Below are 55,759 nucleotides of genomic sequence, written 5' to 3'. Positions count from 1 at the left end.
AAGACAGACGGTCAAACGTCAGCTTGCCATCCGGTTTTGGATAGTTCGGCTTGAAGTTCACTGCATCAACAGTTTTCAGCGTCTTAAAGTCGGGCACCAGGTCATGTAAAGTGAAGGGTACTTTAAACACGTTCTGGTCGATAAAGTTAAAGGCGCCCCCCATCCATTGACCGAACTTGTGCATTGCCGGGCCAAAGTTACGCGCATTATAGAGTTCTTCTTTCAGCCAGCTGTTGTTGAACTTCTCGGTATAGGCAGTCAGCTCTTTGATGAAGAAATCTTCACCTTCGCTCACACGGGCAACTGCAAGATCACCACCTTTTTCTACACCGGCCTGGATTGCTTCAAATACCGCTTCACCGCAAAGCATGCCAGATTTCATTGCCGTATGTGAGCCTTTGATCTTGGCAAAGTTCAGGAAACCTGCATCATCACCGATTAAAGAGCCACCCGGGAAAGTGAATTTAGGCAGCGAGTTAAAACCACCCTTGGTCACAGCTCGTGCACCATAAGAAATCCGCTTGCCACCTTCCAGATACTGTTTGATTAAAGGATGGGTTTTCCAGCGCTGCATTTCCATAAATGGATACATGTGCGGATTGGTATAGGATAGATCCACGATCATGCCCAAAGTTACCTGATTGTTTTCAGCATGGTATAACCACCAGCCGCCTGAAGAAGCAGTTTCATTTAAAGGCCAACCAGCCCCATGCATCACCAGACCTGGCTTATGTTTGGCCGGATCAATTTCCCAGAGTTCTTTAATCCCGATCCCGTAGTGCTGTGGATCAGCATCTTTATCCAGATTGAATTTTTGAATCAGGCGTTTACCTAAATGACCACGGCAGCCTTCAGCAAAGATGGTGTATTTGGCATGCAGCTCATAGCCCGGGGTGAAGTTATGCGTCGGTTCGCCATCTTTGCCAATGCCCATGTCACCAGTCTGGATGCCTTTCACCGTACCATCTTCATGGTAGAGAATTTCAGCAGCAGCAAAGCCCGGGAAAATGGAGACTTCCAGCTCTTCGGCTTTCTGGCCTAACCAGCGCACCACGTTGCCGAGGGAAATGACATAGTTGCCCTCATTATGCATGGTTTTTGGCACCATCCAGTGCGGAGCCTGTTTGGAGGTGGTTTCAGACAGCAGGAAGAACGTCTTGTCTTCAGTGACGGGCACATGAAGAGGCGCTCCCTGTTCTTTCCAGTCAGGGAAGAGTTCATTGATGGCACGAGGTTCGATAATTGCACCGGACAGGATGTGGGCACCGACTTCGGAGCCTTTCTCTACGACACAAACGGACAGATCGTTTAGGTTGTTTTCAATTGCAAGTTGACGGATTTTAATTGCCGCAGAAAGACCCGCAGGGCCTGCACCTACGATGACTACGTCAAACTCCATCGACTCTCGAGTAATATCTTCCATAATCTAAAACCTAAGGTTGTTATACGATAATGATGCTTGCACACTGTTCAGACTATAATTTAGTAAAGCTTTATTTTATAAAGCAAAGAAGTGAATCAAGCCGCTTCCACAGAACAGATTCCATGATTAAAAAATAGCGGTTAGATCTGTAACAAAATAGAGAATGAGGGGGTATCATTCTCTATTTCAGACCCAATAACTCAAATATTATTCAAGCTTAACGCAATATTATTGACCATATGAATGAGGCGAGGGCCAATTTCATTTTCCAGCTTTTCCTGATCCAGAATGTAGCTTGGAGCACCACAGTTAAAGGTTAAAATGCCATGTTTAGGGTGAATCAGAGGAACCGCGACAGAATTCACATCTTTGGTCCAGTCACCGATAGAAAGACAATATAAAATCATCTGTTTGAATCTAAATATCAGGATTAAAAAATAAGATAAGCGCGGTTTTGTGCCTCTCGCCAACACTGGGGTAGGGAAAAATACTCCAGTTTTTCACGATCCTTGTGAGCATTCTATTATTCCATTCGTTCAGCATTTGATAAACACTACTTTGAATGAAATAAAAATACAACTAACCGGCAAATTAAGAATATCCTTTTTACACAGGAAAATATTTTTTTTATGATCATTCAGTTGGTTTTAATTTAGGGTATATTCAAATTTTGGCGGTTATTTAAAACGTCCACATTTAAATGATACGGACGCCGAAGGCTGGTTTGATACTGGCGATATTGCCTATCAGGACCAGCAGGGCTATATCCGGATTTGTGGCCGTAAGAAGGATGTGATTATCCGTGGCGGAGAAAATATTCCGGTCGCAGAAATTGAATCATTGCTCTATAAACATCCGAATATTGCAACAGTAGCTTTAGTGGCTTATGCAGATGAACGAATGGGTGAGCGTGCCTGTGCAATCATCAAGCTGAAAGATCCAACACAGCCGTTAAGTTTTAATGAGCTGGTAGATTTCCTGAAAACCCATAATCTGGCCATGCAATATGTTCCGGAACGTTTGGAGATATGGGATGAAATTCCAATGACGCCATCGGGGAAAATCCAGAAATTTAAACTCAGAGAACTCTTGGCCCAATCTATAGCATCAGCAGCAATTGCAATGAATTAAAAAATGGAATAATTAAATGAGAAAAACCCTGAACAATACAATATTATTCAGGGTTTATTTTCATCTTAGATAAAAACGGCAATGGGGGGAACAAAAATCCCAAGCTTAATTTTTGGACGAGTTACAATTTTATTAGGCTAACTCCAACCTCTATAGTCGCAGCAGAAGATACCTGATTTTGTCTGCTAGTACTTTGCATCTGCCTTGAAATACTGTCCAGCTTTTTTGTGAACGATGTCCATTTATGAAGGGGCTTTTAAATAAGCTTAGTTTTGATCTGAACTTTTCTTTTTCTTGCCTCCGCCATCTTGTTTATTGACTGTTGACCAGGCAATCCGTTCAGCCTCCTCTTCAGATCGGCCGCGTTCTTTTTCACTGTCTTCAATATGCTTGGCCTGTCGCTTTTGTTTATCTGTATAAGCAGATTTATCACCTCTAGGCATCTCACTATCCTCATCAGATTTGCAGTGAAAAATACTATAACAAGCGCTTAGGTGGGAAAGGGTAAGTATCTGTCAGAATTTGTTTAAATTATTTTGGAATCTGCCAAACTTGATAAAAAATCAAAAGCCGCCTCATATTTTTAATGTATTTCAAAGCACATATAATACACGCCATTTAGGGCTATTATTCAACTTAATAAATTGATTGTATTAAATATTTTTATAATCCTTATAGATTAGTAGAAATATTTTTTGAAAACTAGAAATTCTCAAAAATGAAGATAAGCATCCACAAGGATGCGTTATCTTCAGATCTGATTAACCATTAATAATGCTGCCACCATTCACATGAATGACCTGACCTGAGATATAACTGGCTTCTTCACTGGCCAGAAATAAATAGGCAGGTGCGACTTCACTCGGCTGTCCCATGCGGCCCATGGGGGTCTGTTTACCAAATTCTTCCAGCTGTTCTGCATCAAAACTGCTCGGGATCAAGGGTGTCCAGATCGGGCCGGGGGCTACACCATTGACCCTGATTCCCGTTTTATTTTTTAATAAATTGGTAGATAAGCTTCGCGTAAAGGAGGTAATGGCACCTTTAGTGCTGGCATAGTCGATCAGTAGGTCATGACCGTGATAGCTGGTAATACTGGTGGTGTTAATAATGCTGTCACCTTCATGCATATGTGGCAGTACCGCCTGAGTCAAATGAAACATCGACAGAATATTGACATTAAACGTTTTTAATAGTTGCTCAGAGGAAATATCCGTAATACGCTCCTGTGGATATTGAACGCCGGCATTATTCACCAAAATATTAATAGTTTTAAATTCTTGAAGGACTTGCTCGACCATTTTCCGGATGGTTTCAGGTTGCTGCAAATCGCATTGAATCAGGAGGCAGCGTCTGCCTTCATTTTCAACCATCTTTTTAGTCTCTTGTGCATCCTGATCTTCATCCAGATAGCAGATGACAATATCAGCACCTTCACGGGCAAATAAAACAGAAACGGAGCGTCCAATGCCACTATCGCCGCCTGTGATCAATGCCACCTTATCTTTTAATTTATCACTGCCTTTATAATTTGATTTGATGACTTCCGGGAGAGGATTCATTCTGCTTTGGATACCCGGTTGATGTTCTTGCGTTTCAGTTGAAGCTGGGGTTTCAGGATAATGATTCATCTCTTCTCCAATTCCAATGAGGTCGTCCTATAAGATAAGAAAAATATATTAGGAGAATTTGAAAAAAATGAGTCAATACCTCACATTTCATAACATAATGTATTCGTGATTTATCAATTTTTCATTCAGATTGACATTGTCTGAAGGGTGGGTGGCTTATGCTGGATCGGTTAGAGCTCAACTCTAGCATTACGCTGATGTGAGTAAATGACTGTCTGCAAAATCCTTTGCTCAAGCACAGCAGATCAGTACATTTATATAAGCAACCATAGTATGGTTCATCCGAATGAATGATTTTTGCTGGAACAGGCTGGATGAAGATTCTTTTAATTACAGGTTGGGGACTAGGCACTTCAGTTCTCAAGCCATTTGCGGACTTGCTAAGACAACAGCAATATCAGGTTGAAATCTGGGACATCTTTGATCCCAATGACCTTTCAGTTCTTGCTGCCAGAGTAGAACAGGCCCAATCTTTTGATGTTTTAATCGGCTGGTCATTGGGGGGGCAACTTGCTTTATTGCTTGTGCATGAAATTTATCAAAAAACACAGCTTGCTAAACCTGTCATCTGCTGTATGTCGAACCCCTGTTTTGTGGCCAATGATCTTTGGCCTCACGCCATGCCCTATATGCAATATCAACAGTTTCAAAAATCTGTTTTAAAAAATCCTCTACAGGCAATGCAGCGCTTCTGTGCATTAGTGACTCTTGGTTCATCAGCACCTCGAGAAAGGGCAAAATATCTTCAACCACAGATTCTAAATATTGATTTAATCTATCAAGCTCGCCATCTCTATCTTCTTGAACAATTAAATTTGGTCAATATCTTCAAGTCTTATCCAGGCAAGATGCTTTTTGTATTTTCCAGGAACGATATGCTGGTTCCCTACCAACTTAGCCAGGAAAGCGAGCTATTAGCAGCATGTAACCTGAACTTGGTAAGTATTGATGCTGCACATGATGCCATCCTGTTCGATACAAAATTGTTAATCAACCCAATTTTAATATTTTTGACCGATACAGTAGCAGCTAAAGCCAAATAGCAGATAATGACATTTTCATTTCAATTTTAAAACGTTAAGATCAAAGTCATTTTTATTATTAAGGTTGAATTCTGTGCAGGACGCTTTCGATCAACAGCATATTTGGCATCCTTATACTTCCATGACTAATCCGCTTCCCTGTTATAAAGTCAAGGCGGCGCAAGGGGCAGTGATTGAACTGGAGGATGGATCTCAACTGATTGATGGAATGTCTTCTTGGTGGTGTACGATTCATGGCTACAATCATCCGGAATTAAATCAGGCTGTCAAAACCCAACTGGAATCAATGTCACACATCATGTTTGGCGGCTTGACCCATCAGCCAGCAATCGACCTGGCCAAACTGCTCCTTGAAATCACCGCTCCTGAGCTGGATAAAATTTTCTTTGCCGATTCTGGCTCAGTGGCCGTTGAAGTGGCTTTGAAAATGGCCGTGCAATACTGGCATGCAAGACAGCAGCCTCAGAAAACCAATTTTGTTACGACCCGTTCCGGTTATCATGGCGATACCTGGAATGCCATGTCGGTATGTGATCCGGTGACGGGCATGCATCAGATTTTTGGTTCCAGTCTAGCCCAACGTTTTTTTGTGCCTGCGCCGCAAAGTACTTTTGAAGGGGAATGGCATGTTGCAGATATTCAGCCGCTGGAACAGGTCCTAAAAGAAAAGCATCAGCAGATTGCAGCCATGATCATTGAGCCGATTGTGCAAGGCGCAGGTGGAATGCGCTTCTATCATCCTGAATATTTAACACAGGCCAAACGACTCTGTGAACAATATGATGTCCTGCTGATTCTGGATGAAGTCGCAACCGGTTTTGGCCGTACTGGAAAACTCTTTGCCTATGAACATGCTCAAGTGAGCCCCGATATTATGTGTATCGGCAAGGCACTGACGGGGGGGTATATGACGCTCTCTGCGACCCTGACCACAAAGCATGTTGCAGACACGATCTCCGATGGTGAAGCAGGTGTGTTTATGCATGGCCCGACATTTATGGCCAATCCTTTGGCTTGCGCCGTTGCCTTAAAAAGTACCCAGCTATTACTTGCCCAGGACTGGCAAAGTCGTATTCAGGCCATTGAAGTCCTGCTCAAAAAACATTTACAGGTTTTGAACACTTTGCCGCAAGTCAAAGCAGTTCGGGTTCTGGGCGCCATCGGTGTGGTCGAGTTGCACCAGCCTGTAGATCAGGCTCATTTTCAGGCTGAATGTGTACGCCGTGGGGTGTGGATTCGTCCTTTTGGTCGCCTGGTCTATGTCATGCCTCCTTATGTAATTTCTGATGCTCAACTTGAGACCCTGTTAAAGCAGATGGTTGAGATGGTTCAAGAGATGGAGTTAGCCCATGCACCATCTTGACTATTTTCAGCAACAACTGGATGAGCTGCAACAGCAGGGTCAATACCGTCAGTTTAAGGCCAATATTTCAAGCCAGCCTCGGCTACACATGAATGGAGTCGAGATGCTGAACCTGGCTTCTAATGATTATCTGGGACTGGCTTCAGATCTGCGCTTACGTGAAGAGTTTTTTGACCTGACACCTCTGTCCGAACGCCAGATGAGTGCCAGTTCATCACGTTTGCTCACCGGGAATTTTGCAGCATTTGAACAGCTTGAAGACACAATGGCGCAAGCATTTGGCCGCTCGGTATTGCTGTTCAATAGCGGTTATCATATGAATATCGGGATTTTGCCGGCGCTCGCCAATGCAAAAACCATGATCATTGCCGATAAGCTGGTGCATGCTAGCATCATTGATGGCATACGCCTTTCCAAGGCGCAGTATGTCCGTTACCGGCACAATGATCTCTGCCATTTACAGCAGTTGTTAGAAAGGTATCAACTCGATGCAACAATTGACCGCATTATTGTGGTCACTGAATCCATTTTTAGTATGGATGGCGATGAAACGGATTTAAAAGCATTAGTGGCCTTAAAACAGCAGTGTGATAAGGTCATGCTGTATGTAGATGAAGCACATGCGATCGGCGTACGTGGTGAGCGGGGGCTTGGCTGCGCCGAGCAGTATCAGGTGCTGGATCAGATTGATTTGCTGGTGGGTACTTTTGGCAAAGCGCTGGCTTCTGTCGGCGGCTATCTGGTCTGTCATCCGGTAATTCGCAACTATTTAATCAATACAATGCGTCCGCTAATTTTTAGTACCGCGCAACCTCCACTCTGTATGGCATGGACGCGTTTTATTTTTCAGAAAATGCAGCAACTGCGGGCAGAGCGGGAATATCTGACCGAACTGGCTGCACAGTTTCAGCAGGGCATTCAGGCACTAGGCTTTGCCTGCCCTTCGAGTTCACAGATTATCCCGGTGATGATTGGTGAATCCGGTCAAACTGTTCAGGCCGCCCAGATGATGCAAAAAAACGGCTTTTATATCTTGCCGGTGCGCCCGCCAACTGTCCCGGTCAACACTTCAAGACTGAGAATCTGCCTGCACCGGCAGGTAGAACAAGAAGATTTGAATCACTGTCTGACCTTATTGGGAAGCTTGTCTTGATGAAAAGTGAACAGATTGCCCGACGTTTTGCCCAGGCACATTTAAGTTATAAACAGCACGCCGTGGTCCAGAATGCAGTGGCTGCCGAGCTGATACAGCTGTTACAACAGCATGTGAGCCAGCCGGATTTTCAGCGCGTCCTGGAAATTGGTTGCGGTTCAGGCCTGTTTAGCCAACGCTTTATGCAGTCCTATGGTTTTGAACATCTTTTTTTGAATGACCTGTATGCCGAAGTACAGCAGCATTTTCAGGAGGATGATCGTCTTTTATGGGGCTTGGACAATATTGAAACGTTGCCGTTGCCGCAGTCGCTGGATCTGGTGGTATCTTCCTCGTCACTGCAATGGATTAAGGATTTAGCAGCGCTATTGAAGAAAATTCATCAGGCTTTAAAGGCCTCAGGCCATGTATGTTTTTCCAGTTATGCCCAAGACAATTTAAAAGAAATTAAAGCTTTAACCGGGCAAGGGCTGGATTATTTAAGTTTGGATCAAGTCGTGGGAATGCTTGAATCACAGGGTTTTGAAGTCATTGCCCAGCATGAAGAACGAATGACTCTAGACTTTGAACATCCCAAGCAGGTGTTACAACATATCAAGGCCACCGGAGTACAAGCGACAGCGCAGGGTTTTCGCTGGACCAAGTCTTCACTGCAGGCCTTCTATCAAAATTATCAACAATTTCAACATCCCGATACGCAGCATTATGGCTTAACTTATCATCCAATTTATGTGATTGCCCGGAAGGTGACATGAACGCACAGATTTATTTTGTCAGTGGTATTGATACCGCTATTGGTAAAACCTTCGCCACAGGTTTTCTGGCCAAACACTGGAACGAGCAGGGCATCCGCACCATCACGCAAAAGCTGATTCAGACCGGTAATACTGACGTTTCTGAAGATATTGAACAGCACCGAGAAATTATGGGCTGCGGACTGCTCAGTGAAGATCTGCAAAAGCTGACTATGCCAGAAATTTTCACTTATCCGGCTTCACCTCATCTGGCTGCCAGATTAGACAGACGTGAAATTGATTTTGGGAAAATTGAGCAGGCTACCCAACAGCTGGCCCAACATTATGAGCGGGTTCTGGTTGAAGGTGCGGGTGGTTTGATGGTTCCACTGACCGAAGACTGGTTGACGATTGATTATATAGTGGCACAGCAATATCCGGTTATTCTGGTGACTTCTGGACGTTTGGGCAGTATTAATCATACCTTGCTCAGTCTGGAACTGCTCAAGCAGCGCCAAGTCAAGCTCTATGCCTTGGCCTTTAATCATACGGACAATTCACAGGATGAACTGATCGCTAAAGATACGATTCGCTATTTAAAACAGTATTTGCAACGAGATTTTACTGATACTGAATGGCTGGATATTCCGGCTATGGATCTAAAACAGGATTAAAGAGAGATAAAAGAAATAAAATATCGCGGAATTTTCATTAAGGTCGGTTGCACCCACTGGATTAACGCGAATCAAAGAGAAAGGTTAGTAAAGCCTCTTACAACAGCGAAGGCCCAATCCTTGATTGGGCCTTCGCTCAAAGCCAATATTTAATGATGAATTAAATACTCACTTTAAAAGGAATTAAAAGAAGCCGGCTGGTTTAGTTGAATAGCTCACCAACAGGTTTTTGGTTTGCTGATAATGCTCAAGCATCATTTTATGGTTTTCACGTCCAATCCCTGATTTTTTATAACCACCGAAGGCAGCATGAGCAGGGTAGATATGATAACAGTTGGTCCATACACGACCCGCCTGAATCGCACGACCCGCACGGTAAGAGGTATGCGCTGAACGTGACCAGACACCGGCACCTAGACCATAAATAGTGTCGTTGGCAATGCGGATTGCATCATCAAAATCTTTAAAGGTGGTGACAGCAAGTACCGGTCCAAAAATCTCTTCCTGGAAGGTTTTCATGTCATTGGTGCCTTTGAAAATAGTCGGCTCAATATAAAAACCTTGACCAACCTCATGGCGTTCTGCACCACCGGTTAAGATTTCGGCACCTTCTTCACGACCAGTTGCAATACAGCCCAGAATTTTATCTTGCTGTTCCTGAGAAGCCTGCGCACCAATCATGGTCTCGGTATCAAGCGGGTGACCGGTTTTAATACGTTTTACTCGTTCGATTGCTCGTTCCAGGAATTTGTCCGCAATACTTTCCTGAACCAGGGCACGTGATGGACAAGTACAAATTTCTCCCTGATTCAGGGCAAACATGGCAAAGCCTTCAAGGGCTTTGTCTAAATAGTCATCTTCCTGATCCATAATGTCTTCAAAGAAGAGGTTTGGAGATTTACCGCCCAGCTCCAGCGTAACTGGAATAATATTTTCGGTCGCATATTGCATAATCATCTGGCCAACTCCTGTTGAACCAGTAAATGCAATTTTGGAAATACGCGGGTTGGTTGCAAGCGGGCGACCCACTTCCACACCATAACCGTTGACTATGTTAAGTACACCTTCAGGTAACAGGTCTTGGATTAATTCAACCAGAACCAGAATGCTGGCAGGGGTTTGTTCGGCAGGTTTCAATACAATACAGTTACCCGCCGCCAAAGCCGGCGCCAGTTTCCATGTTGCCATTAAAATCGGGAAGTTCCACGGGATAATCTGTCCAACGACCCCTAAAGGCTCATGGAAGTGGTAAGCGATAGTATCTTCATCAATCTCTGAAATACCACCTTCTTGAGCGCGGATACAGCTGGCAAAATAGCGGAAATGGTCAACGGCCAAAGGAATATCGGCAGCCAGTGTTTCGCGAATCGGTTTACCGTTATCCCAGGTTTCAGCCACAGCCAAAAGCTCTAAATTGGCTTCTAAACGGTCAGCAATTTTTAATAAAATGTTAGAGCGAGTTGTTGGAGAAGAGCGGCCCCATTGATCTTTGGCCTTATGTGCCGCATCCAGTGCAAGCTCAATATCTTCAGCGCTTGAACGTGGAATTTTGGTAAATACCTTACCATCTACTGGAGAAATGTTATCAAAGTATTGACCTTTTACAGGTGGTACCCATTGTCCGCCAATGAAGTTCTCATATTGGGCTTTAAACTGAACTTTTGAACCGGGTTGATTAGGATCGACATAACGCATATAGGTGTTCCTTGACTTATTTTAGTGTTGTAAAAATCTGTAATTACAGTTTTGGTATCAGGGACTCTGGTACACTATTCGACTTAGCATACATGGAATAAGGTTGGAGAAAGGTTGGAGACAAGAAGGTTTACAATTTTTTCACTTGATCTTAAAAGATAGTTATATAGTCATTACAGTGGATGTAAATCATGGCTTTTTTTGTGAGAGTATGGAATGGAGATAAAGCAAGATCTGAGCCAGAGACGACAGAAAATCGAACAGTTTAGAGCGAGTAGTAGTTGGTCGGCATTACATGCAGAGCAGCTGGGGCAAAGTATTGCCAGCTCCTGGCAGCGCTCATCTTCTGCTGCAATACCAGAAGATCGTTCTGCCGCGCCTTTAATCCATTTGCAAAAAGAAACTTACTCTTCCACTTTGGCAAATGCCTTGCAATATTGTGCGCAGGATTTAAAGCATATTGCTGAACAGTCTTCTATGGTACTGGCAGTTGCAGATATGGGCAGTACCATCATTTGGTCGGCCTCTAGCCCGCAAATGAAAAGTGCCGCCGAAAGTGTACATTTTATCGAAGGTGGGCAATGGCGTGAAGAACTGGTGGGGACAAATGCTTTAGCACTGTCATTAAAAACTCAGCAATCGAGCTGTGTGTTTTCCAATGAGCATTATATGTCGTCTATCCACGACTGGGTTTGTTATGCTGCTCCCATTGTTGATCCGCATTCACAACAGCTTTTGGGAGTAATCGACCTTTCGACCACCTGGCAACAGCATAATAGTTTGGGACTGCTGGCTGCGGAACGCTGTGCCTCCATTATTCAATCTGCTTTACTGGAACATCAAAAGCAGCAACTCTATATTCGTGCTTTTTCTGTGCCGCAAGTACTGTTCAATGGTAAGGTTTTGGTACTGACTCCACGCCAGATTGAAATCCTGACCATTCTGGCTTTATGCCCACAAGGTCTAAGTCTGGACAGTCTGCACCAGGCTTTATATGGTGAGCGTAAAGTCAGTATGGGCACATTAAAGGCGGAAATGTCGCAATTACGTGATGTGCTTGGGGGAATGCTGGGTTCAAGGCCGTACCGTTTATTGGCCCATGTCGAGGCTGACTTTTTGCTGACAGAGCAGGCTTTAGATGCAGGGTATATCGATTCAGCCTTAAAACTGTGTAGCGGGGTGTTTTTGGCTAAAACAGAAAGTCCTTTTTTATGTGCATGGCGCGATTGTCTGGAATCTCGCTTAAGTGATGCCATTTTTAAAGCCAATGAAACCGATGTATTACTGAAACATGTAGCGCGCTTCCCCGAGGCGATTGATGCTGTCGAACGTTTGATTGAGCTGATGCCCAAAACGAATCCCGTATATCAAACCCTATTAAAATATAAAGATAGTTAAGACGGCGATAGGCTGAATTGATCAAGCTTGCGTATCAGGCAGATCATTAAAATTTTTTTAAATGGCTGGTTTATCTTCATCTTATGGATCAGGTTGCTATAGTGCCTTGAGGGCGCCGTCGGACAGTCTTATATTCATTTATTAAGATTTTCTCCCTTATCCTGCTGACGAACCAGAATTCCCCCCAATTGTAAGAGTAAAAAAAAAGCAACTACCGTCTAACCTATTTTCTAAAAAATACGTTAAACAGCAGTTGCTAAAAATGTAAGCCAATAACTAAATGGGAGAGAGGGCTTACATTGAGGATTACATTGCAGCTTTAAAAATTTCTACCACTTGCGCATGGGTTGCTTTACGTGGATTGGTCAGCATACAGGCATCTTTTTGCGCATTTTCAGCCATAATTGCCAGATCAGCTTCCTTCACAGATAATTCAGCTAAACCAGTTGGAATACCAATTGAAGCTGAAAGTTGACGAATCGCATCGATCGCTTCATAAGCGGCTTCATTGACGGTCAAGCCTTCAATATTCACGCCCATTAACTGGGCAATTTTGGCATAACGGTCAGGGCAGGCAATCAGGTTAAATTCACATACATGTGGAAGTAAGATTGCATTACATACGCCATGCGGCAAGTTATAGAAACCGCCAAGCTGATGCGCCATCGCATGTACATAACCTAGCGAAGCGTTGTTAAAAGCCATTCCTGCCAGATATTGTGCATAGCTCATAGCATCACGCGCTTCCAGGTTTTCACCATTGGCAACCGCAGGGCTGAGCCATTGGCTAATCATGCTGATAGCTTTTTCTGCACAGGCGTCGGTAATAGGGTTGGCGTCCGTAGAAACATACGCTTCAACTGCATGAGTCAAGGCATCCATTCCGGTAGCAGCAGTTAAGCTGGCCGGTTTGGCAATCATCAGCTTCGGGTCATCAATAGCAATTAGCGGAGTACAGCGCCAATCGACAATAGCCATTTTTACATGAGTCTCTGTATTGGTAATAATACAGAAACGTGTCATTTCAGAGGCAGTACCTGCTGTAGTATTGATCGCAATCAGCGGTGTCATAGGCACTGTGCTTTTATCAATACCCTCATAGTCACGGATATGGCCGCCGCCCGCAGTCACCAGACCGATACCTTTGGCACAGTCATGTGATGAACCGCCACCTAAAGACACAATAAAATCACAAGCATTCTCGTGATAGGCTTGCACCCCTTTATGTACGTTAATATCAGTAGGGTTCGGTTCTGCACCCGGGAAAATATGACAGTCGACGTTAGCTTCTTTTAAATAAGCAGCAATCGTATCGGCAACACCAAATTTAAACAGACCGGCATCTGTCACAATCAGGGCTTTCTTTGCGCCTAAATTTTGTGCTCTGCTTCCCACTTCTTTGGCACAGCCAGGACCAAAAAGTGAAACACAGGGAATATAAAAACCATTGGTTTTATCTGCAAGATTTTTAAAAGCCATGGGGCAACTCCTTTTACCATTATTCAATTGTTGACACTTTTCATCGTCGATGAAGTATGCAGCCAAGTCCGGAAGAATCCCACCTACCAAACACCTACCATTTTAATAAAATGTTGATTTTTATCTAAAATATGAATCATCAACATCTGCCTAAGACAGCAGAGTATTGGAAAATTGGCGTCATTTTCTGCAAAAATAAATTCCGACTTTATCTTCCCTGAGATTTGGGATTTAGCCGTTCCCTTACATCGAGGACCTGATGATTTAACAATAGATGTATAGAGTAGAAGGAGGACAGGACATGTCTCAGTCTTATTCGAGCGATTTTGATAAAGGCAACAAGATGAGTATCCTGATATTTTTTAACTTAAAGATGAGCTATATTCATTTTTAGTGATTTTGTAAGTGAGAGAAGATCTTTAGGAATTCTACTCAGAAATAGAATATAAATATTCTAAAAAGACATGTTTAAGTCCGATACAGCATTCAATTTAGAGCTATAAAAATTCATTTCTCTAAACCGTTTGTTAAACTTTCCTTTAACTTTATTTGATATTATCTATTGTATTTTATCATTTTATATATTTATTAAGCTGAAAAATAAACAAATTTATCTAGACCTATCTATTGAGATGAAATGCACCCATTTTATAAGTTTAACAAGATCAGACTTTAGAAACTGACTGTTGGCGCATTGCGACAAAACTACCAATAGTGAATTAATTTCACTTTCGGCTTAAATAAAATCATTTTTATTCATGATTGGATTCAAGTATAAATTACCTTATCAAGAAATTCAGATTTATCTTAGAAATTAGGGCACCGGATCATCATGAATAAAGAGTTTGCATGTTCGATTAAAAGCATTCGTTTTGATGAAAATTATCATCCTTCAGACAGTACGCGTCTTACCACCAACTTTGCAAATCTGGCAAGAGGAGAGAGTCGTCAGGAGAACCTGCGTAAAACCCTGGCGATGATCAACAATCGTTTCAATGACTTGGCTCATTGGGATAATCCTCAGGCAGATCGTTATTCAGTTGAAGTTGAAATCATTTCTGCGGATATGGATATTGAAGGCAAGGGGAAGGCGTTTCCTGTCATTGAAATGTTGAAGACGACCATTATTGATCATCACAAGAACCAGCGCATTGATGGCATGGTTGGAAACAGCTTTTCCTCTTATGTACGGGATTATGACTTTAGCGTATTGCTATTAGAACATAGCAAGAAGCAGTCGACACGCAGTACTCCAGATCATTTTGGCGAATTACATGGCAAGCTGTTTAAATATTTGGTCAACTCTGAGGCCTATAAAGCAAAGTTTAATAAAGCACCGGTGATATGTCTCAGTGTCTCAAGTAGCAAGACCTATCAGCGGACTGAAAACCAGCATCCTGTATTAGGTGTGGAATACCAGCAAGATGAATATTCATTAACCGATGAATATTTCAAAAAAATGGGCTTAGAGGTTCGCTACTTTATGCCATCCAACAGCGTGGCGCCTTTGGCTTTTTATTTTAGTGGAGATTTACTGAGTGATTACACGAATCTGGAGTTGATTAGTGCCATTAGTACAATGGAAACCTTCCAGAAAATTTACCGACCTGAAATTTACAATGCCAATTCTGTGGCAGGGAAATGTTATCAGCCAAGTTTGAAATATCAGGATTATTCACTCACGCAGATTGTCTATGACCGCGAGGAGCGTAGCCAGTTAGCGCTGAAGCAGGGCCGATTTACGGAAGAGCAGTTCATCAAGCCTTATCAGAATATCCTTGAACAATGGGCAAAAAGCTACTCGGCTTAAAACCACTCACTACTTGATTCACTAAACGATAAAAGAAGATTGATGATGAAACGTCTATTACCGACCTCAACGGCTGGCAGTTTGCCAAAACCTTCCTGGCTGGCAGAACCGGAAAAACTCTGGTCACCGTGGAAACTACAGGAAGATCAACTGATTGAAGGCAAACAAGATGCCTTACGTTTATCATTACTAGAACAAGTCCATGCAGGTCTTGATATTGTGAGCGATGGTGAACAAACTCGCCAACATTTTGTCACTACCTTTATCGAACACCTCGACGGCGTTGACTTTGAAAAGCGTGAGACAGTCCGAATCCGTAATCGCTATGATGCAAGTGTACCTTCAGTGGTAGGAGCAGTATCTCGTCAAAAACCGGTTTTTGTGGAAGATGCTAAATTTTTACGCTCTCTGACCAGTCGGCCAATTAAATGGGCATTGCCTGGGCCAATGACCATGATTGACACCCTCTATGATGGTCACTACAAAAGCCGTGAAAAACTTGCCTGGGAATTTGCCAAAATTCTTAATCAGGAAGCAAGAGAATTAGAAGCTGCCGGTGTTGATATTATCCAGTTTGATGAACCGGCATTTAACGTGTTTTTTGATGAAGTGAATGATTGGGGCGTTGCTACCCTGGAAAGAGCCCTTGAAGGCCTGAAGTGTGAAACCGCCGTACACATTTGCTATGGCTATGGTATTAAAGCCAATACAGACTGGAAAAAGACTTTAGGCTCAGAATGGCGACAATACGAGGCAGTCTTTCCCAAACTGCAAAAATCCAAGATCGATATCGTGTCTTTAGAATGTCAGAATTCTCATGTTCCGATGGATCTGATTGAGCTGATTCGCGGAAAAAAGGTGATGATTGGTGCAATTGATGTAGCAACCAATAGAATTGAAACCCCAGAAGAAGTTGCTGAGACCTTATGTAAAGCACTTCATTTTGTTGATGCTGACAAGCTTTATCCTTCAACCAACTGTGGTATGGCGCCGTTGTCTCGCCAAGTCGCAATAGGCAAGTTGAATGCTTTAAATGCTGGCGCAGAAATTGTTCGTAAAGGTCTAACAGCTTAGTTCTTGTTGATTGCATGATGCGTCAAGAAAGATCTACTTCGGTTTGATTGGGTATTTCTGATCAGACCGATAAGCGCAATCCAGATGAAATAGCATGTTAACCCAAATACATTCAGCTGATCTGCCGACGCCGTGGTATCAAAAAAGCTCTATCTTAAGAAAAATGCCGATTTAATTTTGGAACAAGTGATGATTGACTCAACTGACTTTAGAAATGCCATGTCTCTGTTAACAAGTGCGGTCAATATTGTGACCACAGCAGGAGCATCTGGTTCTCATGGATTTACTGCATCTGCGGTATGTAGTGTCACGGATACACCGCCAAGCTTGCTGGTCTGCATGAATAAAGCCTCTAGGTCTCATGCACACTTTATAGAAAATAAAATTTTAACCGTGAATGTGTTGGGTGCACAACATAAGCATATTTCCAAGGTCTTTTCATCCAAAATGGATTCAGAAGAACGGTTTAAACATGGAACCTGGCTAGAATTAGAAACGGGCGCACCTGTCTTGGAAGATGCTCTGGTTAGTTTTGATTGTGAAATCGATCAGATTCAAGAAGTTGGAACGCATACTATTTTTATGTGTCGTATTGTCGCGATTCAACAAAGTCAAAATGATCAAAGCTTGGTTTATTTCAATCGTGCTTATCATCATGTCGGTGGGGAGGTAGTTGCTTAAATGGTGAGGTTTTTAGAATGTACAAGCGCACTAAACTTTAGCGTAACGTATATATTATGTCACTTGGAATACTCAGCAACGTGAATATAGAGTTGCAGATTCACGTGGCTGAGCTGTGGCAACAAATAATGTTGTGTAGCATATCTCGGATATTCTATTTAATTCATGCTGACCTAAAAGTTTAGTTCACTAGGAAAAGTTAAAATTTATATTTAGCTACTCAGGAGATGCAATTTACAAAATTAAGTTTTAGTCTATCAACCTAAAAAAATTAGGGCATAGTATAGGTCTTCACTATATCCAACTATGCTGTAACGATAGCATTTACTACCGATAAACCTAGATTACTCCTACCAGTCTTTATCGAATCTAAATCAGATTCGAAAAATAATTACGCTGGGTGCTGTCCTGCGGTAATAACTCTAATAAGCGCTGTACTGCATCAATTCGATCATGTGTTTGCCCAATAATTCGTAATAACTGATCAATATCTTTTATTTGATAGATCAACTGGCTTAAACGGGCATCAAAACAATGTCGCCAAGTACTTAGTAAAGGGCTTTCTGATTTAGATAAAAAGCTACCTTTATATAGCGAGAATGTGCTGGCAATAAGATTTGCATTTAATGCTTGTTCAGCACGTAAAAAATCACATTGGACTTCACAGGTAAGCCTATAAATACGAGCCTCGATTGAATGAGGTAATAGACTACGAAGTTGTGAAAGCTCAGCCTTTAGGGTTTTTAGGCTGACATTACGCTCACCATAAAGGGCAGAATGTAACTCTTCTAAACCAATACCATAGGGATGCAAAGCTAAAATGCAAAGTATTTCAATTTGACGGTGACTCAAATTCAATGTTTGCCCATTAAATTGAACCCAAGGCGAGCCTAGCGCCTTAATGTATAAAAAATTTTGCTGTTCAAATTTTATGGCCCGTTGTATTAAATCTGCACAGCGTTCAACTGCAAGCAGTCCCAAAGGAGTATGTTTTTTATATTTTGTGGAAAGGTTAATAATCCCATGAAATTGCCCTGATGTCGGATCCCAGATCGGTGCAGCATAACAGACCCAATCCCGAACACTGCCCATTTGGTTCTCATGAGAATAGACACAACTTGATATCTGGCTATTTAAAGTCATACCTATCGCATTGATCCCAACAGCCTGTGTAGACCAATGCCCACCTTCAATAAAATGAGCCTGTTCAGCAGAAGAAAGCATTGCCGAACTACTCCATGTCCATAAGAGGGTACCTTGATGATCTGTAAGACCAATAGCCATATCTGAATCATTAGCTATTTTGAGTAAGTCAGCATAATTATGCTGGATAGAGCGGCGAAATAAAGAAGTTCTATCTTCTGGAGGTAAGGCCAAAACAGGGGCGGCATGCACAGTATGCTGATTGATTAAATGGGTTGTTTGCAGCTTTTTTGCAGGTGCTGTATTGCACAGATTCATATCATATTCCTTTATGATCAGACTGTAATATTTTTAAATTTTAGAAAAGAGTTTTAAAGTTTATAGTCAATTATGCCATTTCCTCTTGCTTACATTTAAAATGGTTTTATCTTTGCTTTGTTAAATCCTATCTTTTGGTTTTACCAGCTCCTTGCGCTACTTTAAAAGTGTTCTTATGGACTGAAAATGACTATTTCCATCTGAAATGTTAATAAACGTAAATAAGATAAAAAGTCATTCACGCGTGTAAGGAGTAGGTATAGCCTCACCATGATATTGACGATCAGCAAAATAACTCGACCGAACCAATGGTGCACTCCAAATATTCTTAAACTTTAAGTGTTCTCCATGACTTTGATACCGTTTAAACTCTTGCAATGTAACAAAACGATGAATTGGTGCATGTGATTTGGATGGCTGTAAGTATTGGCCAATTGTGACATAGTCAATTTGATAATCTTTCAAATCATTTAATAACACAATAACCTCAGCTTCAACTTCTCCCAAACCGACCATCAAACCACATTTGGTTGGGATATCAGGGCAGTAGTGTTTAAATTTCTTAAGTAAATCCAATGAATGCTGATAGTTAGAGCCTGGCCGCATGGCTTTATACAAACGTGGAACAGTTTCAATATTATGATTAAAAACATCGGGTGGATTTTGACTCAGAATCTTCAGGGCAATATCTGCACGACCACGAAAATCAGGCACTAAAATTTCAATTAAAGTCTCTGGACTGGTTTGACGAATTTCTCGAATGCAATCGGCAAAATGCTGTGCGCCACCATCTTTTAAGTCGTCCCGATCAACCGAAGTAATCACGACATACTTTAAGTTTAAATTCTTTACCGTTTCAGCCAAATGCTTTGGCTCATTAATATCTAAAGCATTAGGACGACCATGAGCGACATCACAAAATGGGCAGCGCCGAGTACAGATATCTCCCATAATCATGAAGGTTGCGGTCCCACTGCCAAAACATTGCGGCAAGTTAGGACAAGCCGCTTCTTCGCAAACCGTATGTAGTTTTTGTTGCCTTAATAAATCCTTAATGATTTGGACTTCCTCAGGTTGACTAATTTTAGCCCGAATCCATTCTGGCTTCTTCGGTGTCGTTTTCGTTGGAATAACTTTAATTGGAATACGCGCCATTTTTTCAGCGCCCCGCAGCTTCTTTCCAGTTAATCTGGTGTTATTTAAATCCATTTCAAACACTCCATCGTTTAAAATAATTAATATAAATTCTGATATTAAATAAGCTGTTTTAAAAGCATTAATAATATTAAAACAGGGCAAAAAACTTATCATACAAAACAAAGGTTGGCTAAAGGTTTGTTTTTATATGTAATTGAACAATATTGAAAATTTACAATTTTTTTTAGATTTATAAGCTCATGTTTTTAATATCTATCTTATCTTTTTATGCATTATATTTTTTTAGTCTAATATGAAATTTAATAAAAATATTCTTATATAAATATACGATTTAAAAATCCAATTATTCAATTTTGGATTTTCTTTTAAGCGTAGGGAATAAGGAATAAATATATGCAATTAACGGAAGAGCAATTGCTGGCAGCATACAAAAGAATGCGCGACATTCGTGAATTTGAGGACCGACTTCACGATGAAAATAATACAGGTGATATTCCAGGATTCATCCACTTATATAGCGGTGAGGAAGCGGTGGCAGTAGGAATCTGTGAAAATTTAACAGATAAGGACTTCATTACCTCAACACATCGTGGTCACGGACATTGTATTGCTAAAGGCTGTGACATTCACGCCATGATGCTAGAAATATTCGGTAAAGATGATGGTCTGTGTCGTGGTAAAGGCGGCTCAATGCACATTGCGGACTTAGATAAAGGCATGCTTGGTGCAAACGGTATTGTCGGTGGTGGCCCACCTTTAGCAATTGGTGCAGCTTTAAGTGCCAAAACCCTCAAGAATGGTGGTATTGGTCTATCGTTTACGGGTGATGGCGGATCAAATCAGGGCTTAACTTTTGAAGCAATTAATATGGCTGTGGTGTTAAAGCTTCCTGTCATCTTTGTTTTTGAAAATAACGGCTTTGGTGAAGGTACTGCACACGACTATGCCGTAGGCAGTAAAGACATTGCAGGTCGAGCGGCAGGTTTTGGCTTACCTGCTGAAAAGGTAGATGGAACAGACTTTTTTGCTGTGTATGAGGTTGCACAAAAGGCAATTAAACGTGCCCGCCGTGGTGAAGGTCCGAGTGTAATTGAAACGATAACTAACCGTTTTTATGGACATTTTGAAGGTGATCCAGGGCTTATCCGCTCCAAAGAAGAACTGGATTATGTCAAAGAACATAAAGACCCATTGAAAATATTTCGTGAAAAAGTCAAAGGTAAAATTGACGAAGCTAAACTGGACGCGATTGATGCCCAGTCTAAAGCCAATGTAGACGACGCCGTGGCAAAAGCACGCGCAGCTAGGTATCCAGAAGTCTCTCAGTTGCTTACTGATGTTTACGTCTCTTACTAAAGGAATAGTAAAAAATGCCAAATAAAAGTTATCGAAATGCGATTAAAGAAGCAATTGAATTAGAAATGCGCCGAGACCCAAGTGTCATTGTGGTCGGTGAAGATGTTCGTGGTGGGCATGGTGGCAAAAATACCGATGACAATAAACTGGAAGGTTTTGGCGGTGTACTGGGTGTAACCAAAGGTTTATGGACTGAATTTGGTTCTGAAAGAGTCATTGATACTCCGATTACAGAATCGGCGATTATTGGTATGGCGGCAGGTGCTGCTGCAACGGGTTTAAGACCTGTGGCAGACTTAATGTTTATGGATTTTTATGGCGTATGTTATGACATGCTGTATAACCAAGCGGCTAAATTCCGCTACATGTTTGGTGGCAAAGCCAAAGCGCCACTCGTCGTACGGGGCATGATCGGTGCAGGTTTTTCCGCTGCCGCACAACATTCTCAGTCGCCATATAACGTGTTTGCCTCAGTGCCGGGTTTAAAGGTGGTGGTACCTTCTAGTGCCTATGATGTAAAAGGGTTATTGATTCAAGCCATTCGAGATGATGACCCAGTGGTCTTTTGTGAACACAAGTTATTGTATGACTTTAAGGGCGAAGTACCAGATGAGGCCTACACTATTCCTTTTGGCGTTGCGAATTACACCCGTGAAGGCACTGATATTACCATTATTGCCTTAAGCCTGATGGTGCATCGCGCCAATGAAGTTGCTGACAAGCTGGCAAAAGAAGGTATTTCGGTTGAAGTGGTTGACCCTCGAACTATTTCTCCGTTAGACGAAGATGGTATTTTAGAGTCAGTGGCTTCCACAGGTCGCGTAGTGATTGTAGATGAATCGGCGGCGCGTTGCGGTTTCGGACATGATGTGGCTGCACTCATTGCACAGAAAGGCTTTCATTATCTTAAAGCACCAATCGAGTTAGTCACTCCACCACACTCACCCGTACCATTTTCACCCGTACTAGAAAAAGAATGGCTACCAAGTGTAGAACGCATCGAACAGGCTGTACGTAAGACGTTGGAGGCTTAGGATGAGCAGAATTAAAACCTTAGAAATCCCAAAATGGGGTTTGTCGATGGAAGAGGGCACGATTGCCCAATGGCTGATTCAGGAAGGTACGCAATTTAGTAAAGGACAGGAAATTTGTGAAATTGAAACTACAAAAATCGTTAATGTTCTGGAAGCACCTTTCGATGGCTTGCTACGAAAAATTATTGCTAAAGATGGTGACACACTTATCGTAGGTGGAGTCATTGCAATTTGTGCAGATGCAGAAGTTTCCGATGCAGAAGTTGAAGAGTTTGCACAGTCTTTAGGTGGAACACCAGCTGTAACAGAAAACAAAGCTGTAGAAACGGTTCCTGAAAAAGTAGCTGTAGCTCAAGTTGAAACCAAAGTACAAGCTGCTCCTAAACAGAACAGTGTTGGTAATGGATCAAAGATTATCGCTCAGGGTGGATATATAATTCCTGCTGCGTTACAGGGCTATCAGCAAAGTGATGATATTTTTGCAACACCACATGCCTTGAAATTGGCTGAAAAGCATAATGTAAACCTCGCTCAGATTACTGGTTCTGGACGTGAAGGGCGTATTAGTGTTCAAGATATTCAGGCCGCAGTCCAAGCCGCTGGTGGGGCTTGTCCAGATGTACGTCGTCAGGCCAGTACGAAAGCCGCCAAATCTAAAGCAGATGACAGTCAGGTTCTAGCGACACCTGTTGCCCGCCGTTTAGCCAAACAATGGGGTATTAATTTGCATGACTGCCGTGCATCTGGTTCACGTGGACGAGTTTGTAAAGAAGATGTTGAAGCAGTTTATCAGCGGGAAAATCCTGTACAAGCTCAACATGCTGATCATGCTGATCCAGCAGAGCCAGCGAAAATCACTACCGTTGCTATGAATGGTATGCGCAAAGCAATCGCTTCACGACTACAAGCGGCAAAACGCAATGCACCACATTTTCGCTTAACAATAGACTTAAATGTTGAGTCGGTTCAGGCTTTGCGTCAGCAAATTAACAGTACCGTACCACAAGTAAAGCTGTCCATTAATGATATACTGATTAAAGCTGCCGCCGCCGCGCTGATCAAAGTTCCACAGGTCAATGTGCAATTTGATGAAGAAAATCAGCAGATCTTACAGTTTGAACAGGCTGATATTTCAGTTGCCGTGGCCATCGAAAACGGACTGATCACGCCAATTATTAAAGCAGCAAACCTTAAATCTTTGGCACAAATTTCTAATGATATGCGTGATCTGGCGACACGTGCCAAGACTGGAAAATTAGCACCTGATGAGTTTCAAGGTGGCAGTTTCAGTATTTCCAATTTAGGAATGCTGGGTATTCAACAGTTTGATGCCATTATTAACCCACCTCAAGGTGCAATTCTGGCCCTCGGTGCAGCCGAAAAACGTGCTATCGTCGAAAATGATGAGATTGTTGCTCGTGAAATGGTGACAGCAACATTGTCATGTGATCATCGTGTTATTGATGGTGCATTGGGTGCTCAATTCCTATCGGCGTTTAAGCAGTTTGTCGAAAATCCTGCATTAATTTTGGTGTAGGAGGAAAAGACATGTCAGATACACAGTTTGATCTTGTGGTTATTGGTGCTGGTCCCGGAGGGTATGTCGCTGCGATTCGCGCAGCACAACTGGGATTAAAAACTGCAGTCGTTGAAAAACAACACTTAGGAGGGGTGTGTCTTAATTGGGGATGCATTCCAACCAAGGCATTATTAAGCGGGGCTGCGCTTGCGCAGCAGTTTAAATCCGCAGAGCATTTCGGCTTTACTCTTAACGCTGTTAATTTTGACATTCAAAAACTGGTCCATCATAGCAGACAGGTTTCTGAACAACTGGTACAAGGTATTGGTCAATTATTGAAAAAGAATCAAATTACTGTTTTCAATGCGACAGCCCAGTTTATTGCCAAAGAACAATTACAACTTACAGATGTAAATGGTCGGAAACAGCAAATTTCTGCACCACATATTATTGTAGCAACAGGTGCACATGCAGCTAATCTGCCTCATATTCCTGTAGATGGAGATCAAATCTGGAGTTATAAAGAAGCTTTAGTTCCAGAACAATTACCAAAGTCTTTACTGGTCATTGGTTCGGGTGCTATAGGCAGTGAGTTCGCAAGCCTATACCAAGACTTAGGCTGCCAAGTCACCTTGGTTGATATTGCAAAACAGATTCTACCTAGCGAAGACATTGAAGTTGCGAAGTATGTACAAAAGCAATTTGAACAGCAGGGGATGCAGGTTTTAACCGAAGCGACTGTAAAGAAAATAGAAACAGATCATGCTCAAGTACATTGCCATATTGAAACTGCCACAGGTGTGCAAATCATTAGCGTTGAAAAGGTACTTTCGGCTACTGGAGTAAAACCGAATGCTGAAAATCTTGGCCTAGAAGCTTTGGGGATTGAATTTGAGAATGGCTTTATTAAAGTCGACTCATGGTGTAAAACCAATGTTGTGGGCGTTTATGCAATTGGCGATGTCGCTGGTGCACCGTGTTTGGCACACAAAGCCAGTCATGAAGCCATTCTTTGTGTAGAGAAAATTGCAGGCCTAAGTCATGTACATGCTTTAGATCGTACACAAATTCCAGGCTGTATCTTTACCCATCCTCAAGTGGCCAGTATTGGTTTAACAGAACAGAAAGCGAAAGCTGCAGGCTTGAGTATCAATGTTGGTAAGTTTCCTTTGCAAGCCAATGGTAAGGCATTGGCTTTAGGCGATAGTGCAGGATTTGTTAAAACCATTTTTAGTCAGGAAACGGGTGAGTTATTAGGTGCTCACATGGTCGGACATGAAGTCACCGAACATATTCAAGGTTTTGCCATCGCAAAATGCCTAGAAGCTACAGATGAAAGCTTAGCACAGGTCATTTTCCCTCATCCGACTTTGTCTGAGGCGATGCATGAGTCGGTATTATCGGCGATGCAACGTGCAATCCATATTTAAGAAGTCGCAAGATTCTTAGGAGGCGAACCTAGAATTATTAGTTAATTCCTATAAAGCGAACTATAAAAACTCTCCAAGGAGGGTTTTATTTCATAGTTCGCTTTACTTTTTGGCGACTTCATTTTTAGCTTTAATTTCTGCTGAAAATTTCAAAATTAACTGCAATGACTACCTAACTATTAGAATAAGTAATTCAATAAGTGTTTAAATTTTATTAATTAAATTTATTTACATACAATTACATGACTAGTTAATATTAGAATTTACTTCTTTTTGACTAGTTAACTCTTAGAATGAAAAAAACTCAAAAAATTACCACAATTTCAAAATTAACTTTTATCGACAGGAATTATAGATAGGATAGTATTTATGAACTTATTGTCTGGTGTTCATGATTTAACATAATATACATTATACGAAATCAAGTAATCCAAGCATTTCATTTATTAATAGATTGTTAGTGCTCTTTTGGGTCTTTCTCAAAGTTAATTTCAACCATGTCTACAGAACTTTAATTTACTGAAAAACCCAATTCCACTGACGAGTCCTGATATTTTCATAAAACCTCAAACTCAATTCTACGGTTTTTCTTACGACCTTCAGGCGTTGCATTATCAGCAACAGGTTTACTCGCTCCCAAACCTTCAGTACTTAATGAATGTTCAGGAATATTTTTAGCAATAAGATATTTTTTGACAGTCTCAGCGCGTTGCTGGCTGAGGATAATATTTTTATTGACATCTCCTGAACTGTCGGTATGTCCAATGATCCGAACTTTCTTAGCTCCCGCTTTATTTAACGCAACCACCATTTCGTCTAAAATTTGTGTACTAGAAGTTGCCAAGATTGCACTTCCCGATTCAAACTCAATAATTCGGTTTTTTAAAGCTGCATCAATTATTTTCTGCTCAGCCTGATTGATAGAAAGCGCTGTATTTAAATGATAGTTTTCTGGAGTTAAACCCTGGAATTTTGCGGTGGTCAGGTGAATTTCATCAGAATGATCAACCTTGCCAGTCAGTCGAATATCAGTGCCTTTAATGGTCAAATTGCCCTTTTTAACCCTTTTAAGATCCTCATTAATCACCTTGGTTACGGTGTTTGACCAGTCACTAGGAGCTGTAACCTGCCGAATCTGAATTCGGTCGACAACATTTGGTTGTCCATAAGTCATATAAGCCCTAGTCAAAATGTCTGTTTTCATTTTTTCATTCGGTACTACACCCTCAATCACAATTGGCTGAGCACAGATACTAAAGCTTAGGCTCAACCCCATGACAGCTATGAAAAATTTAATTTGATTTATATGTTTGATTTTATTCATTTTATCCATCAATAAGTGTTTGTTTAAAAACTTGAATCGTATGTTCGAGACTCATCCGCTGCTGATTTAAATTTTGTTCTAATGCTGCTAGTCCTGCATTCTGTTCTAAATATGGCTCAATCCATTCGGCTTTAACCAAGGAAACCCAATGCTGGCTTTGCATATTTTGCCTAAGGATATCTCCCAGAACCGTACTATCTGTACCTTGAAAGCCACATAATAAAACGGGTTGTTCAGCATGCAATAATCCAATAAAGAGTTGATTATGCTGTTGCTGCATAAACAGGCCAATTAAATGGACCCAAAAGGCAGCAATTTCATAGCTATAACTCATATTATGAAGCGGTAAAATCAGAGTTTTATTTAAGCGTTTTGCTCCATATTGAATAACAGGCTGGAGTAATAGGCCAAGTGCAATCAGGGTTTGCACCAACTCATACACCGCCAAATCCATAAGTTTGGCCAGCGTGTTCAAGGTCTGATTATTATAAAAACTTTGTACATCTTCCTGGCTATACACAGGACTCCGATCAGCTAGCTTACTCAACTTATCCAGTAAAATATCCGGATTACGAATTGAGCGTATAACTCGATTACGCTGATAAAGATCAATCAAGGTGGGCTTAAAACGATACGGCAAATAAATCATATTTTTATGAGGCTGATCCATTTCAATGAGATGTCCAAGTACCATCGGAAAATAGCGACCTGAATAATCTTCACTACTGATCAGGTGGGCTACCAAAAGCTGCGATTCCTGTAGATTTACCAGAAAAAAATCCAGAGACGGCAAATCGCTATAATGCTGCTTGAAGTTTTTAGACTGCATCGCGTATTCCAGTGCTTCACTAATCCAGCGATCTAAAGACTGAATTAAGTGAGGGTGACCTTGCGATTTCAAGAAGTCGCCATGTGCTGGACATTTTCCATAATAGAAAGGCTGAGTTGATAATTTATACATACCAACCATCCTCACTATTTTTTCTCAATAAATGGATGCTCTTCATGGCGCAGTATCCCCTGCTTTTCCAGTTGCCAAAGCAGAAGCGGTCTGTCCATTGCTGATTGCAGACTGCGCAGCAATCACTCGCACCGCTTTGTTGGACATGACCTGATCAACCAGTTGCAAATTGTTATAACTGGCACGACCTCCTATAGAACTCGCCGTATCTCCGCTCACCAGACGAAAATTTACTTTTATCGCCAAGTTCGGCTGCTCTTTGCTCTGCCATAGCATTTCAAAAATATTTCCTTTTTGCTGGCGCTTTGCAGAATCAATCAGACGGTTAATCCCATATTCACCTGGCTCATCAAAAATAGTATGTATCTTCCCTTCTAGATCAACCACAGTAATTCGTGCGCCCGGAATAGTACCCGGATTCGGCCAAATAAAATTCACCCATTGTTGTATCCCATTTTCAAACAACATCCGTTGTCCATCAATCTCAATGCTATAGGACAACAGATTAGGATTTTCTAGAGGGAAAAACTGGAAATTTGACTGATTGGGAGCCATGTTATTTGAAGTCTGATTTAATTCTCCTGTAGCGACCCCATGCACCGGAGCAAGATAATTCTGGAAATTTGAAACAAAAGCAGGATGCAAACCTACTCCCAAATCCTGCCAGGTCTTAGTGGTCAGATGATAGCCGCGACGAATCACAAAAGGATCCAGATATTCTTTGACAAAGCGTGCAATACTGCCATTTTCACCAAAAATCTGGTTAATTTCTGTCGTAGTGGCCTGTAAGCTGGCCTGACTATTAAATGGATATTTGTGTGCCATACTGCTGGTAAATGGCTGATAAGCCTGTATTTGCCAGAGTTTATTAATTTCTGTCTGTGCTGGTGGAATCAGGCTTGAAAATGCCTGCGTGAGTGGAGCGACTAAAATCTTTTGCAGTGTTTTCTGATCAAGCTCCTGACTGCCGGCCAACATTTTTTCACTGACAAACTTCTGGCTCGTATTAAAGATAGAATTCTGCTCGTGAATAGTTTGACGAAGTAAAGCCATACTCGCAGGACCTATATCTCCAGAGCTTTTCAGATCATTAAACTGGCTACGCATTTTACCCACGGATTGAAGGTATTCATCCAGCAAGGATTTGTTTTGTAAATCATCCCGCTGACGAACAATCTGATACAGGGCCTGAAAATCTTTGGCAATCATGCCTTGAGACAAAAGAGAGCCTGAGTTTTGAGCTAAATGAACTTCATCACGTCTTAAAACTTTACGTTTAAACCAGGCCATAAAGCCTTTTTGCGGTATGGCCAGCTCTGCCTGTACTACGGGATTATCCCAACTGGTTTCCTTAGCCGCACGTTGTAATAGCTTTCTGATAGGCGAATGTTCGTTTTCTCCCAAGACATCCATCTGCCGGATCTGCTGGTTCATATCTGCTGCTTTTGCATAATGAATCCCACTGAGAAATTTGCGCCATTCGACAATATATTCCTGTTTGTACATATCGGTTAGCTGTTTACGGATCTGTTCCGGGCTACCGCTGAAACTGAGATCATCAGATTTAGATACATTCAGGACCCAGTCCTTGCTCTCTGTTGGATTCTGCGCTGCTTTTTCAATTGCAGGTTGAACATATTCATTCCACGCCTGATAACTATAAAGGCCAAGCACCGCATAACTACTCAGCATGACTGATTGAGTCTCATCATCCAGAATGTGCTTGAGGGTCAGAACAGGAAAACGTACAGAAGCTCGCATTTTAATTTCATTATAGACCCGATCCCGTGCCGAGACGCCCGTCGTTACAGCTGTTAAAATCTGCCGGCTTTGCTCAACCAGCATCGCATCAGAATTCAATTGAGGAAAATATGAACGATGCGTTAAAGTCATGGCATAGCTTAAGACCTGCTCAGCCTTTTGGATCATTTCAGTACGCGGCATTTCACCACGATGGCTCTCTAACCATAGGCGCCAAAAACGTGTCACCTGATTACTCAGATGCCCCGCCTCAATATACTGACGGTTACTCAACATCAAATAGGTTTTGAGCGCATTATAAGCATCTTGAGGATTTTGCTCGGAAGGCTCAGTGATTACCTGTTTGGCTTGAGCCGTCTGTTGTCCCGATACATTAATATAATTGGCTTTCAGGTTCTCTTTATTGAATTTAAGTTGCTGCAAATATTGGGCAATATTTTGCTGTGTCGGTTGCAATACCAGTAAATCCACACCTTTGAGATATTCTTTTTCGAGTTGTTCCCTGATCCGGTTGCCTTGATACAGGCCAAAACTATATTTTAATGGACGATCCTGTTCATAATGATCCAGTTGTTGTAGATGATTTTGCAGAATGAGTAAAGCATCCAGCTGTGTCGAGAGTTCAGGCCCATGATGTTGCTGCATTTGCACAACTTTATTCAAATCCGCCTGAATTTCGTTAATTAACTGCTGATTATTACGATATGACCAGATCCACAGACTCAAAACGATGGCTACCGTCAATAAAGAGCCTATAAAACTGATAAAACGCTGACGTTTCCGCAAAGGATTGATCTGCTGCCTGGCCAGGTTTTTATCTTTTAAAATAACTTCCGAAAACAGGTTTTTTAAGAAATATCCATGATCTTGGGAAATTGATCGTGTGGGTAAGCCAAACTTGCCTTCTTGGCTTTGAATCAGATGAAAATCTTCAGCAATCTGTTCAGTTTTAGGACTTTCAATCAGCCCTTCCTGTAAAGCGCTGGTAAAATAAAAACCACGAAATACCGGTTTAAACTGGTAAGGATTTTCCTGAAAAAGTGCTGAAATGAAAGTTCTTAATACCGGTTTTAGACTTTTAAACTCTAGCGGAAAGGTCATGACACTCGGTGAAATATACTGGGAATGCCGCCGTGATAAATGGGTGTGACTCACATTCTTCAAACCGTCATATAAGATACTATAATGCTTTTCAAATAGCTGAGCGGCATTTTCACTAGATTGAGTGTCATAAGCCAAAGTAGCCCCCCAAATCTGATCAAACTCATGCTCGTTATAACAATCAAAAAACTCCGTAAATCCGGCAATCAAATCCATTTTGGAAAAGATAAGGTATACAGGCGTCACGACCTCTAGTCGCTCAGTCAAATCCTGAATCCGGTTCCGCAGATTTTTTGCCAGTTGAATGGATTTTTCCGGGCTCTGGCTCACCAACTCGGCAATACTGACAATGACAATCAGACCATTAATCGGAGCTTTGGAACGGTTCTTTTTTAAAATATTTAAAAAGCCCAACCATTCAGAATGATCTTCACTGTAAACCGAATAACGTCCCGCCGTATCCAGCAACACCCCTTCGGTGGAGAAAAACCAGTCACAGTTTCGTGTACCACTTAAACTTGCAGATACCGTTTTACGGTGCGCATCTTCGAATGGAAAATTCAATCCGGAATGATAAATGGCCGAACTTTTTCCTGCCGCCGGATTCCCGATCACCATATACCAGGGTAATCCGTAAAGCGCTGCATTGCCTTTTTGATCACCCAGCCTGGATTTACGCAAGAGTTGGATCGACTGTTTCATTTGCTGGTTAAGCAGCTGTAACTCCTCTTTATTTTTATATTTATGATCAGCCTCAGCCTGTCTGGAGATCGCTTCAGCAAGTTCTTTGCCCTTTTTGCCATGACGATAATGTTGAATCAGCTCATAAATCCCCCAACCCATCAAAACAGCAATATACACAGCCGCCAAACTCCAGAACACCTGATCAGAGACCGTATTCATCATTGAGATAAGCACAACAAAGAAAGACAGGGCCATGATGGCTTTAGGATGAGTGACATATTGCCAGATATAACCAAGGAACGTATAAATTAATGTATTCACTATAATCTCTAATTTTTCTATATTTTTAAGTCGTTATGCAATTAAGGGTAGTGTTTCAGCATGTTCCGGATTTTTATTCTCACAATAGATATAGGTATGTGGCTGCTCCAGGCTATAAGCCATTGTAATAACATTGTCCCGCATTTGTGTGAGCAGCATTAATCCTAAAACATGTCCAAAACATTGTGTATTTCCTATAAAAGACTGAATATAAATAAAATACTCAGAAGAAATTCCAACCGGATTAAAGTTTTGCTGTAACTGTTGAAGACTCTTTGATTTTTTCGCCTCATCTAATAACAGCACAAAAGCCTGTTCTGTTTCCAGTTGAGCAGACAGGTCCAGCTGTTGCCCGATTAAATCTTTTTCTAATTTTTTGACATGATGACTCATTTTTAAAATTTGTACTGCTGTTATTTCTTCTAGAGCTACCTGCTCGGCAGTTAAGCACCAGCTGGCTGCATATTCTGAAGCTATATATTGCTCATGCTGCCAGAAATTTTCATCCACCCATTCCTGATCAATCTCGGAATCCGCCATAATGATCAGGCTTGCTTCCTCAGACTGCTGTGCAATATCTTGCAAAAGTGTCATACAGGCAGCATAAGCACTCTGCCTGGCAAGAAAATGGAATTCAATATGAACATGGTCGATCAAGAAGGCATAGTCATGTTCTAATTGCTGCAAAAGCTGGGCTTGATATGCTTGATCATCCCAAGAATGCACTAAACTTTCGGCGATTAATATATGAATATTTAAGCGATTTAACTGAGCGACCTCCTCAACAATTTCCTGCTTTAAAAGATCATCATTTTCTACTTTATAGTCATACTGATTCTCTGGATTCCAGCCGGGATGCATACGATATTGATAGGCAAATTCATTATCATAAAACAGTGCTGAGCGCTTTAATTGTTGTGCAATTGCATGCATGCTATGCGCATGCTTTTGTAGTTGTTGTTGAATTAATTGTTGTATACGCCGTTCCCGTGTATTGGAAAATAACTTTTCTTCATCTAAATCGGCTTTTTCTAGCCATTGGTCCAGCTCGGCAATACGATAGGATAAAAGTGGCAACCCAAAATTGTTAGTCAGCTGAAAATCCAGTTCAGGGCTTTTAAATTGTGTCATCGACTGTAGTATTTCTTCATTTTCCCCAAAACAATGCCAGGCAGCGCTGGATAAAATATTTAAACGATGATGCTCAACATCCTGCTCATTTTTGCTTTTATCCTGTTGCTTTTTATCATTTTTTAAAGCAGTAAGTTCTTGATTTTTTTGCTGCTGCAACTTTTCGTTTCGATAGTATTGAATCGTTTTATAAATAAAGTAGGGACTCAAAATCAGTATGCAAATGACAAATGGCAGTAAGATAAACATCCCGACCAGATCCATTTGTGAGGGATCATAATGGCTGTCTCTCCAGTAATAAATAACAACCGTACTTATTGACACAGCTATAGCCAAGAAAGCAGAGATGATGAGTTTAATCATGTCATGCTCCCCTTTAAATGATAAAAGGTATCGGCATTATGTACATCCTGTCTGGGCATGAGTAACGCCCCTTCACCCAGGGTCATTGAACAGCCCTTTCCAAGCTGGATAGAGGAAAGCTGTTCTTTATCCAGAATCAAACGGAGACTGACCTGTAAGGTAGGACTACACCAAGTACTGATGATTTGTTGTAATTTAAGGCTATATTCCCCTTGAGACAAAAATTTTAAATAATCCAGCCGTCCTAAAGGCCCAATAACAATTTCAATTTTTTCATCAACTTGTGTCACTTTTTCGCCACAAAAACTATTTATACCCAATAAAGTAGGCCGGGATTGGCTTAAATGACTTTTTTGTTGCTCATCCAGCTGGAACTGCTCCGGAATAAGTTGATTAATCTCAAAATCAAACTGAAAAATGCAAGACAGAATGGTTTTTAAAGCATATTTACTATTGTTCTGCCCCTGCATTAAACCGGAAAATTCAGCAAAATAATCATCTATGTGCCGTTGATCTTGCTGCTCTGTTACATACCCTGTTAAGGCATGTAAAATTTTCAGGTAATAATTATCCTGTTCAATTTCATAACGAACTGGCAAATGATAATTCAGGCAGGCATCTATATATTGGGTAGTCAGCTTATGATTAAACAATCCTAAAAAATGTAAGCTTTGTTCACGCTGTTGTCGTGCAGCATGTCTGACTTTATAGGTATAGGTATAAGGCAATACCCCCTGTATTCCGGTCAATCCGACCATCAAATTGGTGATCTGGATCCGACCATCTTGCAGATGAGCTGACTCGATCTCAGAAGCTGGAAAGTTCAGACTTAATGAGCTCAAAAAATAAAAGCTATTACTCCATTTCTGCTGTTTTGACTGTTCGGGCGCATGCCGAAATAGACGGGTTGCCTGAATCAGTTCAAATGCAGTTGGCTGTTGATACAGCTGATCAATTACAGAAGTTTCTTGCCACCAACGTTTTGTATGCATTGGTATAACTCCTGTTTTGATTCTGAATCCAGTACCGTCATCTCGACATAACTATTCATCTGAACTTTTAAGTTAAAAATATGGTTTAAAATCTGAGCAAAGATATAGACACTTGCCCCCCGGAAAACTTGGCTATCCAGCTGGATTTCAGCTTTAATGCCTCGAATAAATAGTGGGAATGGCTGATGGCTCATCAGTTTCTGCCCCAATGAAAATTTAATTGACTGAATTGTGTTAATAATGAGCTGATTTTCTTTAGATTGTGGCAAGTTATAAAGTTCAAGTAATTCTTTAAGATGACTAACCACATCCCCTTTTATCAGGGATAAATTATTTAAAGATAAATGCGAAATGATCCGCCATTGTTCGAGCTGTTTCTGCTGAAAACGATAGGGTAAGTTCGGCCGTTTTAATAGTCGAGCTTTACGCACCAGATGATTTTCATTTAATGACAGGCTGTTTTGTCCTTGATCATAACTTTCAAAAGGCAGGTCTCGATTGGTACAGAGTAAACGGGTACTGATAAAGTCAGAAGTAAAGGCTCCTGGCTTTAAATGTTTGGAAATAATCGAATATTTAAAGTCTATAGGATTGTTTTGATCGGCTGTGGGTGAAAGCTGATAAAAAAACTGCTGGTCATTTTGGTGATAATGACTCATTGCAAAAAATGGCAAGATTGGAAAATATAGCTGTTTTTTATCAATGGTTTCCCGTAAAAGATGCATCTCGGTCACACCATAAATCTGAAAATACTCAGGATGGTGGACATCACTTATCAGAGGATATTCGAGGCATTGATGATCAATTTTTTGTGGTTCAGCCTGTTTTTCAAACAGATTAACGACTGGTGTGGCAAAGAGTTTAAAATTTGCACTGTTTAATTCTGCATAATTATGGATAGCCGCCTGATCATTCAAGTTGGCTTTAAAATGAATTTTCAACTCAAACTCTGTTGGAGCCTCAGTTACAGCTTTTAAAAAATCCAGATTGATATTTAAGAAATTGAATTTTTCAGGAAAACAGAAATATTCAGTCAACAAACGATAGGCTTGATGTGTATGCTGATCGACAGGAAGAAGACTGTCTTCTTCAGCAAAGCCCATGACCTCGAACGGATTAGAAATATTGGTTTCATAAGCTTGATATTTGAAAGAAAACTGGGTGTCCGACTTAAAAATCGTATCTAGAAGCTGCAAGGGAAAATTAGAAATAGCATCCAGATATAAAGGTAATTTGTGTTGGGATAATAATTGATGCTGCTGGTTAAAAACTTCAAACTTCAAAATCAACGTTGCATTACGATTCAGATGTATATAGGCAGAAGGATGTGTTTTAAAGTTGACCTCCTTCAAATGTATGGGTAATAGCGTGACACTATTTACCGTACGATATTCACATTGCACGCCACGAATACTTCGCGCTTTCAGAACCGTATTTTTTGCAACTACATGTACTTCTTTTAAGCTTTTAATTTTATTTGTATCTTCAAAACTGATGATTGAACAGGCAGGAAAAGTTTTTAGATATTGAGGAAACATGATCTCAAAAATCGAACGGGTAAATATCTCATAACTATCATTCAGCTTTTTATCAATACGTGCCGAAATCAATGAAAATGCCTGAATCAACCGTTCAATATGTGGATCATCAATATGTTCTTGATTTAAAGCAAGGCGTTGAGCAATTTTTGGATATTTGTTGGCAAATTCTCGTGATTGTCGGCCAAATTCCTGTAATTGCTTTTCATAATAGGGTAATAAATCTTCAATCACATGCAACCTGCTTATTTTCGAGCCAAAATAACATATTGTTGTGTAGTCGGTTTGAGAAGCGCATCAAACATGACTGTTTCATATAAAGGTGAAATATTTAAGTAAGCAGAAATAGTTAAGTATAGGCTGCTCATATTATTTTCATTCATCAGCATCTCTACCTTGACCTGTTTTAAACGCGGTTCATGTGCACTAATCGATTGCGCAATAGAATGACAGATTTTGTCACGATCCATAGGATTCGCAGTTGATAGACCAACAAAATCAATAATGCCGAATTGCAGAATAGAGCTTTTAATCTCTGAATAATACTCAGCAGATTGCCCCAGATGCGTCATCCGGTTATTTAAAAGATCTTCGAGGTCCTGCGCTATAGATTGTCTTAATTCCTGTATAGACAAACCTGATCTAACTTGATCATCTGCAGGCAATAAACGCTCAAATAAACTGCTTCTAAATCCATAGGGATAAAGTCGATCCAAATTCATATTCTTATCATTTAATATTGCTATAGATAGAGATAAAGGCAGGTAAGTACCCACCTTTATTCGGGGCATGTAAATTAAGCCGCGTAAGAAGCGGTATTATTCGACAATGACCATTTTTTAGTGACTGCACCTTTTTGTGAACCATTAATGTCTTGCTGGTTATAAGTCCACTCGACTGCAGCATATTTCAGACCAAAGGTTTCAGTTGGTACCCCCTCCTGATTCACATTTGGAGTGACCTGAGACACCAGCACATGCTTGAGTTTAATCTGCAAATATTTGATGCGCTTATCACCATTTGCACGATAAAAGTCAATTTGCACCTCATCAAAGGTATAACCAGCAGAGCACGCTTCCCAGAGTTTCGGACTGGTTGCATCCAGGTCTTTAATAAAGACCATATCAGAATGTTCAACACGTTCTGCAGTATGCCCCCCTACACTGGAAGAAGTCGCAGATTTTGGCTGACGGATATGGTGTGCCCATGAATTCACTTCTAACCAGCTTTTATGTTCAGAATCACGTGATTCACCATCAACTTTATACTTGCCACGGAACTGGACGTAAATATCTTTCATTTTAATGATTTTCCTTTTATTATAAGTGCTTATAGTTATTCCACAATTTTAAATCTTATTGACTTGATTGCGGCAATTCAGTGACCAGCCTAAGTGATACAGAGAGCTCATCTAACTGAAAATGTGGTCTTAAAAACACCACAGACTTGTAGTGACCAGGTTCAGCTGGATTTTCTACAACTTTGATTGAAGCCTCACGAAGTGGATATTGCGCTTTTGCCTCTTGGGAAGCGCCGTCATCTAATAAAATATACTGAGATAACCAATCATTTAAAAAAGCTTCAACATTACCGGCTGAGGCAAAGCTACCCACTTTATCTCGCATCATGGCTTTTAAATAATGTGCAATTCGTGAAACTGCCATAATATATTGAATTTGACCTGATAAAGCTGAGTTAGCATTGGCAATATCATTGTCATATTTTCTTGCTTTTTGCACCGACTGGGCACCAAAGAAAGCAGCATAGTCCGTATTCTTACAATGTACCAATGGAATAAATCCAAGGTCACTGAGTTCTTTTTCACGACGATCCGTAATGGCAATTTCAGTTGGACATTTAAAAACAACTTCACCGTCATGGGTCTTGAAACTGTGTACTGGCAAACCTTCAACTAGGCCACCGCCTTCAACCCCGCGAATAGCCGCACACCAGCCATGCAGATCAAAAGCATTGGTCAAACGGGTACCAAATGCGTAAGCTGCATTCATCCACAGATACTGCTGATGATTGTCACCTGAAACTTCTTCTACATAATTGAAGCCCTCAGTGACTGTACCTTCACGTGGATGGTAAGGTAAACGACCCAATACATGTGGAATGGTCAGTGCAACGTAGCGTGCATCTTCACTTTCACGGAACGAACGCCATTGTACATACTCTGCTGTTTCAAAAATTTTGGATACATCGCGCGGGCGGTCAATATCGGTAAAGGATTCCAAGCCAAACATTGAAGGACTGGCAGCTGAAATAAATGGTGCATGCGCTGATGCAGCCACATGAGAAATTTGTTCCAGCAGGTACATATCTTCAGGAGTACGATCAAATTCAAAATCACCAATCAGTGTTGCATAAGGTGCCCCACCAAACGAACCATACTCTTCTTCATAAATTTTCTTAAACAAGGTGCTTTGATCAAAATCAGTGGCACTTTGAAAATCTTTAATCAGCTCTCTTTTAGTGGTATTTAGCATCCTGATTTTGATAAGAGAATGTGAAGGGGTTTCTTGGCAGAAATAATACAAACCACGCCAAGTCGACTCAACTTTTTGAAATGCTTCATGATGCATGATTTTACTGAGCTGTTTTGAAAGCATGATATCAATTTCTGCAATACGTTTATCAAGCGCCAAAGTCATATTTTCAGAAATAGTAATTGTTCCTGCCATGACTTCTTTTGCTAGCTCAGCTATCAAGCTTTTGGCACGATCATGTTCTTCTTCGGTGCGAGCAATTCGACTACGCTCAACGATTGAATCCAAAAGCGAAGGCTCTTCAAATGCAACATCCATTGCAGTTGCAGCATTATAATTATTCATTACCCGCCTCCACACTTATCTTCTGTACCTGGTCTGTATTTTTAAGCACATCATCCAATAAGTCTTCCAGACGTTCACTATTAGAGATTTTGTTGCGTAAATCTGTTAAACGTTCACGCGCCTCTACCAGCTTACGTAAAGGCTCAATCTGCTGCACAATGTTCTCGGGGCGAAAATCATTCATCCCATTAAATACCAGGTCAATGGCCATGGTGCCACCAGCTTCAGTTAAGGTGTTTTCAACCTGAAAGTTTGCTCTTGGAGCAAGTGACTCCATGACCTCATTTATATTTTCTAAATCGACATTAATAAATTTTTTGTCTTTTAATTTGGTTTTTTCCAGCTCTGAAGAAGCAGAAAAATCTCCTAATACTCCAACAACAAAAGGGAGTTCCTTAATTTCCTTACCATCACCGATCTCAACATCATAGGTCAACTGTACACGTGGTGGTCGAATGCGCTGCAATTTTTTTTGTATGCTTTCACGCTTGGCCATTGTTATTTTCCTTGTTAATTATTCTTTAATGAACCAAATGGATTGGAGCTAACTGTTTGGGTACGAGTACTGATATTTTCTGTTTTTTTGGCAGGCGCAGTCTTAACATTAGTTTTTGGTTTGGTATTTTTCTGGACATTTATGGTTTTTTTTGAGTTTGTACTTACCTGTTTCTTTGCTTTTTTAGAGTTTAAAGGATGTAGTGGTTTAGATTCCGCTGGAGCAAGGACAGGTTTTGCAAACTGAATATTCTCAACCAACAGTTTAGCTTGCGGATAAGTGGTTTCATTCAAGGCACGTACTTCAGTACTACGCATCTGTTCCAAGGCATCAGAGGAAATGGCCACACCTGCCATAAAACTCAGATCTGTTAAAACCTGACTGTCATATTGCTGACGCCGTAATTCATTAACCAAATTTAATGCTTTCAGAGGAGAGCCTAGCTCTACATAACGCTTGGCAATTTGTACATTTAATTCCTGCTGTAAAAGAATATTTTTTTTCGCAGATTTATCACAAAGTTGCTGATATAAACCGATTAAAGCAGAGTCAATCTCACCTGCTGCATCTGGATTGGCCTTGATACATGATCGCTTTAACTCAGTGGCATGTGCTTGAGGAAGATAAAAACATGCCATACCAGCAATAAGTAATGTAATGAAATTTATATACTTTTTCAAAATTAGCCTCAGTCTATACTTGTAGTTTTATAGTTCTTAAATGCCTAAATATTATTTTATTTGACAATCGTTTGGCGGATTTAACAAAAAATGTCCCAGATAAGTCAAGCCGAAAATGATTAACGGTATAAATTTTAGAAAAATTCAAAAAAGAGATAAAACTTTGATAAAAGATGCAGACTTTTTTTTATTTTTAAGTAGAATGAGCCAAAATTAATTCAATCAATTTTAGAAATTATCTAAATATTGGCTGAATATAAGTAGAAATATGAATATGTTCATAACAAGAAAAATACAATTACCCTTTGAAATTCACAAAGTTGGGTATTCAAGAAATGAAAAAATGAGAAACTCATGAATAATTTAAAGATTTTAATTTTAAAACTCTCTGACCATGCACGCCTTTGCCTTGAGAAATCAGCCAATACCTGTATCCAGCAAAAAAATTATGAAATTGAAATTGAACATTTTTTTCTAGAACTCTTGGTACATCCAGAATTAAATGATTTAAAAATATTATTAGAAAAGTATCATATTATTAAAGATCAACTTATTGCTCAGCTGGAACACAGCATTCACCAGCTGAACAAGGGAAATTCACGTACACCTGTTTTTGCTAAACCTATTATTCAGCTTTTGGAACAAGCGTGGTTACTGGCTTCTGCAGATCAGAATCCAGTGATTAGAAGCAGCCATTTATTGGTGGCTTTCCTAACCTCACCAGAGCTTTATCAGATTGCACTTCGGGCTTCTGCCCTATTTTCCCAGTTTCCGATTGATACCATGAAGCATCAGTTTCTGGACAACTGTCATAAAAGTGTCGAACAACTAGTTCTTGTTCAGCCATCTGATTCTTTACAAGACTCTTCGGCCACAATAAAGAAAACACCTGCACTTGATCAATACACAATTAATCTCACAGCAAAGGCGCGTCAGGGTGATATTGATCCGGTTATTGGGCGTGAGTTTGAAATCCGGTTGATGCTGGATATTTTAATGCGCCGCCGTCAAAACAACCAGATTCTGACTGGTGAACCAGGAGTCGGAAAAACTGCAGTAGTTGAAGGATTAGCGCTAAAAATTGTTAACGGTCAAGTCCCGGATGCACTTAAAACTGTCGAGCTACATGTATTGGATATGGGTTTGTTACAAGCGGGTGCCAGTATCAAAGGTGAATTTGAAAATCGTTTCAAACAAGTAATTACTGAAGTCCAGTCTTCCACTTACCCGATTATTCTGTTCATTGACGAAGCTCATACCCTGATTGGTGCTGGTGGTCAGGCGGGTCAGAATGATGCGGCGAACTTATTAAAACCTGCCTTGGCACGTGGTGAATTACGCACAATTGCAGCCACCACATGGGCGGAGTATAAGCGTTATTTTGAAAAGGATGCTGCACTCAGTCGTCGCTTTCAGGTCATCAAAGTTGAAGAACCAACAGAGCAAGTAGCTATCGACATGCTGCGAGCTATGGTTCCAGTGATGAGTCAACATTTTCAAATTAAAATTGATGATGAAGCTATTCGTACCGCCGTACATGCTTCACATCGCTATATTACTGGGCGTCAATTACCTGATAAGGCGATCAGTGTCTTAGATACTGCAGCTGCGCGAGTGGCTTTGAGCCAAAATGCCCAACCAGCTAAATTAGATCAATTGCAGGCTCAGTTGCATAATCTTAAACTAGAATCTCAGCTGCTTGATATTGAGCAGACAGTTCCCACACCAACCGAACGTATGGCTGAACTATCTGGAAAAATTCAGTCAGTTGAACAAGAAATTGACCAAGTACATAAACAATGGCAGCAAGAGCTTCAGATTATTCAGGAAATTCAAATCTTAACTGAGGCTAGATCATCAGACCAGCTCAATAAAACCTCCCAACTAAGCCAAAAACTAATAGATATTCAGGCAAATAACCCTCTGGTTTATGAGCGTGTAAATACTCAGATTATCAATGAAATTATCTCAGATTGGACCGGCATTCCTGTGGGTAAAATGCTGAATGACGACATTCTACAGATTCTTGATTTACAAAATAAGCTCTCAGAACGTGTGATGGGACAAGACCACGCTTTAGAGCAACTGGTTCAAGGTATTAAAACATCTAAAGCTGGTTTGGAAGATCCAGATAAGCCTCAGGGTGTATTTTTACTCACAGGTCCAAGTGGTGTTGGCAAAACAGAAACCGCTCTTAGCCTAGCTCAAGCATTATATGGGGGGGAATCACACCTGATTACTATTAATATGTCAGAGTATCAAGAAGCTCACACAATTTCCTCTTTAAAAGGTGCACCTCCGGGCTATGCGGGTTATGGTCAAGGTGGCATATTAACTGAAGCCGTACGCCGGAATCCTTATAGCGTGGTCCTTCTGGATGAAATCGAGAAAGCCCATCCGGATGTACAGGAATTATTTTATCAGGTTTTTGATAAAGGAACTCTGGAAGACAGTGAAGGCCGGTTGATTGACTTTAAAAATACCACCATTTTACTTACGTCAAATGTGGGTTCAAATATCATTATGCAAACCTGTTTAAATAAGGAAATTCAAGATTGGCCAAGTATAGATATGTTAATTGAACAGCTCAAACCAAGTCTTTACCAACAATTTAAACCGGCTTTTTTAGGACGGATGCGGATTATTCCTTATTATCCTCTTTCGGATGAGCTATTAATCCGGATTATTCAACACAAACTTGGGAAAATAACCCAAAGAATTCAACTGCAATATAAAGCTCAACTTAGTTATAGTGATGAAGTATTTGAATTATTGCTCAGTCGTTGTACAGAAGTCGATAGTGGAGCACGCAATATTGATCACATTTTAAATGCAACAGTTTTACCCGATCTGGCAAAAATATTGCTGGTTGCTATGAGCGAAAAACAGCTGCCAAAACTGATTCATATTGATATTCAAAATGGTAATTTTCATTATCATCTGGATACAGACTCATCACCTGCTCCCTCAAAAAGATCTAATAAGAAAAGTAAAAAAAATGCAGCTTAAGCTGCTGGGATAAAAATACACTTCATTAGGAATAACAATGACGCTGGAATTTGAATATTTATTGCAAAAAATTTCTACAGAACAACCTTGTGGGATGGACTGCTCATTTTCAAATGAATTTTCAAGTATTAAAAATGCAAGAATACAGGATGATCCCTTACTGGATCAAGGTGACTGGGAGGCTGAACCCAAACAGGCAGACTGGAATTTTGTAGAAACAAAGACTATCGAATTACTGTCTGAAAGAACCAAAGACCTACGCTTATATACCTGGCTGATTGAATCTTGGAGCCATCTGTATGGTTTTGAAGGAATTGCGCGAGGATTAGAACTTTGCCAACGTAGTCTGATGCAATACTGGTTACACTTGCATCCTGAAATTGAAGATGGTGATCTGGACCAACGTTTAGGATTATTAGAAGGGTTTATTGCTCAACTGCCAAGCTTGATCAAAGGGGTTCCGCTTGTTAATCAGGCGCCTTATTACAGCCTGAAAGATTATGAGCACCTTCTATATCAGAAGAATATAAAACGTAAACAACAGATTGAAGAAAGTGAAGAGCTAGAGAAAACTGATCAATATCAGGAACAATTTAAACAACTCCTCTTCAATACACCTAACATGCTACAGCAGCAAAACTATCAGTATTTGCTGGATATTGAGAATCAATGGCAATGTTTCAAGACTGTCCTGGATGGTCTACTTGGCCTAGAGGGGCCAAGTTTTTCTGCAACAGATGCCCAAATCGAATCTATTCTGTCTAGTATTCAGCGTATTTATAAACAAGAGTCCTCTTCTGCATCTTTATCTCGAGTTGCAGCACCCTCTTTAGAAAGCAATCTAAATACTCAAACAAATGCCGAGCTTCTTGCAAATCAGATTGTCCAACCGTTTCAGTTTTCTGTGCAATTTAATAATCAGAGCCATATTTTCAATCGGGAACAAGCCCTAAAGGCCTTACAGGACATTGCTGATTATTTTCAGATGAATGAGCCGCACAGTCCCGTCAGTTATATGCTTCAAAAAACTATTAAATGGAGTCATATGCCTTTACATGAGTGGCTGAGCCAAGTAATTAAAAATGAAAATCCTTTAGAACATCTATATGAATTATTAGGCGTTTCTGACAAAAATGAATCAAATAATGAGTGGTAAAAACTGAATGTTTAAAGCAGAAAAAATACTTTGGGGTGAGGGACTGTTTTTAAGGCCTCAACATTTTCAGTTACAGGATGCTTATCATGAGCAACGCCTGAATCATACCATTCGTGCAACCTCTCCTTTTGCTCATGGGATTCAGTCGATTGAATTTGATGAAACTCAGCTCGGAATGCAAGTACTGGCCTTAAATAAAGTGGAAATGATCTGGCAAGATGGAGAAATCTATCAGGCTCCTGCACAGGACTTATTACCTGAACCGGTACAACTCGATATTCTAAACTTACAGGGAGAAATGCAAATTTACCTGGCTCTACCAATGGTACAACCCAATAAACAGAATGTTAGTTATAGCGATCAAGCCCAGTCTAGCCGCTATCACTCACATCTCAGTGCAACCCACGACCTGTTTACTGATGCAACTACTGCTGAGATTACCCTGTTGCGACGTCGTGCTGAATTAAAAGTCTTTGAAATCAGTCAGGAACCTCAACATCAGATAGATGGCTATCTTTATCTTCCTGTGGGACGGATTAAAAGACAAAGTTCAGGCAATTTTATTTTTGATCATAAATTCATTCCGCCAATTTTACATATTCAGGCTAATCATAGTCTTTTGCTTAGCTTGCAGCGAACACTCAATATTATTCGAGCAAAGATCAAAACTATCCAGAGCAATAATCGTGAAAACGAACAAAAGCTGATTGAATTCCGCTCTGGTGATATTGTATCTTTTTGGCTGGTCAATGCTTTAAATACAGCACATGCCAGCTTAAATCATATTTTACAATATCCTATCATTCATCCTGAACGTTTATATAGTGAGTTGCTCAGATTAACTGGCTCTTTACTGACTTTTTCTACAGGCTATGAGGTTGATCAGCTACCTAAATATCAGCACTACCACTTATCTAACAGTTTTAGCCAGCTGGATACTATTCTGAGAGATCTTCTAGATACGATTATTTCCAACCGTTATATCGCTATTCCATTGAAAGAGACCCGCCCATCCTACTGGGTAGGAAGTTTGGAAAACGATAAGATTACTCGAGATACCCGCCTTTATCTGGCGATTTCAAGTAGCGTCATGCCTACACAAGATTTAATTGCGTATGTCCCTATCCGTTTTAAAGTCGGAAATACGGTGGATGTTGAACAGCGCGTGATTGCTGCCCTGCCTGCAATTCCGATCCAGCATTTAATTCAAGTACCTACTGCAATTCCAGTGCGTTCTGGTGTTAGCTATTTTGAAATTGAAGCAAATAATGAGCTGTATCAGCGTATGCTTGATTCAGAGTCAGTATGTATTTATATCCCGAACGGATTTCAGGATATCAGTATTGAATTAATTGCGGTCATGAAAGGATAAGGACCATGATGAATGCAACTACCAGTTCTGGACCTTCTCTATTTGATGATGGACAGATCGGTTCTGGACAGCTTTTTAACCAATCGACAGCTCTAAAAAATAATACGACAACCAACTTGATCGACTTGTTATATGATGGTTTTTATATCGTCTTTTTACTGAAAAATCATTATATTCCTGCTCATCCAGCCTCTTTCCGTGAAAAGATTCTAGAAATGCTGAACTACTTTGAGCATCAGGCACGAAAATTGCAATTTTCTTCAGAAGATATTCAAGATGCCAAGTATGCCTACTGTGCCTTATTGGATGAAACTATTGTCACCCAACAGGATACGCATTTTTTTGACTTGCAAAATTTCTGGATGCTGGATCCCCTGCAATTAAGTCTATTTGGTTCCCAACTGGCAGGTTACCGTTTCTTTGAACAGTTAGAAGAAATCCGTCAGAAAGACAAAGAACGCCTAGCTGCTCTTGAAGTTTATCACTACTGCCTCCTATTAGGTTTTAATGGTAAATACCGGCTTGAGTCCATTCATACTTTAAACCAGTTCATCACTCAGGTCGGAGAACAGATTGATTATCTAAAAGGTAAGAAAACTCCATTTTCTCCTTTTGCGGCATTACCCGACAAGATTAGACATATTATTCATCGTGAATTACCTTTTGTATGGATTTTAGTTTTTCTACTTTTGTTTACAGTCCTGAGTTTTGCCGGACTAAAATATATGCTGTCCAGTGAAGGGACAAAGGTCTTAACCCAATATCAAAATGTGATTAGTGTTCCAACCGAACAGGCTTATATCACGATTCATCTACCTTAGCTAGAATCTTAAAAGACAATATAAACAATACTTTAAAATGAAAAATGATAAAAAACATGTATGGCTTAACTAAAAAAACACGCCGTCTCCAAGCAGGAAAAAACTACTTATTCGATAAATATCATAAAGCTAAATTTGATATTAATCTGCCTGAATCAGGTTGCTGAACAATGATTCTCATCATTCTTAGCAGCTTTATTTTACTAAGTTTTATTTTGATTCTGATGCAGTTCTATGAATTGAGACTTCAGATACAAAACTTTTTACTAGCATGTGTACCACAAAGTAAAAAGCAGCTTATTGCCATGAGAAAATTTATCCATCAATTTAAATTGGCAGGTTCCCCAGAATATCTGCAATCCCATTGGCATTTACAACAATGGTGGATTTTAATTGCCGGTTGTGTACTGTTTATGAGTATTTTAATTTTTTCATTGACCCGGCCTGTTGCAGCCAGTGTGTCGGAAGCTCGCTATTTAAAGAAAGTTGATCCACAAATATATGCACTTTTAGAAGGTCAGATTTTGACACCACCAGAAGAAGTCGATGAAGGGCTAATCCTGCAAGCTTTACAGGAATATGATGATACGCATCAACCTGTAATCTCTGCCCAAAGTTTTAATCCAAATATTCAGGATGTGCATTTAAGCTATCATCAAAATTTAAACCAGGCTGATCGCAAATGGCACAAAATGAATCCTCGTTTTAAACAACGTTTATTAATGGTATTTAAAATGATGCAGGAACAGCATGGGTATGAACTGGTTCTGCTTGAAGGTTACCGGAGTCCTGAACGGCAGAATTCTTTGGCCACCAATAGCAATATCACGCGTGCCAGAGGTTTTCAAAGTTATCACCAGTTTGGTTTAGCCGCAGATATTGCTTTTAAACGTAACGGGAAAGTGATCATTAGTGAGCGTGACCCTTGGGCTATGCAAGGCTATCAACTCTATGGCCAAATTGCGGAGTCAGTCGGACTAACGTGGGGTGGCCGCTGGAAATCTATTCAAGATTATGGACATACTGAATATCGCATGCCAGGTTTAAAGAAAACGGCTGAGATGGCTCATCAACTCACCAATGAAGGTAACTTACAAGTCAATACTGCATTGCCTTTACCATAAAAAATGAGCAGATTTCTGCTCATTGCTGTTATTTTTCATCAATAAAGCTTTGCATGTGCGTTAATACATCCGCCGTCTTTTCACCATGTAACCAATGCCCTGCATTTTCAATAACTTCAATTTTTGCTTGACCAAACTGCTCGTGAATTGCGTCAAAGTGTTCCGGTCTTGAAATATAAGATGAATTCGTACCTCTTAAAAAAAGTACAGGTATTTCATTTTTTTCTATTTTTTCCCAAGCAATAATTTCCTCATAAGAATCAAAAAGCGCCTGAACGTTGAATAACCACTGCCCTTTATTAAATGACTTTAAAAGAAACTGAATCACCATCTCTTCCTGAATATAATCACGCATCATTTGAGCGGCTTCATTACGGGAATTCGGCTGTAACTGTTGAACTTTAAATAAAGCTTTAAAGATTTCAGCATGGTGATTTTCATGATACTGGATGGGGGTGATATCAAGAACAATCATTTTTTCTACTTGATCTGGAGCGAGATCTGCCAACTTCATGGCAATTTTTCCACCCATTGAATGCCCGATTATAATAAACTTCTTAATTTTTAAACCAGATAGCGTCTCTAAAATATCTGTAGCCATAAATGCATAGTTCATCTCTGAGGAGTGATCAGATAAACCATGATTACGGACATCCAGTTGAATGACAGTTCTCTGTTTAGAAAAATGTCGAGCTAGCATGCCTAAATTACTCAAACTACCAAATAAGCCGTGAATAAATACCATAGGCGTTAAGTCGGCACTTTCATGAGTTTGTATTTGATAATTTAAGAGCATTTGGGAATTCCGTGATTACTTATTTCAGTTGTTTATATTGGTATGATATTGAAAGATAATCAATTGCTAAATTTTTAAATTATTTTTTGCTTAGGCTATTTTGTAATACTTTTAAACTTGGCGAATTTTTTTATAGACAATTAAGTTGATAGTGATTTCATCAAAATGGTAGTAAGTTGAATCTATACTTTTTTAATAAGATTTTTTTAACACTATTATTTTTTATTATAAGTAATTTGGAATTAGCTTAGGCTATTTAAGGGATACAGTCTAAAGTAAAGATCCCCTCTCTACTTTTTTTAAAGTTTTATTCAAATGTCTTTTATTCTGAATGTAAATAAAATAATTGAATATTTATTCGATAAAGTTGCTAAGAAAGAGAAGTCTTATCTATTAGTCTCCCCTACTCTTACAAAAGACAGCTGCGGTCATTCCTGAGTTATGCATACTCTGGACCTGACGATCCAGAAAATTTTTGGCAATCATTGCCATAATAGGTGCCATATTCAGCTCATGATTTTCTTCAGATACTTTCTGAATCTCCTCATAGGCAGTTAAACGCTGACAGAAAGCCCAACGCTGCTTTTGTGCATCTCCTTCCTGATTGGGTTGATCTAAAATAGTTTTGGTTTCATTTACAATTCTGGTTTGTTCAACAATAAACTGATCATAAGCAGGCTGGCTTAGTTTCTCTGCAAAAGCAGTCTGATTGCACTGAATCAAACTGAGGATTACACATAATAAAGATGAGGTTTTAGTCATTTAAAATCTTCTTTTATTCTTCTTTCCAGACATCTTCGTAATCATCTGCATCAATCATAAAACGGAAGCCCTGCTCCAAAGCTAAATACGGTAAAACTTCAGGAGCTATATCCTGCAATTCACGTACAGTCATGGTTTCAAAGGCATCTTCATTAGAGGCCAATTCACCGCCATAAATATACCAGCTAATATTTTCTGCGGTTTCAGGCTTTTTACGGATGCCAACAATGGGATCCTGTTTTAAGGTATGGACAGCCACCGCGACCACATCATCACCACTGACCTCTACATAGGCAGAACCAACCTCTTCACACAACAATTTCTGTTCTGCAATCAGTTCCTGTAACGGCGATAACTTTTGTGTATTTTTCGACATACTTAATCCATTCACTTAAATTGGCGTCTTAGTTTAGCTTAACTTTAAGGATTCAGATGTGTATTTTATCTATTGAAATATGAAATTTTCTGGCTTTAAAAATATTCAAGTGCAGACGAGCGCTTAAAACTTATAGAAATTAAGCTTTCTTCACCTCTAAATAGTTTTATATAAACTACATCCTCTACACAGCAGATATCAACGGCGATACAGTTGATTGAGTTTTTTTAGATTCAAGCTCTGGGATTAATTTTTAATAAACTCTAAATCATCTGAATTTACCATATCCTACTTATTGTTAAACACAATAATAGCGTAAAATGATTAAGCATACCGAGTTAATAGATTTACATGATTGCATTTGTGTCAGTTAACCATTCAAAAACAGGTTTATATCTTATTAATCACACTAAAACATATAGAAACTTATAAGAAAATCTAAACAACATCTTAGAGGTTTTGTAATATCGTTGATATATCCTCGGGAAAATTGGAACTTCCACTTTTTTTACTAAAGAAAAACTAATGAATTTTGTCTTATTTTAATGAGGAATATTTTCTTATGGCGAAGAAATGAAATCTTCTTCTTTTTTCTGGTTTTCCTTCTGACTTAAAACAAGAAACAAGCTTTCATAATAGAGTAGAAATTATTTTTAGATAGGATATTTAAAATTTGCTTAGGCTATTTATCAATAGGACAGAATGTGGTTTGTCATTTTTTTAAAAGTGCATAAAAAATCACCCTCACTTATGGAGGATGATTTTTATTAATCAACTAAAGATTCACTTAAAACTTGGCATTTAGGACCTGAGTAGAGACTTTATTTTTCCAAAGCTCGCGTAAGGTTGGCAAGTAAAATTTCTCGCCCAGTTCTACCAGTTCCGCATCAATCAAAGCATGCACATCATGCATAAACAGATAATCCAGCTCAACGCTACTCAGCTTTAGATGTTTCTTCTGATATTCTCTACGCTTCTGCTGAGCCTCTTTCACTAACTGATCAGCAAATGCTCTATCTTTAAACTGTGTAATGGCGTTCAAACGCAGTTCAATGATACCCCACCCGGTTAAAAACATTTGGAAAGTTTCAAAATCTTTACTGGTAGATTCCCAAGACATTTCTTCAAGGTTTTCATTTTCTGGCAGTACAGGTAAAATAAGTTCCATTACACTTGGAAAAATCTTCTTAAAATTCAAAATAAATTTAACAGGATGCTCACCTGGATAATCTTTGAATTGCACCTTTTTTTGAACATCTGTTAAATAAATATCTAGCATAAAACAATCATCAGTAGTTAATCCCATCTACTGCTATTGTACGCAAGTCTGGACGAGATAAAAACTACTGCTAAGTAATCCACGTTAAAACAATAACAAAGAGTATGAAAATAAGCTGCCTCAACAACTTATTATTTTATATTTGGAGAAACCATATTTTCAGGACGAACTACTTCATCAAACTGTTCTTCCGTCACTAAACCTAACTCTACTGCCACCTGTTTTAATGTTTTTCCTTCTTTATAAGCTGTCTTGGCTACCTTGGCTGCATTTTCATAACCAATTACCGGGTTTAATGCAGTCACTAACATCAATGAATCATGCAGGAAATGATCAATTCTCTCATGATTCGGCTCGATGCCTACGGCACAATGGTCATTAAAACTATTACATGCATCTCCCAGAAGTTGAATAGACTGTAATAAGTTATAGGCAATTACCGGCATAAATACGTTTAATTCAAAATTACCCGAAGCACCGGCAATATTGATGGTCGTATCATTCCCTAAAACCTGAGCAACCACCATGGTCATGGCTTCACTTTGAGTTGGATTAACTTTACCCGGCATAATGCTTGAACCCGGTTCATTTTCCGGAATACGCAATTCACCTAAACCACAACGCGGCCCACTGGCCAACCAACGAATGTCGTTAGCGATTTTATTCAGACTGACTGCAAGCGTTTTTAAAGCACCTGAAGCAAATACTGCTGCATCGCGGCCCGCCAAGGCTTCAAACTTATTCGGTGCCGTGACAAAAGGCAGATCTGTTAATTGAGCTAAAGTCTTTGCCGCTTGAACTGCATAATCTGGATGAGCATTGAGTCCCGTACCTACGGCGGTACCACCCAATGGCAATTCATATAGTCCGAGTAGTGCTTGTTCTAAGCGTAAAATTGCATGATCCAGTTGCGATACATAGCCACTAAACTCCTGGCCCAGTGTTAAAGGCGTCGCATCCTGAAGATGGGTACGGCCAATTTTCACAATATCGGAAAATTCCTGAGATTTCGCATGCAAAGTATCACGTAAACGACTGACTGCCGGAATCAACAGCTCATTAATCTGTAAGCTTGCAGCCACATGAATTGCGGTCGGGAAAGAGTCATTGGTTGATTGCGCACGATTCACATGGTCATTCGGATGCACAGGTTTTTGTGCACCTAAAGGATTACCCAGCTTATGATTGGCAATATTGGCAATGACTTCATTACAGTTCATATTGCTTTGTGTGCCAGAACCGGTTTGCCATACAACCAATGGAAACTGGCTATCCCATTGTCCGCTAATGACTTCATCCGCCGCCCCTACTATATAAGTCGATAGCTCCTGAGGAATCTGCTTTAACTCTGCATTGGTTATTGCGGCAGCTTTCTTGACCAGCCCCATGGCACGAATCATGGCACGAGGTAAACGCTCCTGACCAATCTTAAAGTTTTGCAAGCTACGTTGAGTTTGTGCTCCCCATAGGGCTTCACTTGGGACAGTAACCTCTCCCATCGTGTCATGTTCAATACGTGTTTCCATATTTAATCTCAACTTTATTTCGCAATATTGTTGCCAGTCGTTTTCTTATCTAAAATAACGATATTTATGCTTATCTTAATCAGCTTAAGCACTCAAGTAAATGATAATTATTATCAAATACTATCCTCTTAAGGTGTTTTGATAAAATAACCATTCATCCTCCAGCATTTTGCTTAAGCTATGCCGAGGCTGCCAGTGCAATAATTGCTGAGCTTTGGTGGTATCTGCACCAAGTTGATCCAGCTCGGCATGAGGATATGGCAAAGCATCTATTGTAGGAATGGTGGATTGAGTCACCTCTGCAACCTGATCCAGCAAGTTTTTAATTGAGACCAGCTCCCCTGCAATATTAAAAGCCTCACAACATAACTCTTGCTGCTGTGACAACCATTGCAAAGATTTAATAACCGCATCACACCCATCCATTACATGCAGAAAACTTCGCTCTACGGTCTGGTCTGCTGTCATGGCCTGACGGCGTAATTCCAGATATTCTCGCTGATGTGCTCCTACCTGCATCGCCAGAGGTACAATATTTTTCGGTAAAGGTGGAATCCATTCACCTAAAATCCCGCCTTCAAAGGCGCCAGCAATATTGGAAAGTCGCAAGATCGCAATTCGCCATTCATTATCGGTTTTGGCAGTATCCCGAATAATTTCCTCTACCATCTGTTGAGATTTAATATAAGGATTGGGATAAGTATAATTAAAAGGCTGATCTTCATGCAGATCGGGTGCTGAATGGCCATAAACGGCTAAACTGGATAAATGCACCAGATGCCGTACACCGGTACGCTGCATTGCCCGCATCAGGCTCATAATACAGCTGACATTATCATTATAATAATCAAGAGGCTTTAATACTGATTCTTCCAGTGATTTAAAACTTGCAGTATGAATCACAGCCTGTATGGAATGCAGTTCAAATACTTTATTTAAGGTAGGGGTATTACGAATATCAATTTTAACAAAAGGCACATATAGACCAGAAATATATTCAAGACGCTCCAAAGTCTGCAAACTGGCATTGGCCAGATTATCAACCACAATCACCTCTACACCTTGTGCAAGCAGACTTAATGCAATGTGTGAGCCTAAAAAGCCTAAACCACCCGTCACTAAAATCATTTATACTACCTACTTTTTGATGTAGCCAAGATCAATTCGTTGATGTTGATCAAGCCTATAGTGAATTTCGATGAGCACTTTAATTCTTGTTACCTCCGCACCGACGTCTATTTATGCCTGGCATGCTTTGGGGCTTGCGCAGGCATTACAGCAAAAACACGAAAAATTTCGCGTATTCTTTTATCAGGACGGTGTCTCGGTCGCGAATGCATTGCAATGGGTACCCGATGACCAGCGCCACCTTTCACGCGCCTGGCAAGATCTGAAAATCTGCTTGCCTGTATGTGTCAGTGCCGCCTTAGCACGTGGAATTACAGATCAGGACAATGCTCAACGTCACAATATTCAACAACATAATCTTGCAAATAATTTTGAATTGGTCGGTTTAGGTGAGCTTGCAGATGCGGTTCAGTCCTCACAACGTCTTATTCAATTCTAGATGCTTCATTTTTCAGGATGTGTTGCTTTTAAAAGGAATCTTGTGTGAAATCTGTACTTGTTATATTAACTCAGGCCAACTTAAACAGCTTGCAGGTGCATGAAAGCCTGTCTGCGACCATGGTACTGGCCACCTTTGGTTCAGAAGTTAAGATACTGCTACAAGGGGCAGCTTTAAGTTTGCTGCATGCCGACCTGCAATTTGAACAGCGCAAACATGCCTTTAAACTAGCCTCTAATCTGGTAGATAGTTTTGAATTTTATGATCTGACACCGATTCTGGTAGAGCAGAAAAATCAGGATTCTCCTTTTGTGAAACACAGTGAGCAAGATATTGAGTTTGTCGAGCTGAATCCAGAATTTATTCAACACTTCGATCATGTTTTGTATTGGTAAGGAATAAGGATAAACTCATGTCAGAAAACACCCTTTACCTCATCCAGTCAGATTATGCAGCTACGGCGTCTATACTGGATCAGCTTGCTCAAATTCATTCTCCAGATGATTCAGTGGTTTTGATGGGCGAATCGCTACTGTATGTAGAACACGACTTCTTACAGCAGTTGCCGCGCGTTTATCTACTTGAAAATGATGCTCAGATATTGGTTTCTCCGTTGCCAGAGCATGCCACCTTATTAAACTATGCACAGTTTGCAGATCTATGTCTGGCGTTTAAGCGCTGTATTTCAATGAAATAATCATGAGCCTGGTATGAATTTAGAACTGGATCAAGATGGTCACCTAGTCGACTATACCCTCTGGAATGAGCAAGTTGCCCAAGTACTGGCTGACAGCTTAGAACTTCAATTAACACCTTGGCACCTAGAAGTATTACAGGCAGTGCGCCAGTTTTATCAGCAGTTCGGACATTCTCCTGCTACCCGTCCTCTGATTAAATTTCTGATGAAAACGGTCAGTCCGGAAATTAATAATGCGCTGTTACAGGAAAAATTTAATACTGGACTGGTTGCACGCCATTTAAGCCGTCTGGCTGGCGTTCCAAAACCGGCCAACTGCTTATAAAAGACTACCAGCCCTGCTTTTAAATAAAACAATAAAGACCAAGCCTGCTATCGCGGGCTTTTGGCTTAGGCTTCAAGCTGACGAATACATTATTTCCAGATTTAAGCTAATCCTTTTGTGAAGTAATTCCGTCTTATTTAAATAAGACGACTGGAATACTGTCCTATTTTATCTTTTGAAAATATGTTGACCAAGAAGCCGTAAGAGCATTCAACGTATAAGGACTCAGATCACTAGATTAAGAGCGCTTTACAGTCAGTCTAGCCCTTTTAGCGATTAACTCATTTCACAGCTCAGTGAAAAAATGAATTGGAGAAGCCGCTTAGTTATAAACGTTCAGGCTTATATTCTTTGCTCATGGCTTGCAACATTTTGGAGAAAGTTAGGACTACTTGATCCAGTTATTCTGATAAACGTTGTTAATAGTCAAGAGCGGCAGGTTTTACAATCTTCTTCTGGATTATTTATGATGGGGGCTTGATATAAATTTTAGGCATTAAAAAACCACCTCAGAGGGTGGTCATAAACGACATACGTCAGATTAAAATAGGTATTGCTATATGAGCTCTTTGCAAGTGGGAAAAAATCATCATCCCAAAAATTAAAAACGTTAAAGCGATTGTAGTAGAGCTATATATTGGCATTTATTCACTTATCATCTGTATAGAGCTACAAGATACCCAAATGAAATTACAAAGGCAAACAATATATTATTTTTAAACAACTTTTTAGTGAAAAACCTTTCGAAGGATGCTTACTTAACCAAATGATTGCTCTACTGCGCAAATCATTATTAATATAACCACGACAACCAATACTGTCTCGATTTTAGCTATCGTAAAGCACCCGGATTCATTGAGAATATATTTTAATAGTGATTTGAGATTACATTCTACTCATCTCTTCTTTGATTTTATCGTAGTTAACCCTGGTTATACGCATTTCTATAATTTTCGATTAATCTATATCTATCCATATCTAGGAGAGGGCTTTTTTAATCCTGGAAGAACTAACATTTCTTTAAGCAACTCTACAAAAAATTTCACCCGAAAATCATTCTTACGCAAACCTAGATCCCTATAACTCAAGACTTGACTGTCTTACATATCCCGACAGAGTTGCTACATTAGTAATTTAAGCCATTCTCTACACTGAATTTAAGTTTTAGAAACGTAGAGGAAATTCAAATGAAAAAGTATTCGACAGTTCTATTACTCACCCTATCAGGTTTGATCGGAACAGCTGCTATTGCCTCAACACCCCCAATAGAAGCCACGGCTGCCGCTGAAGCACAGCAAGTTGCTTTAGAGTATGCCAGAGAGCAAGCAAAGACCTCAACATCATCTGATGAATAGAATGAAGCCCTCAAATGAGGGCTTCTTTTCCAGTAGTCTGGACTAAGAGTGAAAAATCCAAAACCCTAAGGCAGAAAACCACTCTAGAGAGTGGTTTTTTTTTACCTGACTTCAAGTTCTTTATGCTTCCAAGATCGATTACTATCGTATGAAAAGCT

48 protein-coding genes and 2 pseudogenes (1 of these 50 cut by a window edge) are annotated in these 55,759 nt (G+C 40.2%); 24 read left to right on the top strand and 26 right to left on the bottom strand.

Annotated elements, in window-relative coordinates:
• The coding region (locus NI467_RS06800) for an NAD(P)/FAD-dependent oxidoreductase (protein WP_253152012.1) at window positions 1–1,423 on the bottom strand (1,423 nt) is incomplete at its 3' end.
• Between the two features lie 200 nt (window positions 1,424–1,623).
• Window positions 1,624–1,845, bottom strand: a pseudogene (locus tag NI467_RS06795) (IclR family transcriptional regulator); the annotation flags it as partial.
• A gap of 232 nt (window positions 1,846–2,077) precedes the next feature.
• On the opposite strand from NI467_RS06795, the pseudogene NI467_RS06790 reads away from it, so the two are divergent.
• Window positions 2,078–2,554: pseudogene (locus NI467_RS06790) on the top strand (cyclohexanecarboxylate-CoA ligase); the annotation flags it as partial.
• Between the two features lie 266 nt (window positions 2,555–2,820).
• Here the strand turns inward: NI467_RS06790 and NI467_RS06785 are convergent.
• Both NI467_RS06785 and NI467_RS06780 read right to left on the bottom strand, forming a co-directional pair.
• A complete protein-coding gene (locus tag NI467_RS06785; RefSeq protein ID WP_161981114.1) occupies window positions 2,821–2,997 on the bottom strand; it encodes a hypothetical protein in 177 nt (58 codons plus the stop codon).
• Between the two features lie 318 nt (window positions 2,998–3,315).
• The gene (locus tag NI467_RS06780) at window positions 3,316–4,185 is read right to left on the bottom strand and encodes an SDR family oxidoreductase (protein WP_253152011.1); all 870 of its coding nucleotides are present in this window, start codon (window positions 4,183–4,185) and stop codon (window positions 3,316–3,318) included.
• 314 nt (window positions 4,186–4,499) lie between these two features.
• Here NI467_RS06780 and NI467_RS06775 point away from each other — a divergent pair, with 314 nt between their 5' ends.
• The 5 genes from NI467_RS06775 (at window position 4,500) to bioD (ending at window position 9,152) form a co-directional block, all read left to right on the top strand.
• The gene (locus tag NI467_RS06775) at window positions 4,500–5,228 is read left to right on the top strand and encodes an alpha/beta hydrolase (protein ID WP_253152010.1); all 729 of its coding nucleotides are present in this window, start codon (window positions 4,500–4,502) and stop codon (window positions 5,226–5,228) included.
• Between the two features lie 73 nt (window positions 5,229–5,301).
• Window positions 5,302–6,591, top strand: a complete 1,290-nt coding sequence (bioA, locus tag NI467_RS06770; RefSeq protein ID WP_253152009.1) for an adenosylmethionine--8-amino-7-oxononanoate transaminase — start codon at window positions 5,302–5,304, stop codon at window positions 6,589–6,591.
• Window positions 6,578–7,744, top strand: a complete 1,167-nt coding sequence (locus tag NI467_RS06765; RefSeq protein WP_253152008.1) for an 8-amino-7-oxononanoate synthase — start codon at window positions 6,578–6,580, stop codon at window positions 7,742–7,744. Before bioA ends, NI467_RS06765 begins: the two co-directional genes overlap by 14 nt.
• Window positions 7,744–8,499, top strand: a complete 756-nt coding sequence (bioC, locus tag NI467_RS06760) for a malonyl-ACP O-methyltransferase BioC (protein WP_253152007.1) — start codon at window positions 7,744–7,746, stop codon at window positions 8,497–8,499. The genes NI467_RS06765 and bioC overlap by 1 nt, the downstream gene beginning before the upstream one ends.
• On the top strand, window positions 8,496–9,152 hold the full coding sequence (gene bioD, locus NI467_RS06755) for a dethiobiotin synthase (RefSeq protein WP_253152006.1): 657 nt from the start codon (window positions 8,496–8,498) through the stop codon (window positions 9,150–9,152). The genes bioC and bioD overlap by 4 nt, the downstream gene beginning before the upstream one ends.
• Window positions 9,153–9,335: 183 nt before the next feature.
• Here bioD and NI467_RS06750 read toward each other — a convergent pair whose 3' ends face one another.
• Window positions 9,336–10,847 carry an aldehyde dehydrogenase family protein gene (locus tag NI467_RS06750; RefSeq protein WP_151206289.1) on the bottom strand — a complete coding sequence of 504 codons (1,512 nt, stop codon included), beginning with the start codon at window positions 10,845–10,847 and terminating at the stop codon, window positions 9,336–9,338.
• Window positions 10,848–11,063: 216 nt separating this feature from the next.
• Here NI467_RS06750 and NI467_RS06745 point away from each other — a divergent pair, with 216 nt between their 5' ends.
• Window positions 11,064–12,245, top strand: coding sequence for a transcriptional regulator (locus NI467_RS06745; RefSeq protein ID WP_253152005.1), 1,182 nt, complete (start codon window positions 11,064–11,066; stop codon window positions 12,243–12,245).
• Between the two features lie 306 nt (window positions 12,246–12,551).
• Here the strand turns inward: NI467_RS06745 and NI467_RS06740 are convergent, their stop codons facing one another.
• Window positions 12,552–13,724, bottom strand: a complete 1,173-nt coding sequence (locus NI467_RS06740; RefSeq protein WP_151203083.1) for an iron-containing alcohol dehydrogenase — start codon at window positions 13,722–13,724, stop codon at window positions 12,552–12,554.
• A gap of 832 nt (window positions 13,725–14,556) precedes the next feature.
• Here NI467_RS06740 and NI467_RS06735 point away from each other — a divergent pair.
• From NI467_RS06735 to NI467_RS06725, 3 genes are all read left to right on the top strand, one after another.
• A complete protein-coding gene (locus NI467_RS06735; RefSeq protein WP_174660578.1) occupies window positions 14,557–15,534 on the top strand; it encodes a DUF1852 domain-containing protein in 978 nt (325 codons plus the stop codon).
• Between the two features lie 45 nt (window positions 15,535–15,579).
• Window positions 15,580–16,608, top strand: a complete 1,029-nt coding sequence (locus NI467_RS06730; protein ID WP_253152017.1) for a methionine synthase — start codon at window positions 15,580–15,582, stop codon at window positions 16,606–16,608.
• Between the two features lie 189 nt (window positions 16,609–16,797).
• Entirely contained in the window at window positions 16,798–17,289 is a 492-nt protein-coding gene (locus tag NI467_RS06725; protein WP_253152004.1) for a flavin reductase family protein, read from the top strand.
• 369 nt (window positions 17,290–17,658) lie between these two features.
• Here the strand turns inward: NI467_RS06725 and NI467_RS06720 are convergent, their stop codons facing one another.
• Window positions 17,659–18,750: a transcriptional regulator gene (locus tag NI467_RS06720; protein WP_253152003.1), complete on the bottom strand. Its 1,092-nt coding sequence runs from the start codon at window positions 18,748–18,750 to the stop codon at window positions 17,659–17,661.
• Between the two features lie 234 nt (window positions 18,751–18,984).
• Window positions 18,985–19,959 carry a lipoyl synthase gene (lipA, locus tag NI467_RS06715; protein ID WP_253152002.1) on the bottom strand — a complete coding sequence of 325 codons (975 nt, stop codon included), beginning with the start codon at window positions 19,957–19,959 and terminating at the stop codon, window positions 18,985–18,987.
• A gap of 342 nt (window positions 19,960–20,301) precedes the next feature.
• On the opposite strand from lipA, the gene NI467_RS06710 reads away from it, so the two are divergent.
• Genes NI467_RS06710 through lpdA form a run of 4 tightly spaced genes read left to right on the top strand, consistent with a single transcriptional unit; the run spans window position 20,302 to window position 25,247 of the window.
• The gene (locus NI467_RS06710) at window positions 20,302–21,264 is read left to right on the top strand and encodes a thiamine pyrophosphate-dependent dehydrogenase E1 component subunit alpha (RefSeq protein ID WP_253152001.1); all 963 of its coding nucleotides are present in this window, start codon (window positions 20,302–20,304) and stop codon (window positions 21,262–21,264) included.
• A 14-nt stretch (window positions 21,265–21,278) separates the two neighbouring features.
• Entirely contained in the window at window positions 21,279–22,298 is a 1,020-nt protein-coding gene (locus tag NI467_RS06705; protein ID WP_253152000.1) for an alpha-ketoacid dehydrogenase subunit beta, read from the top strand.
• Between the two features lies 1 nt (window position 22,299).
• Window positions 22,300–23,835, top strand: coding sequence for a 2-oxo acid dehydrogenase subunit E2 (locus NI467_RS06700; RefSeq protein WP_253151999.1), 1,536 nt, complete (start codon window positions 22,300–22,302; stop codon window positions 23,833–23,835).
• Between the two features lie 11 nt (window positions 23,836–23,846).
• On the top strand, window positions 23,847–25,247 hold the full coding sequence (gene lpdA / locus NI467_RS06695; RefSeq protein WP_253151998.1) for a dihydrolipoyl dehydrogenase: 1,401 nt from the start codon (window positions 23,847–23,849) through the stop codon (window positions 25,245–25,247).
• Between the two features lie 556 nt (window positions 25,248–25,803).
• Here lpdA and NI467_RS06690 read toward each other — a convergent pair.
• The 11 genes from NI467_RS06690 to NI467_RS06640 form a co-directional block, all read right to left on the bottom strand.
• Complete coding sequence (locus NI467_RS06690) at window positions 25,804–26,571, bottom strand: OmpA family protein (RefSeq protein WP_374982203.1); 768 nt, start codon at window positions 26,569–26,571, stop codon at window positions 25,804–25,806.
• 1 nt (window position 26,572) lies between these two features.
• Window positions 26,573–27,532, bottom strand: a complete 960-nt coding sequence (gene tagF, locus NI467_RS06685) for a type VI secretion system-associated protein TagF (RefSeq protein WP_253151997.1) — start codon at window positions 27,530–27,532, stop codon at window positions 26,573–26,575.
• A 42-nt stretch (window positions 27,533–27,574) separates the two neighbouring features.
• Window positions 27,575–31,399 carry a type VI secretion system membrane subunit TssM gene (gene tssM / locus NI467_RS06680; RefSeq protein WP_253151996.1) on the bottom strand — a complete coding sequence of 1,275 codons (3,825 nt, stop codon included), beginning with the start codon at window positions 31,397–31,399 and terminating at the stop codon, window positions 27,575–27,577.
• Between the two features lie 33 nt (window positions 31,400–31,432).
• Window positions 31,433–32,893: a hypothetical protein gene (locus tag NI467_RS06675; protein WP_253151995.1), complete on the bottom strand. Its 1,461-nt coding sequence runs from the start codon at window positions 32,891–32,893 to the stop codon at window positions 31,433–31,435.
• Entirely contained in the window at window positions 32,890–33,885 is a 996-nt protein-coding gene (tssG, locus tag NI467_RS06670; protein WP_253151994.1) for a type VI secretion system baseplate subunit TssG, read from the bottom strand. Before tssG ends, NI467_RS06675 begins: the two co-directional genes overlap by 4 nt.
• A complete protein-coding gene (tssF, locus tag NI467_RS06665; protein WP_151203075.1) occupies window positions 33,849–35,657 on the bottom strand; it encodes a type VI secretion system baseplate subunit TssF in 1,809 nt (602 codons plus the stop codon). The genes tssG and tssF overlap by 37 nt, the downstream gene beginning before the upstream one ends.
• Before the next feature lie 11 nt (window positions 35,658–35,668).
• Window positions 35,669–36,145, bottom strand: coding sequence for a type VI secretion system baseplate subunit TssE (gene tssE / locus NI467_RS06660; protein WP_151203074.1), 477 nt, complete (start codon window positions 36,143–36,145; stop codon window positions 35,669–35,671).
• 74 nt (window positions 36,146–36,219) lie between these two features.
• The gene (locus NI467_RS06655; RefSeq protein WP_151203073.1) at window positions 36,220–36,723 is read right to left on the bottom strand and encodes a type VI secretion system tube protein Hcp; all 504 of its coding nucleotides are present in this window, start codon (window positions 36,721–36,723) and stop codon (window positions 36,220–36,222) included.
• A gap of 55 nt (window positions 36,724–36,778) precedes the next feature.
• Window positions 36,779–38,260: a type VI secretion system contractile sheath large subunit gene (tssC, locus tag NI467_RS06650; RefSeq protein ID WP_151203072.1), complete on the bottom strand. Its 1,482-nt coding sequence runs from the start codon at window positions 38,258–38,260 to the stop codon at window positions 36,779–36,781.
• Window positions 38,253–38,756 (bottom strand): type VI secretion system contractile sheath small subunit, encoded by a 504-nt coding sequence (gene tssB, locus NI467_RS06645; RefSeq protein ID WP_151206261.1) that lies wholly within the window; start codon window positions 38,754–38,756, stop codon window positions 38,253–38,255. The genes tssC and tssB overlap by 8 nt, the downstream gene beginning before the upstream one ends.
• Before the next feature lie 14 nt (window positions 38,757–38,770).
• Entirely contained in the window at window positions 38,771–39,436 is a 666-nt protein-coding gene (locus tag NI467_RS06640) for a hypothetical protein (protein ID WP_151206260.1), read from the bottom strand.
• A 354-nt stretch (window positions 39,437–39,790) separates the two neighbouring features.
• Between NI467_RS06640 and tssH the strand changes: the two genes are divergently transcribed.
• From tssH to NI467_RS06615, 5 genes are all read left to right on the top strand, one after another.
• The gene (tssH, locus tag NI467_RS06635; protein WP_253151993.1) at window positions 39,791–42,445 is read left to right on the top strand and encodes a type VI secretion system ATPase TssH; all 2,655 of its coding nucleotides are present in this window, start codon (window positions 39,791–39,793) and stop codon (window positions 42,443–42,445) included.
• A 37-nt stretch (window positions 42,446–42,482) separates the two neighbouring features.
• The gene (gene tssA, locus NI467_RS06630; protein WP_253151992.1) at window positions 42,483–43,601 is read left to right on the top strand and encodes a type VI secretion system protein TssA; all 1,119 of its coding nucleotides are present in this window, start codon (window positions 42,483–42,485) and stop codon (window positions 43,599–43,601) included.
• 7 nt (window positions 43,602–43,608) lie between these two features.
• Entirely contained in the window at window positions 43,609–44,973 is a 1,365-nt protein-coding gene (tssK, locus tag NI467_RS06625; protein WP_253151991.1) for a type VI secretion system baseplate subunit TssK, read from the top strand.
• Between the two features lie 8 nt (window positions 44,974–44,981).
• Entirely contained in the window at window positions 44,982–45,794 is an 813-nt protein-coding gene (icmH, locus tag NI467_RS06620) for a type IVB secretion system protein IcmH/DotU (protein ID WP_253152015.1), read from the top strand.
• 170 nt (window positions 45,795–45,964) lie between these two features.
• Window positions 45,965–46,918, top strand: coding sequence for a M15 family metallopeptidase (locus NI467_RS06615; RefSeq protein WP_253151990.1), 954 nt, complete (start codon window positions 45,965–45,967; stop codon window positions 46,916–46,918).
• Between the two features lie 28 nt (window positions 46,919–46,946).
• On the opposite strand, the gene NI467_RS06610 is transcribed toward NI467_RS06615, so the two are convergent.
• From NI467_RS06610 to NI467_RS06585, 6 genes are all read right to left on the bottom strand, one after another.
• Window positions 46,947–47,714 carry an alpha/beta fold hydrolase gene (locus NI467_RS06610; RefSeq protein WP_253151989.1) on the bottom strand — a complete coding sequence of 256 codons (768 nt, stop codon included), beginning with the start codon at window positions 47,712–47,714 and terminating at the stop codon, window positions 46,947–46,949.
• Between the two features lie 393 nt (window positions 47,715–48,107).
• Window positions 48,108–48,476, bottom strand: a complete 369-nt coding sequence (locus tag NI467_RS06605) for a hypothetical protein (protein WP_253151980.1) — start codon at window positions 48,474–48,476, stop codon at window positions 48,108–48,110.
• A gap of 13 nt (window positions 48,477–48,489) precedes the next feature.
• Window positions 48,490–48,852, bottom strand: coding sequence for a hypothetical protein (locus NI467_RS06600; RefSeq protein ID WP_253151978.1), 363 nt, complete (start codon window positions 48,850–48,852; stop codon window positions 48,490–48,492).
• 787 nt (window positions 48,853–49,639) lie between these two features.
• Window positions 49,640–50,131: a hypothetical protein gene (locus NI467_RS06595; protein ID WP_253152014.1), complete on the bottom strand. Its 492-nt coding sequence runs from the start codon at window positions 50,129–50,131 to the stop codon at window positions 49,640–49,642.
• Window positions 50,132–50,262: 131 nt separating this feature from the next.
• A complete protein-coding gene (gene fumC / locus NI467_RS06590; protein ID WP_253151976.1) occupies window positions 50,263–51,657 on the bottom strand; it encodes a class II fumarate hydratase in 1,395 nt (464 codons plus the stop codon).
• A gap of 120 nt (window positions 51,658–51,777) precedes the next feature.
• Window positions 51,778–52,785 (bottom strand): NAD-dependent epimerase/dehydratase family protein, encoded by a 1,008-nt coding sequence (locus tag NI467_RS06585; protein WP_253151974.1) that lies wholly within the window; start codon window positions 52,783–52,785, stop codon window positions 51,778–51,780.
• A gap of 70 nt (window positions 52,786–52,855) precedes the next feature.
• Between NI467_RS06585 and tusD the strand changes: the two genes are divergently transcribed.
• From tusD to NI467_RS06560, 5 genes are all read left to right on the top strand, one after another.
• Window positions 52,856–53,224, top strand: coding sequence for a sulfurtransferase complex subunit TusD (gene tusD / locus NI467_RS06580; protein ID WP_253151965.1), 369 nt, complete (start codon window positions 52,856–52,858; stop codon window positions 53,222–53,224).
• Window positions 53,225–53,268: 44 nt separating this feature from the next.
• Complete coding sequence (locus NI467_RS06575; protein ID WP_151203058.1) at window positions 53,269–53,619, top strand: hypothetical protein; 351 nt, start codon at window positions 53,269–53,271, stop codon at window positions 53,617–53,619.
• Window positions 53,620–53,636: 17 nt separating this feature from the next.
• The gene (locus NI467_RS06570; RefSeq protein ID WP_253151964.1) at window positions 53,637–53,921 is read left to right on the top strand and encodes a hypothetical protein; all 285 of its coding nucleotides are present in this window, start codon (window positions 53,637–53,639) and stop codon (window positions 53,919–53,921) included.
• Window positions 53,922–53,934: 13 nt separating this feature from the next.
• A complete protein-coding gene (locus NI467_RS06565) occupies window positions 53,935–54,246 on the top strand; it encodes a TusE/DsrC/DsvC family sulfur relay protein (protein WP_151206246.1) in 312 nt (103 codons plus the stop codon).
• Window positions 54,247–55,433: 1,187 nt separating this feature from the next.
• A complete protein-coding gene (locus tag NI467_RS06560) occupies window positions 55,434–55,601 on the top strand; it encodes a hypothetical protein (RefSeq protein ID WP_253151962.1) in 168 nt (55 codons plus the stop codon).
• Window positions 55,602–55,702: 101 nt separating this feature from the next.
• On the opposite strand, the gene NI467_RS06555 is transcribed toward NI467_RS06560, so the two are convergent.
• A protein-coding gene (locus tag NI467_RS06555) for a DNA-binding transcriptional regulator (protein WP_253151960.1) crosses the window boundary here: on the bottom strand, window positions 55,703–55,759 show its end. Its footprint extends 411 nt past the window's final position; only the last 57 of its 468 coding nucleotides appear in the window; its start codon lies off the right edge, out of view; the stop codon is at window positions 55,703–55,705.

Origin of the sequence: Acinetobacter sp. S4397-1 (genome assembly GCF_024129285.1) — a bacterium.
Lineage (GTDB): Bacteria > Pseudomonadota > Gammaproteobacteria > Pseudomonadales > Moraxellaceae > Acinetobacter > Acinetobacter lwoffii_C.
This window is presented reverse-complemented; position numbering and strand designations above follow the sequence as displayed.

What these genes read in the sequence shown, in the direction of transcription:
- tagF (WP_253151997.1), bottom strand. Translation starts at nt 27,532, where the DNA reads ATGTATAAATTATCAACTCAGCCTTTCTATTATGGAAAATGTCCAGCA.
- fumC (WP_253151976.1), bottom strand. Translation starts at nt 51,657, where the DNA reads ATGGAAACACGTATTGAACATGACACGATGGGAGAGGTTACTGTCCCA.
- NI467_RS06570 (WP_253151964.1), top strand. Translation starts at nt 53,637, where the DNA reads ATGTCAGAAAACACCCTTTACCTCATCCAGTCAGATTATGCAGCTACG.
- lpdA (WP_253151998.1), top strand. Translation starts at nt 23,847, where the DNA reads ATGTCAGATACACAGTTTGATCTTGTGGTTATTGGTGCTGGTCCCGGA.
- tssH (WP_253151993.1), top strand. Translation starts at nt 39,791, where the DNA reads ATGAATAATTTAAAGATTTTAATTTTAAAACTCTCTGACCATGCACGC.
- NI467_RS06745 (WP_253152005.1), top strand. Translation starts at nt 11,064, where the DNA reads ATGGAGATAAAGCAAGATCTGAGCCAGAGACGACAGAAAATCGAACAG.
- NI467_RS06690 (WP_374982203.1), bottom strand. Translation starts at nt 26,571, where the DNA reads ATGAATAAAATCAAACATATAAATCAAATTAAATTTTTCATAGCTGTC.
- NI467_RS06730 (WP_253152017.1), top strand. Translation starts at nt 15,580, where the DNA reads ATGAAACGTCTATTACCGACCTCAACGGCTGGCAGTTTGCCAAAACCT.
- NI467_RS06565 (WP_151206246.1), top strand. Translation starts at nt 53,935, where the DNA reads ATGAATTTAGAACTGGATCAAGATGGTCACCTAGTCGACTATACCCTC.
- NI467_RS06785 (WP_161981114.1), bottom strand. Translation starts at nt 2,997, where the DNA reads ATGCCTAGAGGTGATAAATCTGCTTATACAGATAAACAAAAGCGACAG.
- NI467_RS06615 (WP_253151990.1), top strand. Translation starts at nt 45,965, where the DNA reads ATGATTCTCATCATTCTTAGCAGCTTTATTTTACTAAGTTTTATTTTG.
- NI467_RS06725 (WP_253152004.1), top strand. Translation starts at nt 16,798, where the DNA reads ATGATTGACTCAACTGACTTTAGAAATGCCATGTCTCTGTTAACAAGT.
- NI467_RS06700 (WP_253151999.1), top strand. Translation starts at nt 22,300, where the DNA reads ATGAGCAGAATTAAAACCTTAGAAATCCCAAAATGGGGTTTGTCGATG.
- NI467_RS06710 (WP_253152001.1), top strand. Translation starts at nt 20,302, where the DNA reads ATGCAATTAACGGAAGAGCAATTGCTGGCAGCATACAAAAGAATGCGC.
- NI467_RS06585 (WP_253151974.1), bottom strand. Translation starts at nt 52,785, where the DNA reads ATGATTTTAGTGACGGGTGGTTTAGGCTTTTTAGGCTCACACATTGCA.
- bioD (WP_253152006.1), top strand. Translation starts at nt 8,496, where the DNA reads ATGAACGCACAGATTTATTTTGTCAGTGGTATTGATACCGCTATTGGT.
- lipA (WP_253152002.1), bottom strand. Translation starts at nt 19,959, where the DNA reads ATGGATTTAAATAACACCAGATTAACTGGAAAGAAGCTGCGGGGCGCT.
- tssG (WP_253151994.1), bottom strand. Translation starts at nt 33,885, where the DNA reads ATGCATACAAAACGTTGGTGGCAAGAAACTTCTGTAATTGATCAGCTG.
- NI467_RS06595 (WP_253152014.1), bottom strand. Translation starts at nt 50,131, where the DNA reads ATGCTAGATATTTATTTAACAGATGTTCAAAAAAAGGTGCAATTCAAA.
- tssB (WP_151206261.1), bottom strand. Translation starts at nt 38,756, where the DNA reads ATGGCCAAGCGTGAAAGCATACAAAAAAAATTGCAGCGCATTCGACCA.
- NI467_RS06720 (WP_253152003.1), bottom strand. Translation starts at nt 18,750, where the DNA reads ATGAATCTGTGCAATACAGCACCTGCAAAAAAGCTGCAAACAACCCAT.
- NI467_RS06610 (WP_253151989.1), bottom strand. Translation starts at nt 47,714, where the DNA reads ATGCTCTTAAATTATCAAATACAAACTCATGAAAGTGCCGACTTAACG.
- NI467_RS06765 (WP_253152008.1), top strand. Translation starts at nt 6,578, where the DNA reads ATGCACCATCTTGACTATTTTCAGCAACAACTGGATGAGCTGCAACAG.
- icmH (WP_253152015.1), top strand. Translation starts at nt 44,982, where the DNA reads ATGAATGCAACTACCAGTTCTGGACCTTCTCTATTTGATGATGGACAG.
- NI467_RS06775 (WP_253152010.1), top strand. Translation starts at nt 4,500, where the DNA reads ATGAAGATTCTTTTAATTACAGGTTGGGGACTAGGCACTTCAGTTCTC.
- tusD (WP_253151965.1), top strand. Translation starts at nt 52,856, where the DNA reads ATGAGCACTTTAATTCTTGTTACCTCCGCACCGACGTCTATTTATGCC.
- NI467_RS06735 (WP_174660578.1), top strand. Translation starts at nt 14,557, where the DNA reads ATGAATAAAGAGTTTGCATGTTCGATTAAAAGCATTCGTTTTGATGAA.
- NI467_RS06600 (WP_253151978.1), bottom strand. Translation starts at nt 48,852, where the DNA reads ATGTCGAAAAATACACAAAAGTTATCGCCGTTACAGGAACTGATTGCA.
- tssA (WP_253151992.1), top strand. Translation starts at nt 42,483, where the DNA reads ATGACGCTGGAATTTGAATATTTATTGCAAAAAATTTCTACAGAACAA.
- NI467_RS06560 (WP_253151962.1), top strand. Translation starts at nt 55,434, where the DNA reads ATGAAAAAGTATTCGACAGTTCTATTACTCACCCTATCAGGTTTGATC.
- NI467_RS06605 (WP_253151980.1), bottom strand. Translation starts at nt 48,476, where the DNA reads ATGACTAAAACCTCATCTTTATTATGTGTAATCCTCAGTTTGATTCAG.
- NI467_RS06750 (WP_151206289.1), bottom strand. Translation starts at nt 10,847, where the DNA reads ATGCGTTATGTCGATCCTAATCAACCCGGTTCAAAAGTTCAGTTTAAA.
- NI467_RS06675 (WP_253151995.1), bottom strand. Translation starts at nt 32,893, where the DNA reads ATGATTAAACTCATCATCTCTGCTTTCTTGGCTATAGCTGTGTCAATA.
- NI467_RS06705 (WP_253152000.1), top strand. Translation starts at nt 21,279, where the DNA reads ATGCCAAATAAAAGTTATCGAAATGCGATTAAAGAAGCAATTGAATTA.
- NI467_RS06655 (WP_151203073.1), bottom strand. Translation starts at nt 36,723, where the DNA reads ATGAAAGATATTTACGTCCAGTTCCGTGGCAAGTATAAAGTTGATGGT.
- tssE (WP_151203074.1), bottom strand. Translation starts at nt 36,145, where the DNA reads ATGAATTTGGATCGACTTTATCCCTATGGATTTAGAAGCAGTTTATTT.
- NI467_RS06740 (WP_151203083.1), bottom strand. Translation starts at nt 13,724, where the DNA reads ATGGCTTTTAAAAATCTTGCAGATAAAACCAATGGTTTTTATATTCCC.
- tssK (WP_253151991.1), top strand. Translation starts at nt 43,609, where the DNA reads ATGTTTAAAGCAGAAAAAATACTTTGGGGTGAGGGACTGTTTTTAAGG.
- bioC (WP_253152007.1), top strand. Translation starts at nt 7,744, where the DNA reads ATGAAAAGTGAACAGATTGCCCGACGTTTTGCCCAGGCACATTTAAGT.
- tssC (WP_151203072.1), bottom strand. Translation starts at nt 38,260, where the DNA reads ATGAATAATTATAATGCTGCAACTGCAATGGATGTTGCATTTGAAGAG.
- NI467_RS06780 (WP_253152011.1), bottom strand. Translation starts at nt 4,185, where the DNA reads ATGAATCATTATCCTGAAACCCCAGCTTCAACTGAAACGCAAGAACAT.